Raw genomic sequence first — 56,432 nt, forward strand, 5'->3', positions numbered from 1 at the left:
AGCTTTGTGTTTGAAACATCGCCCTTGGCGGCGGCGTTTTTGCCAGAGTTGCAAGGCGTGCGGGTGGACCATGTGATGAATTGCCCGAACGGGTTTGGGCGGTATCGGTTGTGGGGGTGACGGTTGTGAGGATGGCGGGGGCACCTGCCCGCTGAAGTGGCAAAAGCCCGGACCATGTGGCCCGGACTTTTAGGTGTCATAAAATCAGCGGTTTCAGACCTTAAATTCTGGATAGGCCTCCAACCCCAGTTCGGCTTTGTCGAGGCCCAAGATCTCATCCTCTTCCGTCGGGCGCAGGCCGACTGTGGCCTTTAGGGCCATCCAGACGATGGCAGAGGCTATGAACATGAACGCCCCCACAGCGGCAAAGCCCATCAACTGCGCACCGAAGGTGGCACCCGAGGTGTAGAACGGCACGGCCATTGTGCCCCAAAAGCCCGCGACAAGGTGGACCGGAATTGCGCCAACCACATCGTCGATCTTCATCTTGTCCAGCATCGGCACCACGGCCACAGCAATAATGCCACCGATCGCGCCAATCCAGACTGCGCCGAACAAAGTCGGATCCAAGGGGCCTGCGGTGATGGACACAAGGCCCGCCAAAGCGCCGTTCAGAACCATCGTCAGATCAACCTTTTTGTACATGATCTGCGTCAGGGCCATTGCAGCGATTGCACCCGCCGCGGCGGCCATGTTGGTGTTGGCAAAAATGATCGCGACCGCGTTTGCATCGGCTTCGGTCCCCAAGGCGAGTTGGGAGGCGCCGTTAAAGCCGAACCAACCGAGCCAGAGGACGAACACACCCAAAGTGGCCAGCGCAAGGTTGCTGCCCGGCATTGGGTTTACGCGCCCATCCTTGCCGAATTTACCCAGACGTGGGCCAAGGATGATTGCGCCTGCAAGGGCCGCGAAACCGCCTGCCGCGTGGACAAGGGTGGAGCCTGCAAAGTCGTTAAAGCCTGCCTGCGACAACCAGCCGCCGCCCCACTGCCATGACGCCTCAATAGGGTACAAAAACCCTGTTAGGACGACGGTGAAGGCAAGGAAAGGCCACAGTTTGATGCGTTCGGCCAATGTGCCCGACACGATGGACGCGGTGGTGGCGCAAAACATCAACTGAAAGAAGAAATCAGACCCGGTGGCAAAGCCTGCATCAGCGGCAATTTCACCTTGGATGGACGCCGAGGAGAAGCCGCCAACCCAGCCCGCAACCGTCCACGCATCGCCGGGGTACATCAAGTTATAGCCCACCAACCAATACATGATGGAGGCGATGGAAAACAGCGCGATATTTTTGGTCAACTGCATGGTGACGTTTTTGGAGCGGACCAGACCCGCCTCCAGCATCGCGAATCCTGCAGCCATCCAAAACACCAAAAAGCCGCCGATTAAGAACAGCAAGGTGTTGAAGATAAAGGCATTGTTGACGGGCGCTGCCGCGTCTTGGGCCCAAACAGGCAGGGCGGTGGCGGCGGCGATTGCCACACCAAGCCCCAAAGATTTCAGTCGGTTCATCATGTTCATATCCCTTCCCCCCCGCTTACAAAGCGTCATCATTGGTTTCGCCAGTGCGCACGCGCAGGGCCTGCGCCACATCCAGCACAAAGATTTTACCATCCCCGATTTTCCCGGTTTTCGCGGTTGCAGCGATAGCGTCGACCGCCGCCTCGACTATGGAATCGGGCACGACGATTTCCAGCCGCATTTTGGGCACGAAATTCACCGCATATTCGGCCCCGCGATAGATTTCGGTATGGCCCGATTGCGTGCCAAACCCCTTGATTTCCGTTACCATCATGCCCCGTACACCCAAAGCGGTCAGCGCTTCGCGGACCTCTTCCAGCTTGAAGGGTTTGATTGCTGCAATGATCAGTTTCACGCCTGTCCCCTTTGCATCTGTGCCCGGCGTCTGGCCCGGCCTTGTGCGTTCAAGGGGCGGCAGTTTGCAGGTGCAGCACAAGAAAACGGCGCGGCGGGATGGGCGAAAAACCGCAGACACGCACATTTTTTGCACTTTTTGTTGCGTTTGATTAAAAATTAATCGCTGAACGGGCGGGCGGGGGGTGCGTTAACGCTCCACAATCCATCGCGGGCGCGCTATGATTGGATGCAATAAGACGTGTAAACACGAGAGAATTCCTTGATGAGCAGATCAGGCAACCGACCCTTAGTGGCAGATCGCCGCTATAAAACCCCTGCGGGGGGTGGCCGGGCTGCGCCGCCGTCCAAACCCAAACTGCCAGCAAAGCCGCGCAAAAAGCGCGCACCGCGCCGGCGGGGGATTTCGGGGTGGATTGCCGCATTTTTCGGGCTGATTGTGCGGATTATCTGGGGGTTCACTTGGCGTGTGGGGGCGGTGGTCGCCTTGGTTGTGGGGTTGGCCACGGGGTATTTTTACGCGCAATTGCCGCCGCTTGGCGATATGTTGGACGCACGGGCGCGGGGGTCGGTGACGCTGCTGGACCGCGATGAAAAGGTGTTTGCGTGGCGTGGCGAAACCTTTGGCGGGTCGACCAGTGCAGGGACGGTTTCCACCTATTTGCACGATGCGGTCGTGGCGACTGAGGATAAGCGGTATTACTGGCATTACGGAATTTCGCCGCGTGGCATCGCGTCGGCGGTGCGGATTAACATGCGCGAGGGGCGCGGCCCGTTGGAGGGCAACGGCGGGTCCACCATCACGCAGCAGGTGGCGAAACTGCTGTGTTTGGGAGTGCCCTACGATTCTGCGACATGGAAATCTGAGGCGGATTACGAGGCGGATTGCAGGCGGGGCGGGTTGATGCGCAAAATCCGCGAAATGCCGTATGCCTTTGCGTTGGAAACGAAATATTCCAAAGAGGAGATTTTGACGATCTATTTCAACCGGGCCTATTTGGGTGCGGGGGCGCGTGGGTTTGGCGCGGCGGCGCAGCGGTATTTCGGCAAATCGGCGGGGGATGTGAACCCGGCGGAGGCGGCGATGTTGGCGGGGCTGTTGAAAGCGCCATCAACATTCGCGCCCACCAACAACCTGAAACGCGCCCAAGATCGGGCCGCCGTGGTGTTGGGGTTGATGCGAGAGCAGGGGTATGTGACGCAGGCCGCCTATGACGACGCGATTGCCAGCCCGGCCACGCTGTCGCAAGCTGCCGAAGCGCGCGCGGGCGGGTATTTTGCCGATTGGGTGATGGGCGAAGGGCCGGATTTCCTGACGCGCGACACCACCGAAGATGTGATTATGCGGACCACGCTGGACCAGCGGCTGCAAGCCGCCGCCGAAGGGGCGCTGCGCGATGTGTTCACCGCCAAGCTGTCGGAGGGGTCACTGGCCGAGGCAGCCGTGATCGTGATGTCCGCCGATGGGGCGGTGCGCGCGATGGTGGGGGGGCGCAATCCGGCCCCGCCCGGCAGTTTCAACCGCGCGACCATGGCGATGCGGCAAACCGGGTCGGCGTTCAAGCCGTTCGTTTACGCGGCGGCGATGGATTTGGGGTATACGCCTGCGGATTATGTGGAAGACGCGCCGCTGACCATCAATGTGCCGGGGTCCGGCCCTTATTCGCCACGCAATTATACCAATAAATATCTGGGGTTGATCACGTTGACCAAAGCGCTGGAGGAGTCGGTGAACACATCGGCCGTGCGCATATCTGAGGCCGTGGGCCGCGATGTGGTGCGCAAAGTGGCCGAGGATTTTGGCATCCGCAGCGATTTGGCGGCAGGGCCTGCGTTGGCGTTGGGGGCATCGGAAAGCAGTTTGCTGGAGATGACGGGTGCGTATGCCGGGATTTTGAACGGCGGGTCATCGGTGCGGCCTTATGGGTTGATTGACCTGCGGTTGCAGGGGGATAGCGCGCCGCTGTTGGGCCAAGATGGCGGGATTGGTGAGCGGGTGATCACAGAGGAATCCGCGCAATACCTGACCTATATGATGCATATGGTGGTGGAGGAGGGCACGGGCACGCGCGCGCGGTTGCAAGGGCGCGAAGCGGCCGGCAAAACCGGCACCACATCGGCGGCGCGCGATGCATGGTTCATTGGGTTTACCGCCGATTATGTGGCGGGCGTTTGGATGGGGTATGACGACAACACCCCCTTGCGCGGCGTGACGGGGGGCGGCCTGCCCGCCGAGATTTGGCACGAGGTGATGCTGCGAGTGCATGAAGGCCTGCCCGCGCGGCCCTTGCCAATGCTGGTGCCCGAGGCGCGCTTGCCCCCCGGCCAGCCGTACCGAGACCAACCCGCACAGACGTATATAGAGCCGCAAGTGCAAGACCAGCAGATGCAGCCGCCTCCGCAAGACGACCTTGCCGACCGCATTTTGCAAGAGGTTTTGGGGATTTTTGGCGGGAATTGAGGCTGTTTTGATAAAAAGCAGCCCGTACAGCGCGGGCAGCAAGACTTTGCTAACCATTTTACGTTTATTCTGCCTTCAACGCCCGCCAGATTGGACCTGAACCCCACTATGACCTCGAACGATACTCGCCAAGGGCAGGCCGAATTATCCGCAGCGCGGGCGCGTGGCCGCAGCTTGTATGTGACCATTTTTGTGTTCAGCTTTTTCGTCAATTTGCTGATGCTGACCGGGCCTTTGTACATGCTGCAAGTGTATGATCGCGTGCTGGGCAGCCGGTCAGAGGAGACGTTGCTGGCACTGTCGGTACTGGTGTTGGTGCTGTTTGTGGCGATGGGGATTTTGGATCATGCGCGCAATCGGGTGATCGCACGGGTGGGCGCGCGGTTTCAAGATGCGTTGGACCAGCGGGTGTTTCAAGCATCGGTGCGGCGGTTAACGGCGGTGCCCAATGACACGAACGCGCTGGTGGCGCAGCGTGACCTAGAGGCGGTGCAGCGGTATTATTCATCGCCCGTGCATTTGGCGTTTTTCGATATTCCCTGGACACCGCTGTTTGTGGGCGCGATTTTTGTATTCCACCCGGTGTTGGGCTGGCTGGCGGTTGCGGGCGGTATGGCATTGATTTTGTTAACATTTTTGAACCGGGCGGTGACGCAAACACCGCTGAACCGGGCCAATGCAACCGGGGTCCATGCGGACCATTTGGCCGATAACCTAAAGGCGGAGGCGGAGACTGTGCAAGCGCTGGGAATGGCGCAGGCGGGGTTTTCGCGCTGGCAAAAAGCGCGCAGCGCAGCCTTGATCGCCAATATCACCGCCGCCGATCTGGGCGGGATTTTCACCGTCACTTCCCGCACGTTTCGGTTGTTTTTACAATCGGCGATGCTGGGGGTCGGCGCCTATTTGGTGCTGCAAGGGCAGTTGAGCGCGGGGGCGATGATCGCGGGATCCATCCTGCTGGGCCGCGCGCTGGCCCCGATTGAGGTGTTGGTCGGCCAATGGGCGCTGGTGCAACGGTCCCAAGAAGGTTGGGGGCGGCTGGCAGTTTTGCTGTCGGCCCAACCGATTGAGGCGGCGCGCACCCCCTTGCCCCGGCCAAAAGCGCTGCTGGAGGTGCATCAACTGTCCGTGGTGCCGCCGGGGGGCACGCAGGCGGTGTTGCGCATGGTGTCGTTTGGGGTGCAACCGGGGCAAGCGATGGGGGTAATCGGGCCATCGGGGTCTGGGAAATCCTCGCTCGCGCGGGCGCTGATTGGGGTTTGGCGGCCTGCGGGCGGCCATATCCGGCTGGATGGCGCGACGCTGGACCAATATGACGCCGATGTTTTGGGCGGCTATATTGGGTATTTGCCGCAACGGGTTGCGCTGTTTGATGGCACAATTTCGGAAAATATTGCGCGGCTGGGCGCGGATGCGGACCCGGCAAAAATTGTGTTGGCGGCACAGCGGGCGGCGGCACATGACATGATTTTGAAACTGCCGGACGGGTATGACACGCGGGTGTCGACCTTGGGGGGGCGGTTGTCGGGCGGGCAAGTGCAGCGCATTGGATTGGCGCGCGCACTGTTTGGTGACCCGGTTTTGCTGGTGTTGGATGAGCCGAATTCGAACTTGGACAATGAAGGGTCGCAGGCCGTGAACCATGCCATTCGTGCGACGAAAGCGGCGGGGGGGGCGGTGTTGATCATGGCGCATCGGCCCGCGGCGATCCAAGAATGTGACGTGCTGTTGGTGCTGGAAGATGGGGCGCGCCGCGCCTTTGGGCCGCGCGACCAAGTGTTGCGCGACATGGTGCAAAACCACGGAGAGATTGCGCGCAAAGCTGTGCCGGGGGGTGTGGCATGAACGCTTGGTCCGTGCGCAAACCCGTGCTGACGGGGGTGTTTACCTTGGTTTTGCTGGTCGGTTTTTTTGCAGCTTGGGGGGTGATGACCACGATCACCGGGGCAATTGTCGCCTCGGGCCGTATTGAGGTGGAGCAGAATCGCCAGATTGTGCAGCATCCCGATGGTGGGGTGGTGGACTCAATCCATGTGGTCGAAGGGCAGACCGTGCGCGCGGGGGATCTGGTGCTGCGGCTGGACGGGGCGGCGGTGAAATCGGAACTTGCCATCGTGGAGGGGCAGTTTTTTGAAATTCTGGCCCGGCGTGCGCGCCTTGAGGCGGAGCGGGACGACAAAACCAGCATCAGTTTTGCAGCCGATTTGGCGGCGGAGGCGGCGATGCGCCCCCAAATCGCGGAGCAGATGGAGGGGCAGCGCCGCCTGTTTGCAGCGCGGGCCGAAACGGCGGCCCAGCAGGTGGACCAGTTGGGCAAGCGCAGCGGGCAAATCGCCAGCCAGATCACCGGGATTGATGCGCAATCACGCGCGCTATCGCTGCAACTGGACCTGATCACGCAAGAATTGACGGCGCAGCAAGCGTTGCTGGACAAGGGTTTGGCGCAGGCCAGCCGGGTGTTGTCGCTGCAACGCGAGGCGGCGCGGCTGGACGGTGAGGTGGGCGAATTGGCCGCCACCCGTGCACAATCTGAAGGCCGCATGACCGAGATTGAGATTGAGGTGCTGAAGCTGGCCGCGACCCGGCGCGAGGAGGCGAACACGCAGCTGCGCGACATCGGATACCGCGAGTTGGAGCTGGCCGAACGCCGCCGCGCGCTGGCAGAACGCATTGCGCGGCTGGATGTGGTGGCGCCCGTATCGGGTGTGGTTTTGGGCCTGCAAGTGACCACGCCGCGCGCGGTTTTGCGCCCCGCCGATCCGGTGCTGTACTTGATTCCCCAAGACCGCCCTTTGGTGATCGCGGCGCAGGTGCAGCCGTTTCATATTGACCAAATTCGGGTGGGGCAGCCCGTAAATTTGGTGTTTTCAGCCTTTCCCAGCCGGACAACGCCGGAACTGACGGGCCATATCACCGGGGTTTCGGCCGATGCGTTGATCGACCAACGCACGCAGATGCCCTATTACCGGGCCGAAATTATCCCCGATGAGGGCGAGATTGAGAAACTGGACGGGCTGACATTGATCCCCGGCATGCCGGTTGAGGCGTTTATCCGCACCAATGAACGCACGCCGCTGGCCTATCTGTTGAAACCCTTTACCGATTATTTCGCCCGCGCCTTTCGCGAGAGTTGAGGGATTTCGGGTTCACCCAAGGGCGCAAAGCGGATAGGGTGCGCAAAATTGCATAAAATGGGGACGCATATGACCATCACTGCCCGCCTTGCCGAACGTGGCATCACCTTGCCGAACGCGCCTGCCCCTGCTGCCAATTATGTGCCGTTTGTGCTGGACGGAACCACGCTTTACGTCTCGGGGCAGATCAGCCAAGGGCCGGATGGGTTGATCAAGGGCCGTTTGGGCGACGGGATGAGCGTGGAGGACGGTGCCGCCGCTGCCCAGCGTTGTGCGATTTCGCTGTTGGCGCAGGTCAATGCGGCCTGTGGCGGTGATCTGTCGCGGCTGAAACGGGTGATCAAATTGACGGGCTTTGTCAATTCCACCGCTGATTTCATTGACCAGCCAAAAGTTATCAACGGCGCGTCCGATTTCTTGGTCGCGGTTTTGGGCGATGCTGGGCGGCATGCAAGGTCGGCGGTGTCGGCGGCGTCGCTGCCTTTGGGGGTGGCGGTGGAGATCGAAGGGATTTTCGAAATCTCTGCCTGAAACGCAGGTTGCCGGATCCACCCCCCCCTTTTCAGAATAAGTGAGCCGCAATGCCCCCCGCCCTGCATCCCGATTTTTTGACCAAACCCATCGCCCACCGCGCGTTGCACAACATTCGCGATGGGCGGCCCGAAAATTCGCGGGCGGCGATCAAGGCGGCGATCAAGGCGGGCTATGCCATTGAAATTGATCTGCAGTTTTCGCGCGATGGGCAAGCGATTGTGTTTCATGATGAGGCGCTAGACCGTTTGACGATGGAAACCGGGCCGTTGAACCAACGCTCGGCGGCGGAATTGTCGCATATTCCGTTGCGGGGGGGGCGCGAAACCATCCCGACGCTGGTGGATGTTTTGGCGCTGGTCGCGGGGCAGGTGCCGTTGCTGATTGAAATGAAGGATCAGCACGGCGAAATGGGCCCCACCGATGGCAAGCTGGAGGCGGCGACGGCGGCGGCACTGGCGGGCTACAAAGGTCCAGTTGCGTTGATGTCGTTCAACCCCCATTCGATGGTGGTGATGGCGCGGCTGTGCCCGTTCGTTCCGCGCGGACTGACCACGGCGGCGTTTGACCCTGCAAAATGGGCGCCTATCCCCCCGGCCACCTGTGATCGGCTGCGGATGATCCCAGATTATGATCATATCAATGCTTGTTTCATCAGCCATGAGGCGGCCGATTTGGACCGCCCGCGCGTCACCGAACTGCGTCACCAAGGTGCTGAAATCCTGTGTTGGACCATCAAAACGCCAGAGGCGGAGGCAAAAGCGCGCGAGATTGCGCAAAATATCACGTTTGAAGGCTATCTTGCGCCCTTGCCTGCTTGACCCAAGCCGCGGCTGCCCCAGCTAAGGCAAACGTTGCCCCCAAAGGTTCATATGGCCGAGATTGACGCGACCCTGCACAACAGCTTTGCCGAAATCCCAAGCGCAGATTGGGACGCCTTGGCATGCCCAGAGGGGCAAACGGGCCGCGCGATTGACCCGTTCATGACGCATCGGTTTTTGCTGGCGCTGGAACGGTCGGGCTCGATCGGGCCGCGCACGGGTTGGCAACCGCGCCCTTTGGTGCTGCGCGAAAATGGCGTGGCGATTGCAGCGATGGCCATGTTTGCCAAGGGTCACAGCCAAGGGGAATATATTTTCGACCATTCATGGGCGCAGGCGTTTGAACGCGCGGGCGGGCAGTATTACCCAAAACTGCAAGTCGCCGCCCCTTTTACGCCCGCCACGGGCCGCCGTTTATTAACGCTGCCGGGGCGGGAGGCGGACGGGGCGCGCGCACTGGTCAGCGCCGCCACGCAAATCGCAACCCAAAACAATCTGTCGTCGCTGCACATCACCTTTTGCACCGAAGCAGAGGCGGCGCGCGCTGAAACTTTGGGCCTGATGCACCGCGTCACCCAGCAATATCATTGGCAAAACAACAGCTACGCCGATTTTGATGGCTTTTTGGCGCAGCTGTCGTCGCGCAAACGCAAGGCCATTCGCAAAGAACGCGCCACGGCCAATGACGCAGGGCTAGAGGTGCGCAGCCTGACCGGCGACCAAATTCAGCCCGCGCATTGGGATGCGTTTTGGCAGTTTTACCAAGACACCGGCGCGCGCAAATGGGGCACGCCGTACCTGACCCGCGCGGCATTCGCGGAATTTCACGACACCATGCGGGATGATATTTTGCTGGTGCTGGCCTTTGACGGCGACACCCCGGTTGCGGGCGCGCTGAATTTCATCGGCCGCGATGCGCTTTACGGCCGCTATTGGGGCTGCACGCAGGAACACCCCTGCCTGCATTTTGAACTTTGCTATTACCGCGCGATTGATTGGGCGATTGCCCACGGCTTGCAAACGGTGGAGGCGGGGGCGCAAGGCGACCACAAACTGGCGCGCGGCTATTTGCCCAGCCCGGTCCATTCGCTACACTGGATTGCGAATGACGGTTTTGCCCGCGCGGTGGCCGATTACCTAGAGGCGGAGCGCCGCGCAGTCACTGATGATATTGAGGTGCTGACCACCCTCGGCCCTTTTCGCCGCGACGAGTCCGCACAAAACCCCTGAACCGGAGGCGATATGAAAGTCCCAAAACTGACCGACCGCAGCGCGCTGGAGCCTTTGTTAAACAACGGCTGGGCGCTGGACACAGGTCGCGACGCGATCACCAAGACCTACATCTTTCGCAATTTCATTGAGGCGTTTGGCTTTATGACCCGCGCAGCGCTGTGGGCCGAAAAATGGGATCATCACCCCGAATGGTCCAATGTTTACAAGACTGTAGACGTAACACTGACCACGCATGACGCCGATGGCCTGACAGAACTCGACATCAAACTGGCCCGCAAAATGGACAGTTTGATCTAAATCCTACCAATTTCATCTTGGCTTAAATACCTAACCGGCGCCGCCCCCGCAGCGCCGTGTCAGATCAAAGCCGGATCACTTTGATCGCGTTGCCTTTGGCCGACAGGGCAATTTCGCCCCGGCACAGGCGCAGCGCGTCCTCGCCAAACGCCTCGTTCCGCCAGCCCATCAGCGCGGGCACTTTGCGTTGGCCCGCCGCGATCAGGTCCAATTCGGACGCGGAAGCGATCAGTTTGGACGCCACGCCCAACTCCTCGGACTTGGCCTTCAGCAGCACGCGCAGCAGGTCGGCCAGCGCGGGGTTCACTTGCACTTGGTCTTTGCTCACGTCAGCTTTGGGCAAATCATCGGGTTTGGCATCGACGCCTGCCTTGACCGCCGCCAGCAATCCATCGGCAATATCGCCGCGCCGCCCTTCGCGCATCAACAGGCGCGAGCGGCCCAATTCTTCGGTATTCGTGGGCTTGGTCGATGCAAGTTCCAGCAGCGCATCATCTTTGATCACGCGGCTGCGCGGCACGTTGTTGGTTTGGGCGTACACTTCGCGAAACTGCGCGAGTTCTTTGACAATCGCCAAAAACCGCCCCGAATTGGTGCGGGTTTTGATGCGCTGCCACGCTTCATGCGGGCGGATGGTATAGGTTTCGGGGTCGGTCAGCACGGCCAACTCTTCCTCCACCCATTTTTGGCGACCGCTAGCGGCGATTTCGGCGGCAAGGTGTTCATAAATCACGCGCAAATGCGTCACATCGGCCAGCGCATAGGTTTTTTGCGCATCGCTGAGGGGGCGGCGCGACCAATCGGTAAAGCGGCTGGTTTTATCCAGCGGGTGATGCGCGATTTTGCGGACCAGCGTTTCATAGCCAACCTGTTCACCAAAGCCGCAGACCATGGCGGCGACTTGGGTATCAAACAGCGGGTTGGGAAAGCAGTTGCCTTCGACAAAGAAAATCTCAAGATCTTGGCGCGCGGCGTGGAACACTTTGACGGTCGCCGTGTGGCGAAACAGGTCATAAAGGGGTTCCAGCGACATATCCGCGCCTTCGACCGGGTCGATTAGCACGGCATCGCCATCATCGCCCGGCAGCGCCATTTGGATCAGGCACAGTTTGGACCAATAGGTACGTTCGCGCAGAAATTCGGTGTCGATGGTGACATAAGCTTCATTTTTGGCGGCGGCGCAAAAGGCCGCCAGATCCTCGGTCGTGGTAATCGTTCTCATGTATGTCCCGCTTGCGGGGTCATCCCGCAGGTTCGCTATAGGCGCGCAATGCGGTAAAAGAAAGCCCCGCAACGCAAGGTTACGGGGCCAGCTTTTAGAATTTACCGCGATGTGGCGTTAGATCGCAGCCAGCAGCGCCTCACCACCCGAAATTTCGCAGGTGCCGGGGCTTTCTTCCAAATGCAGCACTTTGACCACGCCATCTTCGGCCAGCAGCGCATAACGTTTGGACCGCGCCATCAGGCCCACGGGCGGCGCATCAAACGTCATGCCCATGGCGGCGGTAAATGCGCTTGTGCCATCGGCCAGCAGGCTGATGTTGGCGGCATCTGCACCTGTCGCCTCGCCCCACGCTTTCATCACGAAAGGGTCGTTGACCGACACGCAGATCACCTCATCCACACCCTTGGCGGCAAAATCATCGCGGGTGCGCATAAAGCTGGGAACGTGGGCGGAATGGCAGGTGGGGGTAAAGGCCCCCGGCACCGCGAAAATCACCACTTTGCGGCCTTTGGTCAGGGTGCTGATGCTGACCTCCTCAGGGCCGGATGCGCCCAAACGGACCAAATTTGCCTCTGGCAGCGTGTCACCTACAGAAATAACCATATCTTAACCCTCATCCGTTGTGTTTCCCGTTGGGGCAGATATAGGCTTTTCAGGGGCGCGGGGCCAGTGACTTGTTGGTGAAAAAGCCTGTGGCGCAGCGGGAAGGGTCGAAGATGACGCATATTGTGGTGGTAGGGGCCGGGCAGGCCGGGGCGGCGTTGGTTGCCAAATTGCGCAGTGACGGTGCTGTGGATCAGATCACGTTGATCGGCGCGGAACCCGTGCCACCCTATCAGCGCCCGCCGCTGTCCAAAGCGTATTTGATGGGCGACATGCCAGCGGAGCGGTTGTTTTTGCGGCCTGAGGCGTTTTACGCCGAACAAGGCATTGACCTGCGGTTGGGCGCGCATGTGACCGCGATTGACCCGGCGGGCAAGACGGTGTCGTTGGGCGACGCGGTGGTGGCCTATGACCAATTGGTGTTGACCACGGGGTCCACGCCGCGCCGTTTGCCAGCCGCGATTGGCGGGGATTTGCGCGGCGTGTTCACCTTGCGCGATTTGGCGGATGTGGATGCGATGCAGCCGTATTTTGTGCCGGGCGCGCGCGTGGTGATTGTGGGCGGCGGGTATATTGGGCTGGAAGGGGCGGCGGTGGCGGCCAAGCTGGGGCTGGATGTGACCGTGTTGGAAATGGCCCCGCGCATTTTACAACGGGTCGCGGCGGAGGAGACATCGGGGTTTTTCCGTGATTTGCACGTGGGCCATGGGGTCACGATTTTGGAAGGCACGGGGTTGGAGCGGTTGCTGGGGGACGGGCATGTAAGCGCCGCGCGGCTGACTGATGGGCGCGAGATTGCCTGTGATTTTGTCATGGTGGGCGTGGGGATTACGCCGAACGTGGGTTTGGCGGCAGCGGCGGGGTTGGTGATTGATAACGGCATTGCCACGGACGCGCAGGGGCGCACGTCCGCGCCGGATATTTGGGCGGCGGGCGATTGCGCCAGTGTGCCTGTGCGCGGCGGGCGCATCCGGTTGGAATCGGTGCCAAATGCGATTGATCAGGCGGAAATTGTGGCCGTAAATTTGGGCGGTGCGGGCCGCGATTATGTGCCGGAGCCGTGGTTTTGGTCGGACCAATATGACATCAAGCTGCAAATTGCGGGGCTGAACGCGGGCTATGACCGGGTGGTGACGCGGACCACAGATGGCGCGGTGTCGTTTTGGTATTACCGGGGCGATGCGCTGTTGGCGGTGGATGCGATGAACGATCCGCGCGCGTTTATGGTGGCAAAGCGGTTGCTGGCGGTGGGAAAATCGCCCGATGCGGCGCGCGTGGCCGACCCTGCGACCGAATTGAAGGCGCTGTTGGCCTGATGCGGATTATTGGTGGCACCCATCGCGGCACGCATTTGGCAGAGCTGGGCAAAGGCGATGCGGCGGCGCATTTGCGCCCCACGTCCGACCGCGTGCGCGAGGCGATGTTTAACCTGTTGATCAATGGTCGCTTGGACGGGGGGCCAAACCCGGTTGCGGGCGCGCGGGTGTTGGATTTGTTTGCAGGCACCGGCGCGCTGGCGTTGGAGGCGATGAGCCGGGGCGCGGCAGCGGCGACCTTGGTGGAGGATGGCAAAGTGGCGCTGGCCCTGATCAAGCGGAATTTGGAAATTACGCGGATGCGGGCGGTGGTGCTGCGTCAATCGGCGGTGGCCCTGCCCCGCAACACGGCAGGGCCCTTTGATCTGATCTTCATGGACCCGCCTTACGCGCGCCAAATGGGCGAGGCGGCGCTGGCATCGGCGCGCGCGGGCGGTTGGATTGCCCCCGGCGCCGTGGTGGTGTGGGAGGAAAACGCGGCCATCACCGCCCCGCCTGATTTTGCACCGCTGGACCAGCGCACATACGGCGACACAACCATCACCATTTTAAGGACGCCTGTATGAGCGATGAAATTGCCCTGCGGTTTGACATTCGCGCCTATAACGAGCCTGCGATCAATGCGCGGATGCAGCACCGCGCCAACAGCCCATTGAAATCGGCCAGTTTTTTCCTAATCCCCTTTGCGGCGGCCTTGGTGGTGGGCGCAGGCGCGGCGGCGCTGATGGGCCTGCCTGCGGATGTGGGGTTTATGGTGGCATCATATGCGGGCCTTGGGTCCTTTTTTGCGGCTTTGGTGATGGGATTGCGGCACCGGGGGCAGTTGGCGGCGGTGATGCGCGCCAGCCCGCTGCGTGCCCTGCCCTATGAAGTGGTGCTGTCGGCGCAAGGGGTTGTGCGGTCTGGGCGGCACTATCCTTGGTCGGTTTTCACGGGCGTGGCTGTGTTGCCGGGGCTGACGGTGTTGCAGTTTTCCACGGTTGAAGGGGTGATCGTGCCGGACAAAGAACTGCCAAATGGCATGACCGCACAAGCGGCGCGCACCCAGATTGACCAATGGCGAAAGGATGCGGCATGACCCCCAAAGCGGTTTTATTTGATTGTGACGGTGTGCTGGTGGACAGCGAGGTGGCGGCGTTTGATTTGCTGACCGCCGATTTGGCCGGGTACGGATTGGTGCTGTCGCGGGCGGAGATGGAGGCGCGTTTCCTGGGCGGCACCATTAGCGGGCTGTTTCAAACCGCGCGCGATTTGGGCGCGGATTTGCCCGATGATTGGGTCGATACGTTTTACGCGCAACTGTATGCGCGGTTGGCGCAAGGCACGCCGTTGATTGATGGCGCGCAAGCGGTGTTGGACCGTTTGGCGGCGGCGGGCATGGTGTTTGCCGTGGGGTCGAACGGGTCGGACCAGAAAATGCAAATCACGCTGGGCCAGCATCCGCGCGTTTTGGCGCATTTCAACGGACATTTGTATTCGGGACAAACGCTGGGTTGCCCAAAGCCGGACCCCGGTTTGTGGCTGCATGCCGCGCGCGCGCTGGGGGTTGATCCCGCCGATTGCGTGGTGGTGGACGACAGCCCTACGGGGTGTTTGGGGGCGGTGCGTGCGGGGATACGCTGTTTGGGGCTGGCCGAACATGATGACGGCGCACGCCTGTTGGCCGTGGGGGCCGAAGTTATCCGGTCCCTGCGGGATATTCCGGGCAAGCTGGGCCTGCCCGGATAACGCGCCTTAGAACGTCGACAAAACGCCGGTCGCGACCGTGTTGCGGCGCGGGTTCATCGCCGTTTCGGCCACGCTGTTCAGCGGCACCGCGTTGGACGTGGCCCCCAGTGGCACGCTAAGCCCGATGCGCAAGGTGTTGATATTGCCCACGCCGCCCACATTGCTGCGCGCAAATTCCAGCGAGACCGCAGACCCTTGGCGCAAGGAACCGGACATATCATAGCTGGCCCCAAGACCGAATGTGGTGATGCCCGCGACATTGCTGATGGATGCATCGGTTAACCCGCCAAACACGGTCCAGCTTTCATTGGCGCGAAACGACCCGGCAAGGCCAAGGGCGTTCAGGCCAAGCGATGCACCGCCGTTCGACACGGTGCTGCGCGCAAAGCTGCCGCCAAGGGTGACTTGGTCAGACACTTGGAACCGGCCCGCGATGCCCAGATCGGTGATGTCGGTGCCTGCGGCCAAGTTTGGGCTGGTGTTGGATTTGCCCAAAAACCCGGTGACCTTGACTTGGTCCACGTCATACCCGCCCAAAAGCCCGTAGGAATGGACCGAAACATCACTCGTCAGGCCCGTTGCATCCACCGATGCGGTTTCGCCATACGCCCCAAGGCTGACCCCATTGCCAAACCCATAAGCGGCAAAAACCCCTGCCGACAGCGCGCTGACATTGCCCGTAAGCCCGTTTTTGCTGCCGCGCACGCCGGAAATATCGGCCCCGAATTTCAGGCCATTGCCAAGGTCATAGCCAAAGCGCCCATCAATGCTGGGGGTGTGCAAAGTGCCCAAACCGCTGATATCGCTAAGGCCGTAACCGACCGTCACCGACCCATCAAACGTTTGCGCGAACAGGGCGCAGGGCAACAGCGCTGCCACCCCGAGGGGGAGGATTAAGTTGAATTTCATGACCACTCTCGATTGTTTTTTTGTTTTTTGACGCCTCAAAGCCTACAATCACACAGAATGGGATTTCGATCAATGGGTTGCTGTTTAGGTGTCAAAGGCCACTTTATACAGCCCTGCGGGCGAGGCGGTGAAAATGTCCGCGCCCGTGGCCGTGATGCCGATGGAATGTTCGTATTGCGCGCTTAACTTGCCATCGCGGGTCACGGCGGTCCATTCATCGGCCAACACCTCGGTTTCGGGGCGGCCCATGTTGACCATCGGTTCGATTGTGAAAAACATGCCTTCTTCCAGAACGGCGGTGCGGTCCTGGACAGCACGGCGCAAGCTGGGGATTCTGGCACCCGACACTTTGTTGCCCTGCGCGTCGATTTGGAAATTGGCGTAATGCAGCACGTTGGGCAGGGAATGGAACACGCGGCCAATACCATGGCCACAAAAATCGCGCACCACGGACAGGCCGTTTTTTTCAACATAGGACTGGATCGCATAGGCGATATCGCCAAAGGTGTTGCCGGGGCGCGCCGCCTCAATCCCCAGCATAAGGCTGTCATAGGTGACTTGGATAAGGCGTTTGGCATAGGGTTTGGGCGTGCCTGCAACGTACATGCGGCTGGTGTCGCCAAACCAGCCATCGACGATCACCGTGGTGTCGATATTCAAAATATCACCATCGCGGATCACATCATTGGCGCGTTTGGGAATTTTGCTGCCGGGGATGCCGTGGCACACCACATGGTTCACCGAAATACACGACGCATGTTGATACCCGCGATAGCCGATGGTGGCGGATGTGACGCCGCGACGTTCCACCTCGGCCAGCACAAAGGCGTCGAGTTCGGCAGTGGTGACGCCCGGCACAACCAAAGGGCCGATCAGATCGAGGATTTCGGATGCAACCCGACCTGCGGCCTGCATCCCAGCGAAATCAGCATCCTCATGGATGCGAATACCGTCTTTTGTCATCCGTCCGCGCGTATCGTCCAAAACTGTCGCCTCATGCTGATCGCTTTGGCGCGGTATTTACGGCAGATGCGCGAAAATGGCCAGACCTTGCGGGTGGGGCGTGTTTTTTCAGGTTTGAAAGGGGGCGCGGCGCGCCTATACCAAGGGCACATATTTCAAGGAGCGCCCAAATGGCCAACCCCACCGCCGCAATGCTGGTTATCGGAGACGAGATTTTGTCGGGGCGCACGCGCGACAGCAACATGCATTTTCTGGCCGGCGAATTGACGCGCCACGGGATTACCTTGGCCGAAGCGCGGGTGGTATCGGATGACCGCGCGGCGATTATTGCGGCGGTCAATGCGCTGCGGGGCGCGTTTGACAATGTGTTCACATCGGGCGGCATTGGCCCCACCCATGATGATATCACGGCCGAGGCGATTGCGGGCGCGTTTGGGGTGCCGATCACCCAACGCGCCGATGCGATGGCCCTGCTGGCCGCGCATTATGACCGCGCAGGGATGCCGTTTAATGAGGCCCGACAGCGCATGGCGCGTATCCCCGATGGGGCGACGTTGATTGATAACCCGATTTCCACCGCCCCCGGTTTCACGCTGGGCAATGTGCATGTGATGGCGGGGGTGCCGAATATCTTTCAAGCAATGGTGGCAAGCGTGTTGCCCACCCTGACCGGCGGCGCACCATTGTTAAGCCAATCCCTGCGCGTGAACCGGGGCGAAGGCGAGGTGGCGGACCCGTTTGGCGCGCTGGCCGCGCAATACCCGGACCTGTCGATGGGGTCGTATCCGTTCACGCAAAACGGGGTTTTTGGCACCAATTTGGTGATACGCGGCACGGATGCGGCGCAAATTGATGCGGCGATGGTGCGGCTTGTGGTGCTGTTTGCATGACACCCGCGCAGATTTATGCGGTGCTGGATGCCACTTGGCCCGCGTTTGCCAGCACGCGGCACGGCGCGTGGTTGATACGCGAAGGGCGCGGTGGCGGGCAACGGGCAATCGCAACCACCGCGATAGAGGCGGGCGGGGATATCGCGGTGGCCGAGGCGGCGATGGCCGCTTTGGGCCAACCGTTCCTGTTTATGATCCGCGCGGGCGATGATGATTTGGACGCGGGCCTGGCGGCGCGCGGCTATGTTTTGCACGACCCGGTGGTGATTTGCGCGGCCCCGGTGGCGGATTTGGTAGACCCCGATCTGTCGCCAATGGCCGCTTTTGCGGTTTGGCCGCCCCTTAGCATTGCGCAGCAATTGTGGCTGGAGGCGGGGCTGGACCAAGGGCGGCTGGACGTAATGGGCCGCGCGCAAGGCCCGCAAACCAGCATTTTGGGCCGGGTGCAGGACCGCGCGGCGGGCGTGGCCTTTGTTGCCTGTTATGGCGATACTGCGATGCTGCACGCGCTGGAGGTGATGCCCGCCTTTCGCCGCCAAGGCACGGCTGGCAAGATCATGCGCAAAGCCGCCGCTTGGGCCCAAGATGCAGGGGCGCAGACGTTGTGTTTGGCGGTGACCACGGGCAATGTGCCGGCGCGCGCCCTTTACGCATCGCTGGGGATGCGGGTTGTGGGGCAGTATCATTACCGCAAACAGGGGTAGGCTGATGATAAAGAGATTTGTGCTGTGCATGGCGTTGGTGGGCGGACCTGCCCATGCCTTCACGCTGGAATTTCCCGGCCCCGCAATTAACACTGTGGCCCCCGTGCCTGCACGCGCCAGTTACGGGCTGCCGACCGGGCCGTGGACAGGGCACGGGGAGACCGGGGGGGCGGTGCCCACAGATGCGATCAACGGCACGGTGGAACGCGCGGCATGGGCGATTGACACGCCCAAACTGGCCACGCTGGATTTGATGGCGGCGCTGCGCGCGCAACTGGTTGCCGCCGGGTTTTCGGTGGTGTTTGACTGCGACACCACGACCTGCGGCGGGTTTGATTTCCGCTTTGCGATTGATGTGCTGCCGGAACCCGAAATGCATGTGGATTTGGGGGATTTTCGGTTTTTATCGGTGCGGCGCAGCACGGCGCAAGGCCCCGAGGCGATTGGCCTAATGGTCAGCCGGTCCACCGCGCGGGGGTTTGTGCAAATGACGCGGGCCGTGGCCGATGCGGGGCCCGCGCTGTTTGCGGCGACGAACCGGGCCGCCGATGGGCTGGCCCTGCCTCTGACGCCGCGCCCGATTCTGCCCGCGCTTGGCACGATGGAGGGGTTGATGACAGGCGGTGCGGTGGTGTTGCAGGGGTTGGATTTTGGCACCGGCGCGGCGGAATTGACCGATGGGCGTTATGCCGCACTGGCCGCATTGGCGGCGTGGCTGGCGGCAAACCCAGATAAAACGGTGGCGCTGGTGGGTCATACCGATGCATCGGGGGGCTTGGACGGCAATATCGTGATTTCCAAACGCCGCGCGGCGTCCGTGCGCACCCGTTTGATTGAGGCGTATGGCGTGCCGGGCGCGCAAATTGAGGCGCAAGGCGTGGGCTATTTGGCCCCCATTGCCAGCAATGCAACAGAGGCGGGGCGGCAAAAAAACCGAAGGGTCGAGGCTGTTTTAACCTCGACCCCTTGATAGGTTAGCGTTGCTTTACCACGCATCCGGCCCTTTGTCAGCATAGCGGCGGGCCAGAAAGTCGATGAAGGCGCGCACTTTTGGCTGCGTGAAACGGCCCGGCGGATAGACGGCGTAAACCCCAAGCGTTTCAATGGGCAGGCCGGGAATCGCCTCCTCCACCTGTCCGTTTTTCAACGCTTCGGCATAGAGGAATGAGGGCAGATAAGCGATGCCAAGGCCGGAAATCGCGGCGTTCAGCAAGGATTGACCGTCATTCACCGTCAACCAGCCCGCCGTGCGCACTTGGCGTTTTTCACCCGATGGGGCCGGAATTTTCCACACGTTGCCATTGGCTTGGTTGGAATAATGCAGCAGTTTATGGTCGTTCAGATCGTCGATTTTCATCGGGCGACCGTATTTCTGGAAATAATTGGGTGACGCGATCATCCGTTTGGATGTTTCCGTCAGTTTCCGCGCCCGCAGGCTGCTGTCCTCTAGGTCGCCAATCCGAACGGCCATATCGAACCCTTCGGAAATCAGTTCCACATAGCGGTTGTTCAGCACCATGTTGACCGTGATGTCGGGATATTCGAGCAGAAAATCCCCCAAAATCGGTGACAACAGGTTCACGCCGAAATCCGTCGCCACAGAGATGCGCAACAAGCCAGACGGCGCGGATTGCATCGAGGTCACCAAGGCGTCCGCCTCTCCGGCATCGTTCAGGACGCGGCGGGCGCGGTCGTAATAGGCAAGCCCGATTTCAGTCGGGCTGACACGGCGGGTGGTGCGGTTCAGCAGTCGCGCGCCCAAACGCGCCTCCAGCGCCGAGACGTGTTTGGAGACTGCGGATTTCGAAATCCCCATCTTTTTCGCCGCATCGGTAAAGCCGCCTTGGTCCACGACAGTGGCGAAGGCTTCCATTTCGGTTAGTCGATCCATTGTTTTCCCCATGCGGTGAGTGCAGGTCTATGCCCCCTTACTGTTCCCCAATTCGGGCAGGATCTGGGCGCTGGCGCGTTCAGTCCGGGGTAATACCAAGGATCGTTAATGGCATGGAAACAAAACGGGGCGGCAAAAGGGCGCTGATTCTGGGTGGTTTGCTGCGCGGGAAAAGGGATGCGCGCGGGCGAACGGCGGGAAATTGTTTCGCATTGCAGCCGTGATAGGCGCAGTTTCGTCTGGGGTTTCCGCCTATGCGTGTGCAGACTGGAACGGTGTTCCGGGTCGGGTTAGATCTGTGGTTAAGCGGGGGCATGGTGCCGCCGCGATGATCCCGAAAGGATACATAATGACACGTTTGATGATTGCCCTTGGCCTGATCGCTGGACTGTCTGCACCCGCGCTGGCCCAAGACCTGCCCATTGATGCAGATGCAAACGGCGCGTGGTCGATGGACGAATTGAAAGTCACCTATCCCAACCTGACCGAGGAGGTGTTTGCCGCGATGGACACCACCGCCGATGGTCAGATTGATGTGGGCGAATATGAGGCGGCGATGGGCGCGAACTTGTTGTCACAGTAAAAGCGCCGAATCGAACCGGGGGGGCGCTTAAAACTGCGCCCCCAGCCGCGCGCCTTGGTCAATCGCGCGTTTCGCGTCCAATTCCGCCGCGACATCCGCGCCGCCAATGATATGGGGCGTTTGCCCTGCCGCGATCAGCGCATCGGCCAAGTCGCGGTTGGGCACTTGGCCGGTACACAAAACGATCGTATCCACCGCCAACAATTCCGGCCCCGCCGCCGTGCCCAGTTGCAACCCTTGCGGCACCACCGCGTCATATGTCACACCGCCACGCATTTGCACCTGTTTCATCGCCAATGCGGCACGGTGAATCCAGCCTGTGGTTTTACCCAGCCGCCGCCCCGGTTTTTCCGCCTTGCGCTGCAACAGCGTCACCGCGCGCGCGGGTGGTCCGGGTTGCGGGCCAGCGGCCGCCAGCCCCCCCGCCACATCGGCCGGGTCGCCCACGCCCCATTCGCGTTTCCACAAATCCAAATCTTCGGTCGCGCTGACGCCTTGGTGCACCAGAAATTCCGACACATCAAACCCGATGCCGCCCGCGCCCACCACGGCCACGCGTTTGCCCACGGGTGCACCGCGCAACACCGCCTCATACCCCAGCACATGGGGCGCATCTTGGCCCGCAATCTCTGGGTCGCGCGGGGTGACGCCGGTGGCGATCACCACCTCATCAAACCCGGCCAAATCGGCAGGGGTGGCGCGATGGTTCAGGCGCAACGTCACGCCCGCGTGGTCCAGACTGGTGGCAAACCAATCGACCAGCCCGCGAAACTCCTCCTTGCCGGGGATTACTTTGGCAAGGTTCAAAAGCCCCCCCACCTCCGCCGCCGCCTCAAACAAGGTGGCGTGGTGGCCCCGCCCGGCGGCGACAATCGCGCACATCATGCCCGCAGCCCCCGCCCCCACAATCGCCACGCGTTTGGGCGTGTCGGTGGGCGCATAGGTCAATTCCGTTTCCGCACAGGCCCGCGGGTTCACCAAACACGATGTCAGTTTGCCGCTGAACGTATGGTCCAGACAGGCCTGATTGCAGGCAATACAAGGCGCGATTTCCGCTGCACGGCCTGCCGCCGCCTTGGCGACAAAATCGGGGTCCGCAAGAAAAGGCCGCGCCATCGACACCATATCGGCTTGGCCGCTGGCCAAAATCCCCTCTGCCACCTCCGGCGTGTTGATGCGGTTGGAGGTGATGACGGGGATGGACACTTCGGGCCGCAACCGCTGGGTCAACCACGCAAACGCCGCGCGGGGCACGGATGTGGCGATGGTCGGCACCCGCGCTTCATGCCAGCCAATCCCAGTGTTCAGCATGGTGGCCCCCGCCGCCTCCACCGCGCGGGCCAGCAGCACGACTTCCTCCCACGTCGATCCATCGGGGATCAAATCAATCAAGCTGATGCGGTAAATCAGGATAAACTTTGGCCCTACGGCGTCACGCACACGGCGCACGACTTCGACGGGCAGGCGCATCCGGTTGGCATAATCGCCCCCCCAACCGTCGGTGCGTTTGTTGGTGTGGCGGGCGAGGAACTGGTTCAGGAAATACCCCTCCGACCCCATAATCTCCACCCCGTCATAGCCCGCCTGTTGGGCGCGCGCGGCGGCGGTGACAATGGCAGCGACCTGCGCCTCGATCCCCTCCGCATCCAGCGCGCGCGGGGCAAACGGCGAAATGGGCGACTTTACGGCGGATGCCGACACGCAATCCTTGCTGTAGGCATAGCGCCCCGCGTGCAAAATCTGCATCGCAATCCGGCCGCCCGCAGCATGCACGGCGTCCGTCACGCGCAGATGGTTGGCTATATCTTGCGGCGTATACAGCCCCGCCGCCCCCGGAAACACGCCCCCTTCGGCATTGGGCGCCATGCCACCTGTCACGATCAACGCAACCCCACCCCGCGCGCGTGTGGCATAAAATTCCGCCACCCGCGCCCAATCGCCCGTCTCCTCCAGCCCCGTGTGCATCGACCCCATCACCACCCGGTTGGGCAAAGTGACAAAGCCCAGATCAAGGGGCGCAAGCATGTGGGGATAAAGGGTCATGGTGGGGCCTTTCACTGCAACACCTTTAACATGGCGCGACAGCGCGCGCCTGTCACGCCCAACGCGGCGTCACCAATTCATCTTGGTAAAAATACCTAACAGGCGTTGGCCACAGGGACGGGCCGCAGGTACGGGCCACACAGACGGGCGGCCCGTAACCGCCCCGGCAATCGTCAGCCCATCGTTTCCAAACAATGCCGCCGAAACGCCCGTTTCAGCATGTCCAATTCAGCGCGCAGCAAATCCATCTCGGCGCGAATGTCGTCTTCCATCACGACCCCGGTGATGATGGTGAAATGTGCCAACTTGTCGCCCGATGCCGCCTCACGGATCAAAAATGTCTGCACCCCTTCGGACAGCGCCTCCGCCGGGATGGGCACGCGCACGGCCCAAGTGCCGGGGCAGTCGGCCACTTCGGTCACGCTCACACCTGCGATGTGCGCTTCCAGATGCAGCACCTCCAGCGCGGGCTGGCCGTTTGTGCCGCTTAACACGCCTTCCCAAACCCCGGCGCGCAGCCGGGTTTTGACCAGTCTTACATCACTCATGCCGCATCTCCTGCTTCACAATTCCGCCCGCGGCCTGCGCGAGAAGGTCACATCGCGCAAAATGATCTGGTTCATTTCGGGGCCTTCAAAGATCAGGTCGACCCAAATCCGTTCCACCCGCTTTTCGTTCAATTTGGTATAGGCAAGATCAAACTCAACCTTCACCTCCGTCTCATTCAGCGGCAATTCGCGCACGACCTGTTCGACGTTTGGACCATGTTTGATGTTCAGCCGCGCGAAAATTTCCAGCGGCTTTTCCATTTCCACAATCGCGTCCAGCCGGATCAGATGGTTCAGGCGCAACCCTTCCACCGCCTCGGGCGGCAGTTCCAGCACCAAGGACAGGAACGACCCGTCGAACCGAAACACGTCCATGCGCAACCCAAACGGGGCCAGATCGGATTCGCGGGTGTTGCGGACTTGGCGCAGGGTCAATTCGCTGGCGCGACAATCGTGAAACACGGTGGCCCCTTCGCACACCATCGCTTTGTTTTGCACGGTCGAAAATCCCGGCACAGGAATAGGGCCTTTCCACAGCATCGGCCGCCACGCCCAATCTGTGCCCATCGGTTTGCGGATCGCGTTGGAGCCGATAACAGGCAACGCAAGTTGATGTTCGGCCAGATGGATCACCCGGTCCAGATTGCGTCGCAGCGACAAGGCTTGCCTGCGATAGCTGCGCAAGCTTTCCAAATCCAGACCACCCGCAAAATCGGCAAGCCTGCGCCAGCGCCGCAAAACGCTGCGGTGCATCAGCTTGTCGATCAATCTGTCCCCTTGTTTCGCCATGATACGCGCCGTCACTTTGCTGTTGGGTCACACCGACCGGTCACCAGATGCATTGTTTACCAAATGGAAACACAAACCTTATCGGCCCAAAACCCTTAAGACTCCAGCCTCGTTCCCACCCTTTGTTCAAATTATCCCGAAAAACGGCGTCACAGCCCGTTGGCCCCGCGCACCGCCGCGACAAATTGGCGGATGCGCGTGTTGGCCGCGTCCGCCACCAAGGCTTGGCCCTGCCGCGCGCGCACGGTCAGCGTGACCAACTGATCCCCCACCCGTAAAAACGCGCGCCACGCGGGCAGGGTTTGCCCCTGCGCCCCCCGCGTCAGCGACAAGATCACCGCGCCTTGATATTCAACCACGCTTTGCACCGCAATCTGGTCGCGGCTGTCTGCACCGCGCAAGGCGGCTGAACCTTCGGCGGATGCGAAATAACGGGCCATCGCGGCGTGGGTCAAGGTCACACCTTCGGCGCTGCCGGGGCCGCCCACGGTTGCGGTCAGCACAGCGCCCGTGCCGTCACTGTCACAGCGGGCAAAGGCCATAAAGCCAGCGCCTGCCACCGATGTGCGCGTATCGGGCAGCGGGCAAAACCCCGCAGGCCCGACCAGCGCCACATTCGACACCATTGCGCCTTGCGGGGCCGCACTGCCCCCAAACCCCGGCAAACCGCCACTGGTATTGACGGGCACGCAGCCCGCCAATACCAGCGGCAAGATCGCCTTACTGATCCATGTAGACATGCCGTTCCTCACGCGCGCCGGGGTGCGTGACCGCCCCCAAACGTGCGCCACCCACAAGGCGGGCGTATTTCCACAAAGCGCCGCTGTCATATTCGGTCTGGCGCGGGCCTTTCCAATTGGCCTTGCGCGCGGCCAGCTCTGCATCGGTCAACGCGACGGAAAGTTCACCGGTGATCGCGTTCAGGGTAATCACATCGCCGTTTTGCAACAGGGCAATCGGGCCACCATGCGCCGCCTCTGGGCCCACATGGCCCACGCAGAACCCGCGGGTTGCGCCCGAAAAACGACCATCGGTGATCAGCGCCACCTTTTTGCCCATGCCTTGACCCGACAGGGCGGCGGTGGTGGACAACATTTCGCGCATACCGGGGCCACCTGCGGGGCCTTCATTGCGGATTACGATCACTTCGCCTTCTTTGTATTGGCGGGCTTTGACGGCCTCAAACGCCTCTTCCTCGGACTCGAACACGCGGGCGGGGCCGGTAAAGATTTGCTCCGCCTCGGACATGCCTGCGACTTTTACAATCGCGCCTTCGGGGGCCAAGTTGCCTTTCAGGCCCACAACGCCGCCGGTTTTGGTGATCGGAGACCCGATGGAATAAATCACGCGGCCATCCGCCTCACCTTCAATCCGGTCCAACTCCTCGCCCATGGAACGGCCCGAAGCGGTCATGCAATCTTCGTGGATCAGGCCCGCTTTGCGCAATTCCTTCATCACAATCGGCACGCCGCCCGCCTCATACAAATCCTTGGACACATATTGCCCGCCGGGTTTCAGATCGACGAAATAGGGCGTGTCGCGGAAAATTTCGCAAACATCGGATAGGTCGAAATCAATCCCCGCCTCATGCGCGATTGCGGGCAAATGCAGGCCCGCGTTGGTGGACCCGCCTGTGCAGGCCACAATGCGCGCGGCGTTTTGCAGGGATTTCAGCGTGACAATATCGCGCGCGCGGATATTTTTCTCGATCAGGTTCATCACGGCAACGCCGGACGCTTCACCATATTGGTCGCGACTTTCATATGGCGCAGGCGCGCCCGAAGAATTCAACAGCGCCAAACCAATCGCCTCACTCACACAGGCCATTGTGTTGGCGGTGAACTGACCACCACACGCGCCTGCCGATGGGCAGGCGACACGTTCCAGAATTTCCAATTCCGCATCGGTCATGTTCCCGGCTTGGTGCTTGCCCACCGCCTCAAACACGTCTTGCACGGTGACATCCTTGCCATTCAAACGGCCCGGCAAAATCGACCCGCCATAGATGAACACCGATGGGGTGTTCAACCGCACCATCGCCATCATCATCCCCGGCAAGGATTTGTCGCAGCCCGCAAGCCCCACAATCGCGTCATAGCAATGCCCGCGCATGGTCAATTCCACACTGTCTGCAATCGCCTCACGGCTGGCCAATGACGACCGCATCCCTTCATGGCCCATCGCGATACCATCGGTCACGGTGATGGTGGTAAATTCGCGGGGTGTGCCGCCGCCCTTTTTCACGCCGCCTTTGACGGCCTGCGCTTGCCGGTTCAGGGAAATGTTGCACGGTGCAGCCTCATTCCAGCAGGTGGCCACGCCAACCCACGGCTGGTGGATCTCCTGCTCCGTGATGCCCATCGCATAGAAATAGCTGCGGTGCGGCGCGCGCGATGGCCCTTCGGTCACATGGCGGCTGGGAAGTTTGGATTTGTCAAAACGGGCATTGGTCATGGCTGGTCCTTTCGGGAAATCGCTTGGCCAAACGGATAAAGCGGCGCGGCGCATCGGGCAAGCCGTGATTGCGCGCCGTTTGCCGCAGGGATAGGTTTTTTTGATCGGGAAAGGCGGGGCCATGCGCGCGATAACATCTTATGACACGCTGGAACGGTTGGGGCGGGTGCGGTTGTCGCAGCATTTTTACGCGCGCGATTTTCTGTATTCGGAAATTGGCAATGTGCATGCCATCCCGAACTTGCCCGGTGATGTGGATTTGTTTGTCGCGGCGGGTGCTGCGTTTTGCACCCAATTGCTGGACCCATTGGTGGAAACATTCGGGCCCATTGCTGTGCGGTCCGCTTACCGCAGCCCGACAGTGAACGGGTTTGGCAATGCGCATAACCTGAAATGCGCGCGCAATGATGCCAATCACGCGGGCCATATCTGGGACAACCGCGATGCAGCAGGCCGCATGGGGGCGTGCGTGTCCATCGTGGTGCCGTGGTTTGCGGACCAATACGCGCAGGGCCGCGACTGGCGCGACCTTGCGTGGTGGGTGCATGACCATTTGCCCCATCATGAAATGTGGTTTTTCCCCATCAACGCCGCGTTCAACCTGACATGGCGTGACGCGCCTGCGCGTGTCATCTCCTCCTACGTCGCGCCGCGCGGAAAACTGCTTGCGGCAGGGGCCGATCCGGTTGAAACCTTGGTGCAACGCCGCGCGCGATACGCCGATTTCCCACCCTTTCGCGGTATCGCCTATCCTCCCCTCCCGGCCCAATGGGCCAAGCCAAAGGACATATGATGCCCGATTACCCAACCCTCGCCGCCCGCCTGACAGGCCAACCCGACCTTTACACAGCCCTGATGGGATTGGGCCCGGCAGAGCTTGCCCCCCTGCTGGCCGCTTGCGATGCCGATGTGGCGGCGCGGTTGCAATCGGTCGACCAAAGGCTGCTGCGCGCGATTTTGCGCGCAGGCGCGGGGGGCGAGGCGGTGACAGGCGCGGGCGCATTGCGCGATCATTTGGCAACGGTTGATGTGGCCCCGATGTTTGCCCCCGCGATCATGGACGGCCCCAGCATCGCCCTGCCCACCGCAGGCCAAATCGCGGATATGCCCGCGTTTTCGGACCGCGCGTTTGACACTTGGTTCACCGCGCAAAACGTGCCCTACGGCATCGGCCTGTACGGGGAACACCGCCATGTTTACGCCACCCCCCAATTTGCCGACCGCGCCAGCGTGGAACGCCGCACGGTGCATATGGGCATCGACGTATTCGCCCCCGCAGGCACGCCCGTTCATGCGCCATTGGCGGGTGTGGTGCGGTCCGTGGTCTATAACGCCGACCCGTTGGATTACGGCCATACGTTGATTTTGCAGCATGACGGCCCCGCGCCGTTTTACACGCTTTACGGCCATATGGGCGCCACCTTGTCGGGGCTGTGCGCCGTGGGCGACCGGGTAACTCCCGGCCAGATTATCGCACATTTCGGCGACTGGCATGAAAACGGCGGTTGGGCGCCCCATCTGCATTTCCAAGTGATGTCCACGATGCTGGACCAAAACGACGGTAATTTCTTTGGCGTCGGGCACAAAGGGCTATGGCCCGTTTGGTCGCAAATTTGCCCCGACCCGAACTTGATTTTGCGGTTGGACGCGGGGCGGTTTCTATAGGTCGCACAGCGCGCCAAAAACACCCTGTTTGCGACCCTTGCGGGTCACGCGTTCGGCAGTATTCATGCGGCCCCCTGTTCCAAGGGGCAGCTTAACGTAACCAGGTCAACGCAAGCAAACCGAAGGCGTGGTGGCGGCGGTGCAACCTTGACTGGTGGGGGCTGGGTCGGGGAAGGTCAGGCGCGGCAGATCTGGCATTGGCTGAGCAAAAGCGGGCAGGCCCAGAACAGCAAAAAAGGCAGCGGCGTAAAGCGTTTTCATGGCGCGTCCTCTCAAAATGAAGCGATTGATTTAGTTAAAGGTGCGCCACCGTGCCTGCATTTTCAATCTAACCGTTCGGTTTAGCTATTTTGCAATCAATGGATTGCGCTCAAAGTTGGGACGCGCTACTTTAGAACCATTCTAAATATTCCAGCCCAAGAAGGTTCCCCATGATCCCCGGCTTTTCCAACCGCCGCCGCTTTTCCGACCTGTCGGAACAAGAAATCCTCGCCCTCGCCATTTCGTCCGAGGAGGATGACGGCCAGATTTATCGCGGTTACGCCGAAAAACTGCGCGCCGATTTCCCCGCCTCCGCCGCCGTGTTTGATGGCATGGCCGAGGAGGAGGACGGCCACCGCAAACGCCTGATTGATTTGCACGTCGCGCGGTTTGGCAAGGTCATCCCCCTCATCCGGCGCGAACATGTCGCAGGCTTTTACGCGCGCCGCCCGGTGTGGTTGACCGAAAATCTGGGGTTGGAAAAAATTCGCGGCGAAGCAGCCGGAATGGAGCAGGAGGCGCATGCGTTTTACATGCGCGCAGCCAGCCACACCACGGACGCCGCCACCCGCAAACTGCTGGGCGATTTGGCGGCGGCAGAGGCGGCGCATAAGACCCTTGCAGGCGAATTGGAGGCCGAACACTTAGGTGCAGATGCAAGGTCCGAGGAGGACCGCACCGCGCACCGCCAATTCGTGCTGACATGGGTGCAGCCCGGTTTGGCGGGGTTGATGGATGGGTCAGTGTCCACCCTTGCGCCGATTTTCGCCGTGGCCTTTGCCACGATGGACAACCACACAACCTTGCTGGTGGGCCTTGCCGCCGCCATCGGGGCCGGGATTTCGATGGGCTTTACCGAGGCCGCATCCGATGACGGGCAACTGTCGGGGCGCGGATCACCGATCAAACGCGGCATCGCGGCGGGGGTGATGACCACGCTTGGCGGGCTGGGCCACGCCTTGCCCTACCTGCTGTCTGATTTCTGGACCGCCACCATTCTGGCAATCGCCATTGTGTTTGTCGAACTGTGGGCGATTGTCTGGATTCAAAACCGCTATATGCAAACCCCGTTTTTGCGCGCCACCTTTCAGGTGGTGTTGGGGGGCGCATTGGTGCTGGGTGCGGGCATGTTAATCGGTGCGGGCTAAGGGTGGTTTTGGGGTCAGCAGGCTTTTGGCCATGCATCGATGATCTCAATCGCCTCTTCAGCGGTTTCGACAAAGCGGAACAGGTGCAAATCCTCTGCGGCGATGGTGCCTGCGTCCGCAAGCGCCTCCCAATTGATGATGTTTTCCCAAAACTCGCGGCCAAACAGCAAGAAGGGCACGCGTTTCATGCGGCCAGACTGAATCAGGGTTAGGCTTTCAAACAGCTCGTCCAGCGTGCCAAAACCGCCAGGAAACACACAGATCGCAGCGGCGCGCATCAGGAAATGCATTTTGCGGATCGCGAAATAGTGGAAATTAAAGCACAAATCCGGCGTCACATATTCGTTCGGGGCCTGTTCATGCGGCAACACGATGTTCAGGCCGATGCTTTGGCCCCCCGCCTCATGCGCGCCACGGTTTCCCGCCTCCATCACGCCCGGCCCGCCGCCGGTGACAATGACGTTTTCGCGGCCATAGCTGGCTATAGAGCGTTCGGTCATGATAAACGCAAATTTCTGCGCCTCTGCATAGTATTTTGACAGATCGGCAAGGGTTTGTGTGCGGGCTGTCGCCTTGTTTTCCGGGGCGGGGATGCGGGCACCACCGAACAAAACGATGGTGGATTCGATGCCGCGTTCGTCCATCACCAGCTGCGGTTTCAGCAGTTCAAGTTGCAGGCGGACGGGGCGCAGCTCCTCTCGGCACATGAAATCATTGTCGTTGAAGGCGAGGCGATAGGCAGGCGCGCGCGTTTGGGGGGTGTCGGGGATGTCGCGAATGGCGCGGACATCTTGCTGGCTGTCGCGAAATGGGTGTTTGCGGGCATCGTCTTTCATTGGGATTCCTTGGTCTGCAATTGCGGGACGTTCTATCTGTGTTTATAGGGTTGGGCCAAGCCTGGCCACTGCAAAGGATTTTAAGATGAGCAACGCAGCCCTTGAGACCGCAATCGAAGCCGCCTGGGAGGCGCGTGATGGGATCACGTCTGCCACCAAGGGCGAGGCACGCGACGCGATTGAAGCAACCTTGACTGCGCTGGACAGCGGCGCTTTGCGGGTGGCAGAAAAACGTGGCAGCGATTGGCATGTCAATCAATGGGCGAAAAAGGCCGTGCTGCTGTCGTTTCGCTTGACGGATATGTATGAGATTTCGGGATCAAACGGCGGGTCGAATTGGTGGGACAAGGTGCCATCCAAGTTCCAAGGCTGGACCGAGGCCGATTGGCGCGCGGCGGGGTTTCGCGCCGTGCCGGGATCGATTGTGCGGCGGTCGGCGTTCATCGCGAAAGGCGTGGTTTTGATGCCGTCCTTTGTGAATATCGGCGCGTATGTGGATGAAGGGTCGATGGTAGACGGTTGGGCTACGGTTGGGTCTTGTGCCCAGATTGGCAAGAATGTGCATCTTTCGGGTGGCGTTGGCATCGGTGGCGTGTTGGAGCCGATGCAGGCGGGCCCCACGATTATTGAGGACAATTGCTTTATCGGAGCGCGTTCCGAAGTGGTTGAGGGCTGTATCATTCGTGAGGGGTCCGTCTTGGGGATGGGGGTCTTCATCGGCCAATCCACCAAGATTGTGGACCGCGAAACCGGGGCGGTGATGTATGGTGAGGTGCCTGCCGGGTCGGTCGTCGTCGCAGGCTCGATGCCGTCGAAAAACGGGGTGAACCTGTATTGCGCGGTGATCGTGAAAAAGGTCGATGCGCAGACGCGGTCCAAAACATCCATCAACGAATTGCTGCGCGATTAAAGTAGGTTGCGGCTGTTCCTGCGATGACGTCATACAGATCACCGCAGAAACAGCCGCGTTTTTAAGGGCGAAAGGGGCGGTGGGTTGCACCCACCCTACGTTTTGGGCGCGTCTGGCTCATCAGGCGTAGGGTGGGTGGAACCCACCGCCCCGCCCGCGTCGTCGCCATCGGCCCCCCTATCCCACTGCGCGGTCATTTTGCGGTTCAGCCATGTCAGCCCAACCAAGGCAAGGCCCAGCCCCATGAACGACATCACGCGGATCAACCCTGACAGCCCCGATGTGTCCACCAAAAACACCTTGGCGATGGTCAGCGCGACCCCCGCCATCGCGACCTTGCGCAACGTGTCGGACCGTCTGGAAAACGCCAACATCAACAGCGTCACAGACGCGATCAACATGGCAAGGGTGTAGCTGTAAAGTTCGGCATCCGTGAACCCCGGCACCCACAATTCCCGCCCGCGCCACAGGCGGCGAATTTCCATCCCGACATACAGCGTTGCAAACAGGCTGGCGCATAGGATGAACCCGATCTGCCTGCGCCGCGATTGCGGGATTTTCCACGCACCAACCGCAAACGCCGCCGCGAGGGGTAAGAACGCCAGCGCCAAACTGTCGAACACCGGCGGGCCCAGCACGCGCCCGCCCAAAGGGCTAAGCGGGCTGAAAATGGTCAGCAACCCCACGATGGGCGTCAAGGCCGACAGGCTGTAAAGCACCGCCAAACTGCCCCGCACAACGCGGCTGAAACGGCCCCCCGTTTGCATCCGGTACAGTTGCGCCAGCGCCAAAGCGACCCAGATCGTCGCCACCAGCCCCAGCATGAAATGATTGTCGCTGGAGGTATCGGGCACCGCCCGGATCAGCGTGACCATCGCAAAAATGCCCGCAATGGTCCACACAGCGCTTTCCAACACAACGGTGGTTTTGGGGCTGCGCCCACGTGTGATCACCCATGCGGCGGCCAGCAAGGCAATCGGGGCCAAATAGGCAAAAGCCACCTCTAGATAAGGGGTTTTCGCCGTGTCGCCGCCCCAATTCATATCCAGCGCCCACGGCAGGCCCGGCCAAACCACCAGCCGAAAGGTGATAATGGCCACCGCGATTTGGATGAAATACGCCAGCGGCGGCAGCGATGTGCGACGGTCCAACAGCGCGGTGCCAAGCACCATCACGGCCAGCGCCACGGTCAGCGCCGCGTTGGTCATCACCAAAAATACCGCCAGCGTGATCAGCGTCAGCGCACCATTGGCAAACAGCCCCGTGCGCAAGGGGGCTTGCGCGTCAGCCCCCTGCGTGCGCAAGGCCAGCGCCGTCATCAAAACCGCCACCGCGATCACCGCCAGCGCCCAAGGATAAGCGCCCAGAACCGCGCCGGGGTTCCACAGAAACTCAAGGATAAGCACGGTCGCGGGCGCGAAAACCGTGGCCGCCAGCGCCCAAAAACTGGCCGCATCGGGATCGCCGCGCACCGACCATTGCATCCGCGCGAACATGAAAACCGTGCCCACTGCGGCCAGCGCTGTCAGCACCCAGATGGTCGCGGGGATTGGGGTTGCCGGGCCTTCCAGCACCGGGCCTGCCGCCGTTTGAAACGCCATGAACAGCGGGCCGTAATCAAGGCCTTGCAGCGCCAAAGCCACCAAAAAGGCCGCACCGGGGATCAAGGCGTGATCATACAGCGCTGTGGCGTGGCGGGTCCACAGCGTCAACGCCGCGACCATAACCAGCAGGGCAAACAGCGCCAGCCACACCGCATCGGGCGTGGTCGCATCATGGGCCACGGCCATTGCGGCCAGCGTTGCAGCCAGCGTGGCCCCCAGCGTTAGGCGGGTGGGAAAGGCGGGGCGCAGGGTGAAACGGCTGCGCAAGCTGTCCAGCAGCGCCGTGCCCGATTGGCGCGGCGTCAGGCTGCGTTCGGGGATGGTAAAGGCGGCAAACGCCATGATCAGCGTGGCCGCGATAAAATGCAGCTCGGCGCGTTGCACGCTGTACAGCAGCGCGTTGCCGCCATAGGTCGCAAGCAGGCCAAAAGCAGACACCCAAGCCCACCGCTTTACCGTGTCCACGCCCAGCGCCGCAATGGCGACAAACGTCAGATAGTAATGCACCATCCAGCCATTATCGGACCCGCCGCCCACCAGAAACGGCGCAACCGTCGCCCCCAAAATACCAACCGCCGCCAGCATGGGGCCGTAAAACCAACCCAACACCATCGCCACGGTAGAGACGCCTGCAAGCCCGATCAAAGTGGTCAAGGGGCCCGTAAGGCCATACAGCGCGCGGGCCGAAAACACGGCAATATACAGCACGATAATACCCGCGCCCGACAGGGTTGATGGCAACCGCCGGGTCGCCCCCACCGCATCGCCATCCGCGTCCTCATCACCACCTTTGCGGCGAATATACTCCCCCCCGCCGATCAAGGCCCCGCCAAAGGCCAGCGCGCCCATCACGCGCCAAAACGGGGTCAGCACGCCATTTTCAATGCCGTATTGCACCATAAACAGCCCGGCAAACCCCAACGAGGCGGCCGCAATCGCCAGCACCCAATTGTCGCGCAACCACGCGGCAAAACTGGTGATAAGGCTGGTTTTGAACACATAAGCGCGGGGCGCGGTTTCGGGGATTGGCGCTGCCGCGGGGTTTGTGCTGCCTTTTGGCCAAGGGGACGCGGTCACCGCAGGGCCATCCGGGATGGGGGCATCCGGCGTATCGCGCAGCACCAAATCGGGGCGGCTGTACAGCGCCGCCTCCGCTTGGGGCGCGCCGGTTTGCAAACGCCGCACCAATTGGTCCAGATCGCGAACCCGGCGTTTCAGCCCCAAGTGTGAGAAAAACAGATAGGGGACGACGAAAATGATCAACAACAGCGCAATCGCGGCAAGTGTAATCAACGCTTCCAACTCATCCATGCCCGACCCCTTTACCTGCGCGGTTTGCCCGTCCATGTCGCCAACCACGCCTTCAGGCGCGCCCACAGACTGTCTGCGCGGGCGTCCACCTCATCAATCGTGTCACCGATGCTTTCCATCGCGGGGTCAATCGTGCGTTCGCGAAACTGCGCCCAAATGCGATAGAACAGCGCCAAAACCCCGGCCAAAAAGATGAAAAACACCACGTTAAACCACGGGAAGAACGTCACATCCGGCCCCGCCACCGGGCGGATGCTGATGGCATTTGGAAAGATGCTAAAAAATTCATTGCGCCAACCGTAATGCGTGATCGCCACCCAAGCGGGAGCAGTCCTGTCCGTGCTAACCAACGCCTGCGATTGTGCCTGAAGGTTGGAGCTGTCGAGCTTGAAATACGGGGGCCAACCCCAGCCTGTGTCCTCATTCCGGTAGACGATAATCTTGCCATTGGGGCGTTCGGCGTTGATGAACCGTACATCGCGACTGGTGCCCGCCGCCGTGCCCAAATCCGGGCTGGCCCAAAAGAACGAGTTTTCGCCAAAATCAATCCGGCGGTTTTCGGTGCCCACCACGCGCACGACATCTTTTTGCGGCAGCGTATAGTGGAAAAATGAAAACAGCAGCAAAGCGATTGTGGCGATGAAGGTCCATTTGACATAGCGCATGGGCGACCCCTTTTCAGGCGAAATTCAACAGATACAAAGCGGCTATCACGCCAACCGTGGGAAGAACATAGACCAACCATATCAGCTTTTTGCGCAGGCTTTTTTCATACCCCGCCATGCCTGCCGCGATGAACGTATCGCGGCTGCCCAAATCATGCGGCCCCTCTGTTTGCACCGCGTCCCATTCCTTTTCCAACGCCTCGCGGTAGGTGGACCGGGAATAGATCGACAGCAAAAAATACAGCACCGTCAGCCCAATATAGCCAAAAATGGCAAGTCGCAAAAATCCAATCATCGGCGTGCCTTTCGCACGGACCCCCAAGGGCCCACCAAATCCACCATTTTTGGCGCGGGTTTCGGGTCATGGCGCCGCGCAGTCTGGGCGGCCTCGTCCATCCCCGGCTCCGCCCCAAACAATGCCGCCCGCGCGCCCGCCTTATCCACCTGATATTCCCGCGCCAAAAATTCGGCAACATAACCACGCTTGCGGTCGGACCATGTGGCATAGCTGGCGTAAAACAGCTCCTTATGCGTGATATACATTTGCCGCACGTCCAAGGGGGCAAGTTGCGACAACAGCATGTTCACCAAATCGCGGTCGGCATGGGGCCGCGCGCGCAGGGTGTAAAAATACGCAGGGTGTTCGGACGTGATGCGCGGCCAGTCGCCGCCCCCTTCAACCCAGGCCAGCAACCGCGCCAGCCCCAAAAACGCCTCTGGCAGCCCCGCGCCCATCCGCTGCGCGATTTTGCGCAGGTCGTTGCGGGTGGCATTGCCCAGATCAAGGGCCAGCGCATCGGCCACATCGACCAGAATAAAGTCCATTTTCTGGCGCAGCATGCCCGCACTGTCCATGCCGCGCGCGGTGACGATGGGTTCCACCAACCCGTTTTTATCCAACCAATCCGCGATCTTGTTGCGCTGCGACAGGGTGATGACCAAGCCCACATCCCCCAGATCGGCGGGCGTGGTCGCAATCACCGCCGGGGTTTTGCAGCCGCGAAACACATAAAGCCCGCCAAAGTGCGCGGTCCAGAAATTCGGCTGTTCAAACGTCATTTTCGGCAGGGCAATCGGCACTCGCGTTACATCGCCCGTGCGTTTGGCCAGCCCGATCATATCCGCGATCAACACATCATCGCGCCAGCCGGCGGGCTCATTGCGAAACCGATCAATCAGCGTGGCCAGTTTGCCCGCATCCGCCACATGGCCGCCGATCGTATCCGCCTCCACCGTCACACGCCGAATATCCAACAGGCGGGCGGGGGTTGCCACCTCATACACGCTGTTCGACAGCTCCCCCGCCACGGCGTCGCGGGCGGTTAGCGCAAACAGCTGCGCGTCATTGGCCTCCATAAACTGGCGCAAAATCCCGCGCGAGGTGGAGAAAGTGACGTTGAGCAACGGCGCTGTTTTCTGCGCCGTAGTCAGGATGATAAACTGACGGTTGCAGCCATTGGGGTTGAGATAGCGGTCATCGCCCAACTCATCCCCGATTTCGGGGGAATAGCCGGAAATGTCGATGTGAAAATCGGTCAGGGTGGTGCGCTTGCCCGTCAAATGCTCCAACGCGCGGTTATAGCGTTCGATTAGCGCGGGCGATGTCACCTCCACCAGATTGCCGAACATCAACCCTTTTTCGATCAGGCGTTTCATTTCGCGTTCCTTGGGCTGTTGGCGCGTACCTTATCCGCCGCGCGGCCAAAGGCGAACAAAAACCACGGCAGCCAGAATGTGGCGCTGAACCCGGCGAGGCCGAGGGATTCCCATGCGCGGGCGGTAAGGTCGGTCAAGTTGTCGGGGTTGGCTGCAAACATGGCGGCGGTGGCGGTGATGGCGCATAGCGCGATGCCTTTGATCCGCGCGTGCATGGGGCCGTGGGCAAACAGGCTGGCGGGGCGCGTGACGATGGGCACCGCGATGAGCGAGACGAAGGCGAGGGCGGCGAGGAGGGTGGTTGCGAGGATGAGGAGGGTCATGGAGTGGGGCCTTTGGGATAAGCGCAAACGCCATTTACCGCGCCAGCAGATTGGGGCAGGCGCTGCCATTTGATAGCCAGAGTGCAGGACCTATTCACCATAGAAGTATGTATTTTCACAGATTCCAATCTCCTTCTATCCTGATGCGTTTGATTTAAGGTCTTGTTTTAGCCTCTCCCATTCGCGCTTCAAAATTTGTTGAGAAAGGGAAACTAACGGTTTGACCTTCATATCTGATTGAGGTCCTCCAAACAAAAACTGCTCGCTAGTCCTCATAAGGGTCTCGTGCATCGCATCATAGTCAGGATCACCAGCGTTCATTCGCATTTGTATTCGCATTGCCAGAATCGACATACGTTCTACTTTATCGATAGGCGCCGCCCCAGTGTATGCAATCGCCGTAATTCCTGCGAATTCAGATAGATCATCCCTAAGCGCATCAATCCATTGTTGGCGAAATGCCGCAATTTGGGCAGTAACCTCGAAGTATCTTTGAACTTTCTCAGAATTTAACGCTCTGCGTACAGCGAACTGAGATGAAACAATAGCAACCACGAAAGATATGAACGGAATTAGCAGTGAAAAAGTTAAAAGCTGGTTTGCGTCTAGCCATGCGGATACCTCTGTAAGCTTCACCCCTTACCCTCCAAATACCGCCGTTTCGCCGCCTCTTGCCGCCCGAAATCGCGGACCATATTGGCAATCGCCACCTCATCCGACTTGTCGGCATAGCGGAATTCACTGTCCGCATAGCGGTTGATTTCCTGCACCACCATATCGACCGTGATTTTCTGCGTCATGCCCTTAATCATCGCCAGCTTTTCGTCATACCCCTTGAACAAGAACACCTCCGGCTGTTCCATCCACACGTCCGGCAATTCAAAATCCATCGCCCGGACCTTGACCGCGTCGGTGATGTTTTTAATCGCGCGGCCGGTAAAGCGGGGGTCGGCGGCTTGGATCGCCTTCAGATAGGTGCCGAGTTTGGCGATGGTATCAAGGCGGCCAAGATCGCGGCCCACGCGGTCCCACACCTCCAGCAGCCCCGCCTCTTGCGGGCGGGCGTGGCCTTCAAAACTGGCGGCAACGGCGCGTTTCATTTCTTGGGCGGCGAACAGATCATGCGCGCCCACGGGGATGTCGTGGTTTTTGCCCATCAGCAGGGCAAGGATGTCGATGTAATCCTCGCGCGTTTGGGGGCCATCGACCAGAAACCGCGCGCCCGCCCGTTGGCGCAGCGCATCATCGACGTTTTCGGGGAAATTGCTGAACATCCCGAACGTGCAATTGCCGCGCACGACCGTATTCGCCCCCGCAAACGCCTCCATAAACACGGCAGTCACCTCCTGCTGGCCGGCGCTCGATTGTTTGTCACCGCGTTTGCCTGCGATTTGGTCGATATCGTCGATGGTACCAAAGCCGATCACGGCGGGGTCAAGGATATTGGTGATAAACGCCTTGGCGTTTTGCCCCGATTTGCCTTGGTAGCTGTCGATTTGGTCGATGGAAAAGTTCTGATAGCGGAAGGGATAGCCTGCGTTCTTACTGTAATCATTCAGCAATCCGGCCATCATCTGAATAAGCGTGGTCTTGCCCGTGCCCGGCGCACCATCGCCCATAAAGGTGAAAATAAACCCGCCCATTTCGGCAAAGGGGTTCAGCTTGCGATCAAAATCATAGGCCATCAGCATTTTCGCCAACCGCAAGGATTGGTATTTGGCGATGTGGTTGCCCACCACCTCATTCGGTTTTTTGAACGTCATGGTCAGGATGGTGCCGCGCGCGGCAAGGGCGGGTTTGAACCCTGCGATGGTCAGCTTGTCCGCCTCCACGCGCCAACTGGCCCCGGTAAACCCACCCACGCGCGGCGCATCGGTGGCGCGCAGGGCCACGGCGGCCATCAGCGCCTCGGCATAGGCGAGAATGGTGGCGACAAGGCTGGCATCATCCGCTGCATGCGCGCCAATCGCTTGGTCCAGCTCCCATATCGCGCCATGCAGGGCCAGTGGCGCGTTGTCGGTCAACACCTCTTGCACCGGACCAATATCCACGCCAACCTCAGACGCGTGGGGGGCCAGCAAAAACGCGGTGGCATTGGCAAAAGTGTAGAGCACGGCCAGCGCCTCAGCCGCCAACAACTCAGTGAATTCGGGTTTGCGGTCGGTGGGCAAACGCGCCTCCAAATTCGCCTTTTTTAACTCAATCAAAGGCGTTTGGCGGGCGTATTCTTGGCCTACGGCCAGCGCGATAGACAAAGCACGGCGCAGGGTTTGCGCCACGGTCGCTTGGATGGGGGAGGTCAGCGGGTCATCGTCATCCTTCTCCGCAATCCGGTCCAGCAGGCGCACACCCGTTGGCGCGGCCATGCTGCGCGTCACCAAACCCGGCGTGGTACTGCGAAAACGGCGGCCCATCGCGGCGACACCCGGCGACGCTTCGGGCGCGATCACCGAAAACCGCGCGGTGCCAATGCGCGGCGTGTGGTCCACCCCCATCAGCATTTCGGTGGCGGCCAAATAATGCGCGCGAATGTCCGCCTCGCGCAGTTCCATCGTGTCGCGTGTGGTCATATATCCCCCGAATTATCGTTGCGGCAGCACACGGCCCCCCGCGCCCACCACAAATTTGCGCACCCCGGCAAAGCCCGGCGGGTTACGTTCGGCCAGCGCCTGATACGGGCGTTCCGGCATAATCAGCATCCGCTCCATCGCCGTGGCACCAATATCGGCCAGGGTTTTCCCCGCAAACGGGCTAGAGGCGAAAATTTGACGCTCCGAGGTGGAAAACCACCCGGTTTTCACGGTTTCCTCACGTTCGGCCAGCAAATCCTCCACCGTCCAGACCAGCGCCCAATCTTGCAGCGGTTCGGCATTGGCATGGGCCAAAACATCGGAAATCGGGCCCGATTGAAGGGTAAACGCGCTGGAATACATCGGCCCCAAATGGATGCGGCGCAGGCGCTTGGGGTAGAGATCATCGAAATCGGTATCAAACCCTTTGGCGATGGTGATCAGTTTCAACCCATCAAAACTTTGCGCCATCAAATGCGCCTGAACCTGCGGCCACCGCCTGTCATCACGCGGCAAATGCGTTTTCCCGCTATCCTCCACGTTCAGCAAATAAATCACGGGCAGGTTGGTTTGCGTGTCATAGACCGCCCAATGCACCAGCCATTGCCGCCGCCCCGCGCTTTCGCCCAGCCATTGAATATCGGGGTCATTGCGCGCCCAAAACTGCGCACCGCTGCGCAAGCTCTCGTAATACAGCCGCTGCGAAAGCGTGAATTGCAGGCGCGTGGGGATTGCCAGATCGCCAACAATTTGGCGGATCATGGAATCTTTGATCTCCGCCTCACTCGGCAAACCTGCCAAATGGCGGTCGGCCTGCATGGCGTCATTCGCCATCACCAACAGTTCTTGGGCAATGGGAAACCCAGATTCGTGCCGATCAAAGGTCAAACGCCCCGGCAGCGGCCCATCAATGCGCCCCGTCATCAGGTATTTATACCCCAAGGATTGAAATGTCAGGCCAAGCCGTTGAATATACGCGCCAATCACTCGCGCATCCAGCTTTGACAGGCTGCCGTCGGTTTCCAACTCGGCGGCAACCCGGCCCAAATGCCCAGTGATGCGGTCGAACGTATCAAAATACCGCCGCACAATCGCGGTGTCATACAGTTCTGTATGGTCGTCGGTTAAGCCGTTCACCTTGCCCTAGCCGCCGTATTGGTTCTTGTCGTGTTTTTCCACGATTGCCGCGAAACGCCGGGCAAAGCGTTCATCCGCCTTGGCCTTTTGTTCCAAGATTTTGCGCGCAAACACCATGTGATCTTCGTGCGCTTCCATCATGTCGGCCATGCGCTGGTTGGTGGCGGTGCCAATGGCGGCCATTGCCGCTTGCGCCTCTTGGTCGGTTTTCACGCCGATTTCGTTGATGCGGTGCGCCACATCTTGCTGCTGCGCGGTTTTCAAGCTGGACGACAGCGCATCATACAAAACCACTCGCTGTTTGGTGTCGGTTTGCAGCTTGTTGATCAACACCATCTGGGTGGCCGCTTGGTTTTGCAAGCTGTCCATCCATGTTTTGCCCTTTTCAATATAGCGTTCCAGCGTTTGCGATTTCGCCAAATCCACCTGTTCTTGCTGCACCAGCGCGTTGTAGCGGGTGTTGAGCTGCGCCAGATCGCTTTCCAACTTGGTGCGTTTGGCGGCATCTTGTTCCACGCTGATTTTGTTTTCCAGATCAATAATCGCGGGGTCCATGCCGGTAATTTCCGCGCGCACACCTTCAAGGCTGCCCACCGTCGCCTCGCGTTCGTCCAAGGTGGCGGTCAAATTGCCCTCAACACTGGATTTTTGCGTGTTCAGCATGTCCAACTGCCCCTGCAGCAGTTTTACAATAATGTCGGATTTGCCAATCAAATCCTGCAGCTTGTCATCAATCGACGCGGTGCGCATGCGTTCTTGGCGCATCGAATCCGCGCGGGCGGAGGAGAAGAAACCAATCACGCTTTCCATGCCCGTTTTGCCGCGCATTTCATCAAAATCGCGGGAAAACCCAGCGGTCACATCATCCAAACCCATAATCAAGTCAGCGATGTTGGCGTTCATCAAATCGGTATGCGCATGCACATCATCCAGCGTGGCGTTTTCCACATCAATCGCCGCCTCACCCGCCGCCAATTTGGCGCGGGCGGTTTCGATTTTGCTGGTGATGGCTGTAATTTGCACCTGCGCCTTGGCCACCTGATCTTGGCTTTCGCGAATTTTGCTGTCGAAATCTGCCATGATGGCCTCCGATGTAAAGACTGATAACATATGGGCAAGGGGGACAAAATATTCCAGCCCCGTTGGGCAGTAAACTGCGGGATGGGGGCGACAATTGCAATTCCAACTTGCGGGCCGCGCCTATTTCACAGCGCGGGCGGTTTGCGCTTGACCAAAACAGGCGCATCGCGCTGTCATGCGGCAACCCAACCCAAAGGCATCCCATGACCCACACCCTGCTGCCCCTGTCCCGCGACGGCATCACGCCAGAAATCGAACGCCCCAGCCCCGACAAACTGATCGCAGGCGACCCCGTGCATACCACCTGGAATATTGAGGATGCAGACGGCCTTTATTGCGGCATCTGGCAATCAACACCCGGCACATGGCGCGTGTCCTATGCGGAATGGGAATATATCCGGATATTGGAAGGGGTGTCGGTGCTAACCGAAACCGGGGGTGCGCCCGTAACCTTGCGCGCGGGCGATGGGTACATCATCCGCCCCGGATTTGCAGGCACATGGCAAGTGGTCGAAACCACGGTCAAGGAATATGTCATCCGGCTGTAAAGTTTGGGCATGAAAAAGGCGGCCACAAGGGCCGCCTGTTCCAGCACGACTGCCGCACCTTAGAGTGGCACGTTGCCTGCATCCATCGCCTGCACCGCGTCAAAATCGGGCAACGGATCGGCGGCAATCGCGGCCTCGCTGTAAATCAAATCGGGGTCCACGCGCTGGGCGGGCACTTCCACCCCACGGTTGAAATTCTCCGGGTCCACGCGCAGGCTTTCCGCCTCGGACCGCACATGCACGCGGGTGCCGATGGGGACCATTTCAAACAGCGCGATCACATCATGGTTGAACATGCGGATACAGCCCGCGGAACTGGAATTGCCAATGCTGTCCAGCGCGTTGGTGCCGTGGATGCGGTAATAAGTGTCGCGTCCGCCCCGGTACAAATACAGCGCCCGCGCGCCCAAGGGGCTGCGCAACCCCCCGCGAATACCGCGACGGAACGGGCCATAAATCTCTGGCTCGGTGCGCAGCATGTTGGCGGTTGGCGTCCAACCCGGCCATTTCTTTTTGACCTGAATCGTGCCGTTGCCCGCAAAACTGCGGCCCGCGCGGCCTGCCCCGATGGGAAAGCGCACCGAATTGGACCCCTCGCGCACGAAATACAAAAACTTGGCATAGGGGTCGACGTCGATCGTGCCCACAGGTTGTTCGCCCTGATAGGTGCCCACGATACGGCGGTTCACGCCTTGCAAAAACTCGGGCGGCACACCCGGCAAGGTGTATCCGCTGTCAAACAGCGGGCCGTACCCCTCCACAAACCCGGCGTTCGGGTTGGCTGGCGCGGGCGGGCTGGCGCAGGCCCCCAACAGCGCCGTTCCGGCAACAGACAAAAAGGTGCGGCGGTTCAGTGGGGCCATAGCTAACATTCACTCTCATGCGGTGGGCGGTTTGGCGCAGAACCGCCACTTTCATGCGCCAAGGTCAAGGGCCTGCAGCAGCTTTCGGCATAAAACCACCCAATCGTGACCATTCAAGGCGATTTTAGCCCATTTTTCCTAAATTTTGACAGATGCGGCCCCGCGCCCCGCGCGCAAAGGCCGCCTGCACAGAATCAGCCTCCGCCAACCACGTTGAACGCGGGCCCATAAGGATAGGCGGTGATATTGTCCGCCCCGCCTTCGGTGATCACCAAAATATCATGCTCGCGGTATCCACCCGCCCCCGGCACCCCTGCACCAATCGTCAACATCGGCTCCATCGAAATCACCATGCCGGGCTCCAGCGCTGTGTCGATATCCTCGCGCAATTCCAGCCCCGCCTCGCGCCCATAAAAATGCGACAAAATCCCAAAGGAATGGCCATAGCCAAAGGTGCGGTATTGCAGCAAATCGCGCTCCGCCAAGAAATCATTGATCTGCGCAGTCACACCCGAACAGGTCGCACCGGGCACCAGCAAGCTCATGCCATATTCATGCGCCGCCACATTGGCCTCCCATATTTTCAGGCTGGCATCATCAACAGACCCCAAAAACAGCGTGCGCTCCAACGCAGTGTAATAGCCTGAAATCATGGGAAAACAGTTCAGCGACAAAATATCGCCCTGCTGCAACACGCGCCCCGTCACCGGGTTATGCGCCCCGTCCGTGTTCAACCCCGACTGGAACCAAACCCAAGTGTCGCGGTATTCCGCATCTGGAAACCGCCGGGCAATTTCCAACTCCATCGCATCGCGCCCGGCCATCGCCACGTCAATTTCGCGCAACCGCTTGCCCTTGCCCGCAATCAAACAATCGCGAATGGCATGGCCGCCCACATCGGCCACCTGCGCGCCGTGGCGGATCAACGCAATCTCTGCGTCCGATTTCATCATGCGCTGCGCCATCGTGCCGGGCGCAATGTCCATCCCGCGCACGGGCGCCAGAAAATGGTTCAGCTTTTCAGATTGCACCAGCGTCAAATGATCGCCTTCACAGCCCACAGCCTTGCCATTGCCCACAACCCCCGCGACCACACGCCAGAAATTGTCGCGCTGCCAATCGGTATAGGTGATGTTGTCGCCAATCGACCGCCGCCACGGCTGCCCCGCATCAATGCCCGCACTGACCGTCACACATTGGTTGGCCGTCACCACACAAGCGTATGGCCGCCCGAACGAACAATAAAGAAAACCCGAATAATAGGCGACATTGTGCATGGATGTCAGCACAACGGCGTCCAGCCCGTGCAATTCCATCAAATCGCGCAGGCCTTCCAGCCGCGCTTCATATTCAGCATCCTCAAAGGGCAAAGCGTCTTTGGTGCCATTGTGAAAACGATAATTCTCCGGGCGCAAAAGCGTCATGGTCAGACCTCAAATAAAGGGGGCGGCAGATTGCACAGCGCCCCGAAAGGCCCCGGCGTACAGGACGAAATCAAAGGGCCCATCACATCGCCCTGCACCGACGCCATCGCTGCTGCTACCATGTTGCCCGCATTGCATCCTTTGCGCAAGCCCGGCCCATTCGGCTTGGTCCAAATACCTAACACCGCTGGCCCCGCGAACAGCGGCAAAGCAGGGAAAAAGGGCTACCCCACCCTGCGCCGCGCGGTTATGGCCCCCCCGCCCGATGCGATGATACGCGCAATCGCCACAGCCATAGGTTCCACCACCACCGCCATAAACGCACCCGTGGCGTGGATCATCAAATCAATGTCCACCACCATCGCGACATGGTCTTTCCAAAACAGCAAATCCCCGCGCAGCATTGGCGCACCGTCTGGCACCTCTGCGCCCAGCGCTTGCTGCATATCGCTATCCCCGGGGCAGGTCCGCCCACAGGCATGCAGCGACAGTTGCACCAACCCCGAACAATCCACCCCGGCGTGGCCATTGCCGCCCCACAAATACGGCGTGCCCACAAACAGCGCCGCCACCTCCACCGGGTCGTGGAACCATTGCCCGATGGGGCGCAGATGCCCGGCAGGCACAAACCCATGCGGGGTTTCGGCGAAATTCCCGGTTTGGCCTACCACGCACAACCGCGCGCCAAAAGAAATGCTCATGGATTGCGGGGCCTGCGCGCGCGGCTCGCTGTACAAATGGCTGGCGCGGGCGGCCAGCCAATGCGTGGGCCGCGTCGGTTCGGACAATGCGGCCTCCGGCACATAGCCGCAATATCCGTCCTTGGTGGCGCGGCCAAAGGCCATACCGTCCAACAGCTCAATCACCTCAAACCTGTCACCCAGGTTTAATTGTCGGTCGCGCGGCCCATCTTGTGCGCGCAGTAAATCCACCAGCGGCACCGCCACCTCATAAGGCGCGGCATCGGCGTATGCGGGCGCATTAACCGTGCCTTGCAAGGCGATGTGCGCCACACGGTCGTTGGCCAGCGTCAAACGGCGGTCCGTCATAGCGTGGCCCCCAACATCGCAGGCAGCGCATACAAAATCGCCCGCGCACCTTGGCCCGCCCCGCCTTGCGGTCTTGCCGGGGCCGCAGTCGGCTGATGGCCGTAAATATCAAAATGCACATAGTTTGGCGTGTCCACGAACCGCCGCAAAAACAGGGCCGCCGTGCTGGCCCCCGCAAAGCCGCCCGCTGGTGCGTTGTCCAAATCGGCAATCCCCGGTTCAATCATCGCCTCATACCCCGGCCACAAGGGCAGTCGCCACACCGGGTCCGCCGATTGCGCGCCGCCATTGGTCAGTGCCACCGCAAACCCATCATCATCGGTGAAAAACGGGGCCAAATCCGGCCCCACCGCCACCCGCGCCGCCCCGGTTAAGGTCGCCATGGAAATCACCAAATCCGGCTTGCCTTCACACGCATAGGCCAGCGCATCCGCCAACACCAACCGCCCCTCGGCATCGGTATTATTCACCTCCACCGTCAATCCCTTGCGCGATGTTAAAATATCCTTGGGCCGCATCGCCGCCCCCGAAATCGCGTTTTCCACCGCAGGCACCAACACCCGCAACCGCAACCGCAGGCCCAGCGCCATGATCATATGCGCCAGCCCCAGCACCGTCGCCGCCCCCCCCATATCCTTTTTCATCAACACCATTCCCGACGATGGTTTGATGTCCAGCCCGCCCGTGTCAAAGCAAACGCCCTTGCCCACCAACACCAAAAGCGGCCCCGCATCCCCCCATTGCATATCCAACAGCCGTGGCGCGCGGGTCGATGCACGCCCCACCGCATGAATCATCGGGAAATTCTGCGCCAGCAAATCATCGCCCACAATGACACTGGCCGTGGCCCCGTGGCGGGTGGCAAGCGCGCAAAACGCCGCCTCCATCTCCGCTGGTCCCATATCGCTGGCGGGCGTGTTGATCAGATCGCGGGTTAGCACCTCCGCCTGCGCCATCGCAATCACCCGCGCGCCGTCCACACCAACGGGCAGCGCCAACCGCGCCACGTCACGCGCCACAGGCTTGTACCGATCAAACCTATACTGCGCCAAAAACCAGCCCAAGGCTGCCTCCTCCAGCGCGGCACCCTCCAACCCGCCCACAAAATGCCAATCCCCAGCAGGCACCGCCAGCGCCACACCCGCCATCCCAAACTGCCGCCGCGCCCGTGCGCTGCCCGTGCCATTGCCCACAACCGCCGCCACAACCGCGCCGCCTGCATCCGGCAACAACACCACCGCGCCCAATCCCGCCTTAAACCCAACGGCCAACAGCCACGCCGCCTGCATGGGGGGCAGGCCCGCAAGGAACGCGGCCAAACCCGCTTCGTCCACCATATAAATCGGGCGCGTTACGGCATCATCGGGCGCAAATTCGGGCATATAAAACTCCATCAAACCAACTTAACTGGAATCCTAAACGCTTTCCCCCCCCCACTTCATCCCCAAAATCACGCGCCGCGAAAATAACCCGCTACACCTGCTGGTCCAACGCCCCCTTTTCGGTCGCCAGCGACGTTTCCGCCACCCGGATCAACCGCGCCCAAACCGCGCCAAAAGCCACCATATCGCCACCCTCCAAACAGGCCCGCACATCCGCCGCGACAACGCCCAAACTGACCAAACCCAACTGCTGCGCCATCCGTTCCAACCGCCGCAACTGCCGCGCCAAATCCAGCAAATCGCGCCCCCGCACCTGCACGGCCAGCCCCTGCATGGTCACCGCCAATTCGGCCAGCGCGCGGTTCACCACCTCCTCCGCCGCCTTGGTGCCCATCGACCGATAAATCAGCGCAATCGGCTCCGCATCCTGCTTAATCCTATCCTTCGGTCGAAATTCCATCACAATCGCAGCCATCGCACCCTCACTTTCCATTCACACCCGCCCCCACAATCGCCCAAGGTGTTGAACAAAAGGTTGCAGCACCCCCACAATCCCCCTCGAATTTTCTTAAATCCGCGCGTAAACCCCAATGACGCGTTACAGGAGGCCGCCGATGGACCACGCAAAACCGCTGCCCAGCTACCTCATCCAACGCTATCACGGGTGGAAAGCGACCGCCTATGCCGACAACAAAGCGTGGTATCGCAGGCTGGCCGAATCCGGCCAACACCCCCGCGCCATGGTCATTTCGTGCTGCGACAGCCGCGTGCATGTCACCTCGATCTTCGGCGCGGACGAAGGCGAATTTTTCATCCACCGCAACATCGCCAACCTCGTGCCGCCCTACACGCCCGATGGCAAAAACCACGGCACCTCCGCCGCCGTTGAATATGCGGTGACGGCGCTAAAGGTCGCGCATATCGTGGTGCTGGGCCATTCCAACTGCGGCGGCGTGCGCGGCTGCCATGACATGTGCGCCGGCCACGCCCCCGAACTGCTGGAAAGCAGCAGCTTTGTGGGCCGCTGGATGGACATTCTGCGCCCCGGCTATGAGCGTGTAAAACACATAGACGAGCCCCTACGCCCCCGCGCGCTGGAAAAAGAGGCGGTGGTGGTCAGCTTGGAAAACCTGATGACCTTCCCCTTTGTGCGCACCGCTGTCGAGGATGACCGCCTGACCCTGCACGGCCTCTGGACCGATGTTGGCGAAGGGGGGCTGGAACAATACGACCCCGTAAAATCCACCTTCTCCCAAGTCTAACCCCACCCCGCCCACATTGCGCCCCCGCGTCGGGTGGGGGTCCACCCCGCCCCCGCACGCACCGCCCCGTAGGTCGGGGTTCACCCCGACTCCAGCTCGCGAAAGGCCAGACGATGACCGAAGCAGAAAAGGCCTATGCCGAAGCGGAACGGATGATTGCAGAGGCGAAGCAGACGGGGGGCCGACTTAACTTTGATCATCCATTGACTATCGCAATGGCAGCTTTGCCCCCCGAAATTTCTAACATGCGAAAGCTACGACTCCTTTCGCTAAGCAACACCCAGATCACCGATGCTGCCCTAGAGAGAATATCCGGACTGAGTGACTTGAAATCTTTGTATGTCGACAACACTCAAATCACTGATGCCGGACTGGTCTACATCTGTGTCTTGGGTGGATTGCGAAGGCTCAATCTCATAAACACCAAAATCATAGATCTGCGCCCATTGCGACAAATGAAGTCACTATTAGAAATACCCGAAGGGGGCGGTCTTTCCTTTCGTAACTGCGCCGCCGCCAAAGCCGATCCTCGAATCGCCAAAATCGCCGCTATCGAAGACAGCAAAACCCGCGCCCAAGCCCTTTTCGACCTCATCGACGCAGGCTGGCTCCCACCGGGTGAAATCACCTCCGACACCCCAACCGCCCCCAGCTTCACCCTCCCCCCCGATGGCCCGATGCAGTCGCAAGACGCTGCCCCCATTGGCGGTGATGAAGACCAAGAGGACCTGCGCCAAGACCTGCTGCGCAAAATCAGCAATACGATTGAGGCGATTGGCACCTCCAACGAATGGGCGGGCCTGCGCGCCTCGGCGGAACATTACCGCACCCAAATCACCAAACCCCTGCCCGATATTCGCCTAAAGCGTCTCTATTCCGCCGCCAACACCCTGCGCGTGGCGTTTGAGGCGAACACCCAAGTCGAAACACTGGGCCGCAACACCGACCTAATGCCCCCGCTGGTTTTCGCTGCGCTGCAAGACGTGGTGCAAACCCACGGCTTGTTTTTCATGGGCTTTCCCAATGCCGCCGAAATCCACGCACAAATGCTGGCCGGGCTAACAGGCGCGCGCCGCCCGGCAGAGGTTGCCGCCGCCGCCCCCTTGGTCGAAAGCCTAGAAAACAAGCCCCGCGCGCTGGACGCGGAAGACCAAGCCGCCATGGCCGACGATCTCGCCGCCGCAAAGGGCGAAGGCCCCTCTGCCGAAATCGGCGAGAACAGCCTGCGCGGGCGCATGTGGAATATGTTAGGGGCGTTTGGGCGGAAGGTGGTTGCGCTCGGCTCTGCTGGCATTGCAACGTTGTCGGGCCACTATTTCATACTGTGGGTGCAAGCAAACGAAGCCGCGATTTTGGCTTGGCTAACGCTCACCCAAGGCGCTGCATCAGGCTGGTTCGCAACCGTTATGGCAATCCTAAAAGGCCTGCTTTAACCCCACCCCCGGGGCGGTGGGTTGCACCCACCCTACCCCCAAAACCGCGATGCACCTGTTAAAATTCGGTTAACAAAAAAACCAAATTCCAACAATATCAACGCTCTAAGGCGCGGATCGCGCGCGATGCACACCCGATCCGCACCCAAATCAGCCCTTTTTCAAACAGCGCTGGCCCAGAACTTCGGCAATCTGAACCGCATTCAACGCCGCCCCTTTGCGCAAATTATCCGACACGCACCACAGATTGATGCCGTTATCAATCGTGCTGTCCTGCCGGATGCGGCTGATAAAGGTCGCATATTCGCCCACACATTCAATCGGGGTCACATAGCCGCCATTTTCGCGTTTATCGATCACCATGATGCCCGGTGCCTCGCGCAAAATATCGCGGGCCTCATGCTCGTCCAAGAATTCCTCAAACTCGATGTTGATGGATTCGGAATGGCCCACGAACACCGGAACCCGCACGCAAGTCGCGGTGACCTTGATATCCTTGCCCATGATTTTCTTCGTCTCGGCAACCATTTTCCACTCTTCTTTGGTGGACCCATCATCGAGGAAAACATCAATATGCGGGATCACATTGAAGGCGATTTGCTTGGTGAATTTCTTGGCCGGCTTGTTGTCGGTCGGATTATAGATGCTTTTGGTCTGGTCCCACAGCTCATCAATCCCCTCCTTGCCCGCGCCGGAAACGGACTGATAGGTGGACACGACAACCCGCTTGATTTTCGCGCGGTCATGCAGCGGCTTCAACGCGACAACCATCTGCGCGGTCGAACAATTCGGGTTCGCGATGATCATCTTTTTGGTATAGCCATAAATTGCATCGGCGTTCACCTCTGGCACGATCAGGGGCACGTCGGCGTCATAGCGGTACAGGCTGGAATTGTCGATCACCACGCAGCCTTGGCTGGCAGCCTTTGGCGCGTAAATCTTGGTCGCATCCGACCCCACGGCGAACAGGGCAATGTCCCAGCCGGTGAAATCAAACGTGTCGAGATCCTTGCATTTCAAGGTCGCATCGCCAAAGCTGATTTCCGTACCCATGGATTTGCGCGACGCCAGCGCCACAATCTCATCCACTGGAAACTCGCGCTCTGCGAGGATATTCAGCATTTCACGGCCCACGTTGCCCGTGGCCCCAACGATAGCGACTCTATAGCCCATCTTGGCCTCCTTTAATGCAATCACCGCCCCATAGCGCAAAGGGATTGCGGGGGGAAGGGCCGCACGGGGTCAATCCGTGCGATCACGCGAAAACAGATACACCGACAACCCCACCATCAGCGCCACGGCAAAAAACCCAAAGATCGCCACATACCCCGCCTGCGGGCTGGCGGCTGTCGCGTTCAAATGCCCGGTATAAACCTGCGCCAACCCCGTGGCCCCGATGCCAAACAAGTTCATCAAGGTCACGCCGCGCCCCACCAAATGGGGCGGGAAAAACGCGCGCCCATGCGCCATGACCATGGGAAAGGACGCGCCAAAAAACCCAACAGCCGCCAACATCACCACGGCAAACGCCACCCCCTGCAACGGCAACGCCCAAAGCGCCACCAACGCCGCACAGGCCAACGCATTGCCGCCAAACACCAACCATTTGCGCGTGCCAAACACCCGGTCCAAGGGGCCATAAGCAAAGTTGCCCAGCACCATCGCCACCCCCATCGCCAAGGTCACACGGCCAATCCCACCCGCATCAAGCCCGTAAATATCGGCAAAATACGGCCCGGCCCACAGGCCCCGCAGCCCCGCCGCTGGCAAGTAATTCACCGCCATAATCGGGAAAATGAACCAAAGCGCCCGAATGCGCAAAATATCCATCAGCGACCCGCGCGGCCCCGGCGGCAGGGAAGCCGGGTCCCGCACCAACAGCGCAATCAACCCCGCCACCGCCAAGCTGATGCCTGCCAAAACCCACAAGCTGCCGCGCCACCCAAACACCTCCAGCGCCACCGCCAAAGGCAGCGAACTCGCGATGTTCCCGAACGAGCCGACACCAATCACTACACCCGCCAAGGTGCCAAACACCCGCGCAGAAAACACCCGCGCAAAAATGTAATAATTCGCCATCAACACCGGAGAGCAGCCAACGCCGATCAAGGCCATCGCCTGCGTCACCTCCTGCCCCGACGTGGCCACAGCAAACAACGCCGCCCCGCCCCCGGCCCCCAATCCAAACACCACCGCCGATGTCAGGCGGGGCCCCACCCGGTCCAACGCAATCCCCACCGGAATTTGCATCGCGGCAAAGGCCAAAAACCACACCCCCGACGCATCCGCCAAATCCGCCGCACTCACCCCCAGGTCAGCGATCAAAACCGGGCTCATCACGGCCAAAAACGCGCGGTAAAACTGGCTCAGGACATAGGCCAAAACCAAACTGAAAATCCCTGCTTTCACACCCGCCCCCGCAGATTCATCTTGGCAAAAATACCTCCGCCGGAGGCTCGGATGCCCCGCAACCGCAGGCCCGTCACGCTGCGACCAGCCCCACGCGGCGCTCCTTGATCGGCAAATGCACCAGCGCCGAAAACGCGCCCACCCCGATGCCGATCCACCACACCAGCGTGTAATCGCCCGTCACATCATACATCCGCCCGCCCAGCCAGACGCCCAGAAACGACCCCAACTGATGGCTGAAAAACACAAACCCATAGAGCGTGCCCATATACCGCAGGCCGTACAAATGCGCGACCAAACCGCTGGTCAGGGGCACCGTGGCCAGCCACAACGACCCCATGACAAGCGAGAACAAAAGCACCGTCACGGGCGTCATCGGTAGCAAAATAAACGCGGCAGCTGTCACAGTGCGCGCTGCGTAAATCCCCGCCAGCAGGTACTTTTTGGAATACCGTTTGCCCAACCAGCCCGCGTAAATCGCACCGCCAATATTCGCCATACCAATCACCGAAATCGCCACCGCGCCCAGCGCGGACGTGCTGGAAATCCCAATGGCGGCCAAATACCCGCCGGGGTCCACCGGGCCACACATTTCGGTCACAAAGGCCGGGAAATGCGCGGTGATAAACCCAAGCTGATACCCGCAGGAGAAAAAGCCCACAAAAATCATGATATAACTCGGGTCTTTGAACGCGCGTTTTAACACATGCCCAAGACTTTCTTGCAGCTCCACCTTGGTCGCGGTGATCGGGGCGCGCAAGGCGGGCAGCGCAAACAGAACGGACAGGATCACGACCGAAAAGATCGTAAACACCACCTGCCAGCTGTAAATTTGCAGCAACGCCTCGGCCACGGGCGCGCCAAACACTTGGCCCGCCGAGCCAGCAGCGGTGGCGATGCCCAAGGCAAGGCTGCGGTTTTCATCAGAACTCGCGCGGCCCACAATCGCCAAAATCACGCCAAACCCGGTGCCTGCAATCCCAAACCCCACCAGAATTTCCAGCAGCCAATGCTGCCCCGGCGTCACCGCGAATGATGACAGCAACAACCCCGCCGAATACAAAAACGCCCCCGCGATAATCGCGCGGCGGTCGCCAAACCGTTCGGCCAGCGCGCCAAAAATTGGTTGCCCCACACCCCAAGCCAAATTTTGAATCGCAATCGCCATCGAAAAATCCGCGCGCAGCCAACCAAATTCTGTGGCGATCGGGATTTGAAACACGCCAAAGCTGGCGCGAATGGCAAAGTTGATCATCAAGATGAAACAACCCGCAATTAGCACAGGCGTGAACAGGGCGGATTTGGTCATCGCAGGCCTCCGGCGGTTGGTCTGCGACATCTGCGCCGCACCCCGCCTTTGGTCAATCGTTCAATTGTGTGGGGTGCAAAACCATCAGTCCCACGCAACCCCAGCGGGCGGCAAGGTGTGGCCTGCGTGGGTCACCTCAACGGCGGCGTAGTTAAACCAAAAGGTACGCGTGCCCGATTGGCGACAGCGCAACCCTTCGGGCAACGCGGCGGCCTCAATCCCTTGCGCGGCACAAAGCCGGGTCAGGATGCGGGCCAGCGCCACCTCATCCGGCAAGCCCGCAAGGTAATGCAGGCCGCCATGGGCCACCAGCGCAGGCCAGCCGTCGGTGGTTTCCTCAATCACTTGCGCGCTACCTTCCAGCTTTTCGCGCCACAGATGGAACGTGCCCCCCTGCGCCAGTGGTACGGGCAGATCGGGCGGCAGGGTTTCCACGCGGGCGACCACGCAGTCCAGCCCCGGCAGGTTCGGCGGCAACGGATTGGGGATGGAAAACTCGGGCGTTTTGGAATTGCTGCGCGGACCGATCAGCGCCGATGGGCAAGCCGCCAGCGCCGTGATCAGCGCATCCGGCAGCGTGGCGATGGCGGGGGCCAGCACCAGTTTATAGGCGGACAAGTCCGTGACCGAAGGCGGCAAAATATCCACCGACAGGCCCAACCGCCGCAAGCCTTTGTAAAAGCCAAAAACCACGTTGAAATAATCAAAACCCCGGCCTTGCGGCTGCGTGGCCCATGCCCATGCGCTGGCATAATCGAAAATCAGCGCGATGGGGGGGGTGGTGTGTTCGACATCGGGCATCGCGGCCAATTCTTGGGCCACCTCAGCCGCCGCATGATAGGCGGGGGCGGGTTCGCTGTCGGGGCGCAACATGCCCGCGTGCATTTGCTCTTGGGCAAAGGGGGCTTGGCGCCAGCGGAAATAACACACGGCCTCTGCGCCATGGGCGAACGCCTCCCACGCCCAAAGGCGGGCCATGCCGGGCAAGGGGTCAGGGTTGAATGGGGCCCAGTTCACCGGGCCGGGTTGTTGTTCCATAATCCACCAGCGGCCCCCGGACGCGGCGCGTCCAGACCTCATGGCGCCCACGGCGCGGTACAAATCGTGGTGAAAGGCTTGGAAATCGGGGTCGCCTTGGCGCGCGAAATCGCGTTTATGATCGGCGCTGGCCGCAATCCGGTCGGACAAAAACCCAAGGGGGTAGCTGTCCCATGTGGCGATTTCCAAATCCGCACCCGTTGCAAAATGGTCAAAATCCACCACAGCACCCATGTAATTGTGCGAAATGGGGGCTGTGGAATGGCGGCGAATGATGTCGGTTTGCACGCGGTTGAAGCGGGCAACTTGGTCACTGGAAAAACGGCGAAAATCCATGGCATGGGCGGGGTTCGCCTCGGTCACGGTCAAATTCGGCAGGTCAATTTCCGCAAAATCAGCGTATTCCATCGACCAAAACACATTGCCCCACGCGCGGTTCAACGCGGCAGGCGATTGGTATTTTTGCGCCAGCCAATCGCGAAAGGCGTGGCGCGCGGCATCAGAATAGCTGACCGTGGTATCGTGGCAGCCGTATTCATTATCGGTCTGCCACGCAGCCACGCGCGCGCCATACCGTTTGGCCAGATCGGTGGTGATGCGCGCACATTCCGCGATATACCCTTGATGGCTAAAACAATAATGCCGGCGCGACCCAAACCCGCGTTTATGCCCATTGGCATCCAGCGCCAGCATGTCGGGGTGACGGTCCAACATCCAGCGCGGCGGGGTGGCGGTGGGCGTGCCCAGCACCACCTTCAAACCATGCGCAATCAGCGTGTCAATCGCGCGATCGAGCCATGCCCAATCATATTGGCCGGGGGTGGGTTCCATCCGGGACCACGCAAATTCGCCAATGCGCACCCATGTCAGGCCAATCGCAGCCATGCGGGCGGCATCTTCGGCCCATTGGGATTCGGGCCAATGTTCGGGGTAATAACAGGTGCCAAGCGTGCGTTTCATAAGATAACCCGTGGTTCAGGAAGGCCGCGCGCACCTGCAGCGGCGACAAAGGTTTTGCCCGCATCGGGGCTGCGCGCCAAATCCGCCGGGGCCATGCCCTGAATGGCGGACGTGCAAAAAATCTGGTCCAAATCCGCACCACCAAAAGCCGGGCAGGTCAGCTGGCTTGCGGCAAAAGCGATGCTGCGGATGCGCGCGCCGTGGCGGTCAAACACCGCGATCTGGCCCGCACCCCACAGCGCCACATAGAGGTTTCCATCCGCATCGACCACCGCGCCATCGGGGCTTTCATCCACCTCGCGCAGATCGATAAACGGTTCGGGCGCTGCATTTGGCCAGCCGTCCGCGTCCAGCGTGACCCGTTGAATGATCTGCGTGCGGGTGTCGGTGAAATGCGCGCTGCGACCATCTGGGGAAAAACAAATCGCGTTGGGGATGGTAAGATTTGAAAAAAGCAGCCGCAATTCCCCTTTATAGAGCCTGTAAATCGCCCCCTTGCCTGCCTGCGCCGCGCGCCCCATCGTGCCAATCCAAAACCCACCCTGTCGGTCCGCGCGCCCATCGTTGGAACGTGTTACGGGGTTATCC

56 protein-coding genes and 1 pseudogene (2 of these 57 only partly in view) are annotated in these 56,432 nt (G+C 60.5%); 24 read left to right on the forward strand and 33 right to left on the reverse strand.

From position 1 onward, the window contains the following. Window positions 1-120 carry the 3' portion of a bifunctional 2',3'-cyclic-nucleotide 2'-phosphodiesterase/3'-nucleotidase gene (locus BMY36_RS00595; protein ID WP_050521392.1) on the forward strand. 1,794 nt of this gene lie to the left of the window's left edge, so only the last 120 of its 1,914 coding nucleotides appear in the window; the start codon falls outside the window, past its left edge; the stop codon is at window positions 118-120. Between the two features lie 93 nt (window positions 121-213). Here BMY36_RS00595 and BMY36_RS00600 read toward each other — a convergent pair whose 3' ends face one another. Beyond that, window positions 214-1,515 carry an ammonium transporter AmtB gene (locus BMY36_RS00600; RefSeq protein WP_139193893.1) on the reverse strand — a complete coding sequence of 434 codons (1,302 nt, stop codon included), beginning with the start codon at window positions 1,513-1,515 and terminating at the stop codon, window positions 214-216. Window positions 1,516-1,540: 25 nt separating this feature from the next. Continuing rightward, a complete protein-coding gene (locus BMY36_RS00605; protein ID WP_050521480.1) occupies window positions 1,541-1,879 on the reverse strand; it encodes a P-II family nitrogen regulator in 339 nt (112 codons plus the stop codon). A 264-nt stretch (window positions 1,880-2,143) separates the two neighbouring features. On the opposite strand from BMY36_RS00605, the gene BMY36_RS00610 reads away from it, so the two are divergent. The 7 genes from BMY36_RS00610 to BMY36_RS00640 all read left to right on the forward strand — a co-directional run bounded on the left by BMY36_RS00610 (window position 2,144) and on the right by BMY36_RS00640 (window position 10,355). Continuing rightward, window positions 2,144-4,339: a transglycosylase domain-containing protein gene (locus BMY36_RS00610; protein WP_050521393.1), complete on the forward strand. Its 2,196-nt coding sequence runs from the start codon at window positions 2,144-2,146 to the stop codon at window positions 4,337-4,339. 108 nt (window positions 4,340-4,447) lie between these two features. Further along, complete coding sequence (locus BMY36_RS00615) at window positions 4,448-6,184, forward strand: type I secretion system permease/ATPase (protein WP_050521394.1); 1,737 nt, start codon at window positions 4,448-4,450, stop codon at window positions 6,182-6,184. Then, complete coding sequence (locus BMY36_RS00620; RefSeq protein WP_050521395.1) at window positions 6,181-7,473, forward strand: HlyD family type I secretion periplasmic adaptor subunit; 1,293 nt, start codon at window positions 6,181-6,183, stop codon at window positions 7,471-7,473. The genes BMY36_RS00615 and BMY36_RS00620 overlap by 4 nt, the downstream gene beginning before the upstream one ends. A 69-nt stretch (window positions 7,474-7,542) precedes the next feature. Next, window positions 7,543-8,004 (forward strand): RidA family protein, encoded by a 462-nt coding sequence (locus BMY36_RS00625; RefSeq protein WP_050521481.1) that lies wholly within the window; start codon window positions 7,543-7,545, stop codon window positions 8,002-8,004. Window positions 8,005-8,054: 50 nt separating this feature from the next. Continuing rightward, complete coding sequence (locus BMY36_RS00630; RefSeq protein WP_050521396.1) at window positions 8,055-8,825, forward strand: glycerophosphodiester phosphodiesterase family protein; 771 nt, start codon at window positions 8,055-8,057, stop codon at window positions 8,823-8,825. Between the two features lie 51 nt (window positions 8,826-8,876). Then, a complete protein-coding gene (locus BMY36_RS00635; RefSeq protein WP_050521397.1) occupies window positions 8,877-10,055 on the forward strand; it encodes a GNAT family N-acetyltransferase in 1,179 nt (392 codons plus the stop codon). A gap of 12 nt (window positions 10,056-10,067) precedes the next feature. Next, window positions 10,068-10,355 carry a 4a-hydroxytetrahydrobiopterin dehydratase gene (locus BMY36_RS00640; protein ID WP_050521398.1) on the forward strand — a complete coding sequence of 96 codons (288 nt, stop codon included), beginning with the start codon at window positions 10,068-10,070 and terminating at the stop codon, window positions 10,353-10,355. Between the two features lie 64 nt (window positions 10,356-10,419). Here the strand turns inward: BMY36_RS00640 and rnd are convergent, their stop codons facing one another. Both rnd and BMY36_RS00650 read right to left on the reverse strand, forming a co-directional pair. After that, on the reverse strand, window positions 10,420-11,577 hold the full coding sequence (gene rnd, locus BMY36_RS00645; protein ID WP_050521399.1) for a ribonuclease D: 1,158 nt from the start codon (window positions 11,575-11,577) through the stop codon (window positions 10,420-10,422). Window positions 11,578-11,694: 117 nt separating this feature from the next. Then, complete coding sequence (locus BMY36_RS00650) at window positions 11,695-12,183, reverse strand: peroxiredoxin (protein ID WP_050521400.1); 489 nt, start codon at window positions 12,181-12,183, stop codon at window positions 11,695-11,697. A 113-nt stretch (window positions 12,184-12,296) separates the two neighbouring features. Here BMY36_RS00650 and BMY36_RS00655 point away from each other — a divergent pair, with 113 nt between their 5' ends. From BMY36_RS00655 to BMY36_RS00670, 4 genes are read left to right on the forward strand one after another with little or no spacing between them, the layout of a single operon-like run. Next, entirely contained in the window at window positions 12,297-13,499 is a 1,203-nt protein-coding gene (locus tag BMY36_RS00655) for an NAD(P)/FAD-dependent oxidoreductase (protein ID WP_050521401.1), read from the forward strand. Continuing rightward, a complete protein-coding gene (rsmD, locus tag BMY36_RS00660; protein ID WP_050521402.1) occupies window positions 13,499-14,065 on the forward strand; it encodes a 16S rRNA (guanine(966)-N(2))-methyltransferase RsmD in 567 nt (188 codons plus the stop codon). Before BMY36_RS00655 ends, rsmD begins: the two co-directional genes overlap by 1 nt. Next, complete coding sequence (locus BMY36_RS00665; RefSeq protein ID WP_050521403.1) at window positions 14,062-14,577, forward strand: hypothetical protein; 516 nt, start codon at window positions 14,062-14,064, stop codon at window positions 14,575-14,577. Before rsmD ends, BMY36_RS00665 begins: the two co-directional genes overlap by 4 nt. Further along, complete coding sequence (locus BMY36_RS00670; protein ID WP_050521404.1) at window positions 14,574-15,227, forward strand: HAD family hydrolase; 654 nt, start codon at window positions 14,574-14,576, stop codon at window positions 15,225-15,227. The genes BMY36_RS00665 and BMY36_RS00670 overlap by 4 nt, the downstream gene beginning before the upstream one ends. A gap of 6 nt (window positions 15,228-15,233) precedes the next feature. Here BMY36_RS00670 and BMY36_RS00675 read toward each other — a convergent pair whose 3' ends face one another. Beyond that, window positions 15,234-16,136, reverse strand: coding sequence for a hypothetical protein (locus tag BMY36_RS00675; RefSeq protein ID WP_050521405.1), 903 nt, complete (start codon window positions 16,134-16,136; stop codon window positions 15,234-15,236). Window positions 16,137-16,220: 84 nt separating this feature from the next. Further along, window positions 16,221-17,099, reverse strand: coding sequence for a type I methionyl aminopeptidase (map, locus tag BMY36_RS00680; protein ID WP_139193894.1), 879 nt, complete (start codon window positions 17,097-17,099; stop codon window positions 16,221-16,223). 170 nt (window positions 17,100-17,269) lie between these two features. Between map and BMY36_RS00685 the strand changes: the two genes are divergently transcribed. Genes BMY36_RS00685 through BMY36_RS00695 form a run of 3 tightly spaced genes read left to right on the forward strand, consistent with a single transcriptional unit; the run spans window position 17,270 to window position 19,663 of the window. Next, entirely contained in the window at window positions 17,270-17,989 is a 720-nt protein-coding gene (locus tag BMY36_RS00685) for a competence/damage-inducible protein A (RefSeq protein WP_050521407.1), read from the forward strand. Beyond that, complete coding sequence (locus BMY36_RS00690) at window positions 17,986-18,693, forward strand: GNAT family N-acetyltransferase (protein ID WP_050521408.1); 708 nt, start codon at window positions 17,986-17,988, stop codon at window positions 18,691-18,693. The genes BMY36_RS00685 and BMY36_RS00690 overlap by 4 nt, the downstream gene beginning before the upstream one ends. Window positions 18,694-18,697: 4 nt before the next feature. Further along, window positions 18,698-19,663, forward strand: a complete 966-nt coding sequence (locus BMY36_RS00695) for an OmpA family protein (RefSeq protein ID WP_050521409.1) — start codon at window positions 18,698-18,700, stop codon at window positions 19,661-19,663. A 15-nt stretch (window positions 19,664-19,678) separates the two neighbouring features. Here BMY36_RS00695 and BMY36_RS00700 read toward each other — a convergent pair whose 3' ends face one another. Next, window positions 19,679-20,584, reverse strand: coding sequence for a LysR family transcriptional regulator (locus tag BMY36_RS00700; protein WP_050521410.1), 906 nt, complete (start codon window positions 20,582-20,584; stop codon window positions 19,679-19,681). A gap of 349 nt (window positions 20,585-20,933) precedes the next feature. Between BMY36_RS00700 and BMY36_RS00705 the strand changes: the two genes are divergently transcribed. Beyond that, window positions 20,934-21,167: an EF-hand domain-containing protein gene (locus BMY36_RS00705; RefSeq protein ID WP_050521411.1), complete on the forward strand. Its 234-nt coding sequence runs from the start codon at window positions 20,934-20,936 to the stop codon at window positions 21,165-21,167. 27 nt (window positions 21,168-21,194) lie between these two features. On the opposite strand, the gene BMY36_RS00710 is transcribed toward BMY36_RS00705, so the two are convergent. The 5 genes from BMY36_RS00710 to ilvD form a co-directional block, all read right to left on the reverse strand. Continuing rightward, window positions 21,195-23,210 carry an NADPH-dependent 2,4-dienoyl-CoA reductase gene (locus tag BMY36_RS00710; protein ID WP_050521412.1) on the reverse strand — a complete coding sequence of 672 codons (2,016 nt, stop codon included), beginning with the start codon at window positions 23,208-23,210 and terminating at the stop codon, window positions 21,195-21,197. Window positions 23,211-23,383: 173 nt separating this feature from the next. After that, window positions 23,384-23,758 (reverse strand): hypothetical protein, encoded by a 375-nt coding sequence (locus BMY36_RS00715; protein ID WP_050521413.1) that lies wholly within the window; start codon window positions 23,756-23,758, stop codon window positions 23,384-23,386. A gap of 15 nt (window positions 23,759-23,773) precedes the next feature. Then, on the reverse strand, window positions 23,774-24,547 hold the full coding sequence (locus BMY36_RS00720) for a DUF6478 family protein (RefSeq protein WP_050521414.1): 774 nt from the start codon (window positions 24,545-24,547) through the stop codon (window positions 23,774-23,776). A 149-nt stretch (window positions 24,548-24,696) separates the two neighbouring features. Beyond that, window positions 24,697-25,287: a hypothetical protein gene (locus BMY36_RS00725; protein ID WP_139193890.1), complete on the reverse strand. Its 591-nt coding sequence runs from the start codon at window positions 25,285-25,287 to the stop codon at window positions 24,697-24,699. Then, on the reverse strand, window positions 25,268-27,001 hold the full coding sequence (ilvD, locus tag BMY36_RS00730) for a dihydroxy-acid dehydratase (RefSeq protein ID WP_050521416.1): 1,734 nt from the start codon (window positions 26,999-27,001) through the stop codon (window positions 25,268-25,270). Before ilvD ends, BMY36_RS00725 begins: the two co-directional genes overlap by 20 nt. Window positions 27,002-27,122: 121 nt before the next feature. On the opposite strand from ilvD, the gene BMY36_RS00735 reads away from it, so the two are divergent. Then, window positions 27,123-27,794 carry a hypothetical protein gene (locus BMY36_RS00735; protein ID WP_050521417.1) on the forward strand — a complete coding sequence of 224 codons (672 nt, stop codon included), beginning with the start codon at window positions 27,123-27,125 and terminating at the stop codon, window positions 27,792-27,794. After that, entirely contained in the window at window positions 27,794-28,666 is an 873-nt protein-coding gene (locus BMY36_RS00740; protein ID WP_050521418.1) for a peptidoglycan DD-metalloendopeptidase family protein, read from the forward strand. The genes BMY36_RS00735 and BMY36_RS00740 overlap by 1 nt, the downstream gene beginning before the upstream one ends. 105 nt (window positions 28,667-28,771) lie before the next feature. On the opposite strand, the gene BMY36_RS19770 is transcribed toward BMY36_RS00740, so the two are convergent. Beyond that, on the reverse strand, window positions 28,772-28,927 hold the full coding sequence (locus BMY36_RS19770) for a hypothetical protein (protein WP_156215315.1): 156 nt from the start codon (window positions 28,925-28,927) through the stop codon (window positions 28,772-28,774). 170 nt (window positions 28,928-29,097) lie between these two features. Here BMY36_RS19770 and mbfA point away from each other — a divergent pair, with 170 nt between their 5' ends. Next, window positions 29,098-30,075, forward strand: coding sequence for an iron exporter MbfA (mbfA, locus tag BMY36_RS00745; RefSeq protein WP_050521419.1), 978 nt, complete (start codon window positions 29,098-29,100; stop codon window positions 30,073-30,075). Between the two features lie 14 nt (window positions 30,076-30,089). Here mbfA and BMY36_RS00750 read toward each other — a convergent pair whose 3' ends face one another. After that, the gene (locus tag BMY36_RS00750) at window positions 30,090-30,911 is read right to left on the reverse strand and encodes an LOG family protein (protein WP_050521420.1); all 822 of its coding nucleotides are present in this window, start codon (window positions 30,909-30,911) and stop codon (window positions 30,090-30,092) included. 85 nt (window positions 30,912-30,996) lie between these two features. Between BMY36_RS00750 and dapD the strand changes: the two genes are divergently transcribed. After that, the gene (gene dapD, locus BMY36_RS00755; RefSeq protein WP_050521421.1) at window positions 30,997-31,821 is read left to right on the forward strand and encodes a 2,3,4,5-tetrahydropyridine-2,6-dicarboxylate N-succinyltransferase; all 825 of its coding nucleotides are present in this window, start codon (window positions 30,997-30,999) and stop codon (window positions 31,819-31,821) included. 95 nt (window positions 31,822-31,916) lie between these two features. Here dapD and BMY36_RS00760 read toward each other — a convergent pair whose 3' ends face one another. The 9 genes from BMY36_RS00760 to BMY36_RS00800 form a co-directional block, all read right to left on the reverse strand. Then, entirely contained in the window at window positions 31,917-34,772 is a 2,856-nt protein-coding gene (locus BMY36_RS00760; protein WP_231579803.1) for a DUF2339 domain-containing protein, read from the reverse strand. Further along, window positions 34,748-35,401 (reverse strand): DUF1523 family protein, encoded by a 654-nt coding sequence (locus BMY36_RS00765; protein ID WP_050521423.1) that lies wholly within the window; start codon window positions 35,399-35,401, stop codon window positions 34,748-34,750. Before BMY36_RS00765 ends, BMY36_RS00760 begins: the two co-directional genes overlap by 25 nt. Before the next feature lie 13 nt (window positions 35,402-35,414). Next, the gene (locus BMY36_RS00770) at window positions 35,415-35,696 is read right to left on the reverse strand and encodes a hypothetical protein (RefSeq protein ID WP_050521424.1); all 282 of its coding nucleotides are present in this window, start codon (window positions 35,694-35,696) and stop codon (window positions 35,415-35,417) included. After that, window positions 35,693-37,057: a DUF6638 family protein gene (locus BMY36_RS00775; RefSeq protein WP_050521425.1), complete on the reverse strand. Its 1,365-nt coding sequence runs from the start codon at window positions 37,055-37,057 to the stop codon at window positions 35,693-35,695. Before BMY36_RS00775 ends, BMY36_RS00770 begins: the two co-directional genes overlap by 4 nt. After that, window positions 37,054-37,380: a hypothetical protein gene (locus BMY36_RS00780; protein WP_050521426.1), complete on the reverse strand. Its 327-nt coding sequence runs from the start codon at window positions 37,378-37,380 to the stop codon at window positions 37,054-37,056. Before BMY36_RS00780 ends, BMY36_RS00775 begins: the two co-directional genes overlap by 4 nt. 135 nt (window positions 37,381-37,515) lie before the next feature. Then, window positions 37,516-38,016, reverse strand: coding sequence for a hypothetical protein (locus BMY36_RS00785; RefSeq protein ID WP_050521427.1), 501 nt, complete (start codon window positions 38,014-38,016; stop codon window positions 37,516-37,518). Then, window positions 38,013-39,950, reverse strand: coding sequence for an AAA family ATPase (locus BMY36_RS00790; RefSeq protein ID WP_050521428.1), 1,938 nt, complete (start codon window positions 39,948-39,950; stop codon window positions 38,013-38,015). Before BMY36_RS00790 ends, BMY36_RS00785 begins: the two co-directional genes overlap by 4 nt. A gap of 12 nt (window positions 39,951-39,962) precedes the next feature. Further along, window positions 39,963-41,087 (reverse strand): hypothetical protein, encoded by a 1,125-nt coding sequence (locus BMY36_RS00795; RefSeq protein WP_050521429.1) that lies wholly within the window; start codon window positions 41,085-41,087, stop codon window positions 39,963-39,965. A 6-nt stretch (window positions 41,088-41,093) separates the two neighbouring features. Beyond that, the gene (locus BMY36_RS00800) at window positions 41,094-42,167 is read right to left on the reverse strand and encodes a coiled-coil domain-containing protein (RefSeq protein WP_050521482.1); all 1,074 of its coding nucleotides are present in this window, start codon (window positions 42,165-42,167) and stop codon (window positions 41,094-41,096) included. 203 nt (window positions 42,168-42,370) lie between these two features. Between BMY36_RS00800 and BMY36_RS00805 the strand changes: the two genes are divergently transcribed. Further along, window positions 42,371-42,715, forward strand: a complete 345-nt coding sequence (locus tag BMY36_RS00805; RefSeq protein ID WP_050521483.1) for a cupin domain-containing protein — start codon at window positions 42,371-42,373, stop codon at window positions 42,713-42,715. A 59-nt stretch (window positions 42,716-42,774) separates the two neighbouring features. On the opposite strand, the gene BMY36_RS00810 is transcribed toward BMY36_RS00805, so the two are convergent. The 5 genes from BMY36_RS00810 to BMY36_RS00830 all read right to left on the reverse strand — a co-directional run bounded on the left by BMY36_RS00810 (window position 42,775) and on the right by BMY36_RS00830 (window position 47,926). After that, a complete protein-coding gene (locus BMY36_RS00810) occupies window positions 42,775-43,587 on the reverse strand; it encodes a L,D-transpeptidase (protein WP_050521430.1) in 813 nt (270 codons plus the stop codon). 185 nt (window positions 43,588-43,772) lie between these two features. Next, a complete protein-coding gene (locus tag BMY36_RS00815; protein WP_050521431.1) occupies window positions 43,773-45,002 on the reverse strand; it encodes an aminopeptidase P family protein in 1,230 nt (409 codons plus the stop codon). A 224-nt stretch (window positions 45,003-45,226) separates the two neighbouring features. Then, entirely contained in the window at window positions 45,227-46,051 is an 825-nt protein-coding gene (locus tag BMY36_RS00820) for a C40 family peptidase (RefSeq protein ID WP_050521432.1), read from the reverse strand. Continuing rightward, complete coding sequence (locus BMY36_RS00825) at window positions 46,048-47,433, reverse strand: leucyl aminopeptidase family protein (RefSeq protein WP_050521484.1); 1,386 nt, start codon at window positions 47,431-47,433, stop codon at window positions 46,048-46,050. The genes BMY36_RS00820 and BMY36_RS00825 overlap by 4 nt, the downstream gene beginning before the upstream one ends. Window positions 47,434-47,524: 91 nt before the next feature. Further along, complete coding sequence (locus tag BMY36_RS00830) at window positions 47,525-47,926, reverse strand: hypothetical protein (protein WP_231579804.1); 402 nt, start codon at window positions 47,924-47,926, stop codon at window positions 47,525-47,527. A gap of 121 nt (window positions 47,927-48,047) precedes the next feature. Between BMY36_RS00830 and BMY36_RS00835 the strand changes: the two genes are divergently transcribed. The 3 genes and pseudogenes from BMY36_RS00835 to BMY36_RS00840 all read left to right on the forward strand — a co-directional run bounded on the left by BMY36_RS00835 (window position 48,048) and on the right by BMY36_RS00840 (window position 50,128). Next, a complete protein-coding gene (locus BMY36_RS00835; RefSeq protein WP_050521434.1) occupies window positions 48,048-48,695 on the forward strand; it encodes a carbonic anhydrase in 648 nt (215 codons plus the stop codon). Window positions 48,696-48,940: 245 nt separating this feature from the next. Next, window positions 48,941-49,051 (forward strand): annotated as a pseudogene (locus BMY36_RS20925) (leucine-rich repeat domain-containing protein); the annotation flags it as partial. Window positions 49,052-49,150: 99 nt separating this feature from the next. Then, entirely contained in the window at window positions 49,151-50,128 is a 978-nt protein-coding gene (locus BMY36_RS00840; RefSeq protein WP_050521435.1) for a hypothetical protein, read from the forward strand. Between the two features lie 150 nt (window positions 50,129-50,278). On the opposite strand, the gene BMY36_RS00845 is transcribed toward BMY36_RS00840, so the two are convergent. From BMY36_RS00845 to BMY36_RS00865, 5 genes are all read right to left on the reverse strand, one after another. After that, window positions 50,279-51,301 carry an aspartate-semialdehyde dehydrogenase gene (locus tag BMY36_RS00845; RefSeq protein ID WP_050521485.1) on the reverse strand — a complete coding sequence of 341 codons (1,023 nt, stop codon included), beginning with the start codon at window positions 51,299-51,301 and terminating at the stop codon, window positions 50,279-50,281. A gap of 69 nt (window positions 51,302-51,370) precedes the next feature. Beyond that, window positions 51,371-52,537, reverse strand: a complete 1,167-nt coding sequence (locus BMY36_RS00850) for an MFS transporter (RefSeq protein WP_050521436.1) — start codon at window positions 52,535-52,537, stop codon at window positions 51,371-51,373. A gap of 73 nt (window positions 52,538-52,610) precedes the next feature. Continuing rightward, a complete protein-coding gene (locus BMY36_RS00855) occupies window positions 52,611-53,846 on the reverse strand; it encodes an MFS transporter (protein WP_050521486.1) in 1,236 nt (411 codons plus the stop codon). Window positions 53,847-53,930: 84 nt separating this feature from the next. Continuing rightward, window positions 53,931-55,844: a beta-galactosidase gene (locus BMY36_RS00860; RefSeq protein ID WP_050521437.1), complete on the reverse strand. Its 1,914-nt coding sequence runs from the start codon at window positions 55,842-55,844 to the stop codon at window positions 53,931-53,933. Next, window positions 55,841-56,432: the 3' portion of an SMP-30/gluconolactonase/LRE family protein gene (locus BMY36_RS00865; RefSeq protein ID WP_050521438.1), read on the reverse strand. Its footprint extends 263 nt past the window's final position; the window shows 592 of its 855 coding nt (coding positions 264-855); its start codon lies off the right edge, out of view; it ends in the stop codon at window positions 55,841-55,843. The genes BMY36_RS00860 and BMY36_RS00865 overlap by 4 nt, the downstream gene beginning before the upstream one ends.

It is taken from the genome of Pseudorhodobacter antarcticus, assembly GCF_900110135.1.
Lineage (GTDB): Bacteria > Pseudomonadota > Alphaproteobacteria > Rhodobacterales > Rhodobacteraceae > Pseudorhodobacter > Pseudorhodobacter antarcticus.

Coding starts and splice junctions, on each gene's coding strand:
- BMY36_RS00770 (WP_050521424.1), bottom strand. CDS start 35,696: ATGATTGGATTTTTGCGACTTGCCATTTTTGGCTATATTGGGCTGACG.
- BMY36_RS00860 (WP_050521437.1), bottom strand. CDS start 55,844: ATGAAACGCACGCTTGGCACCTGTTATTACCCCGAACATTGGCCCGAA.
- BMY36_RS00665 (WP_050521403.1), top strand. CDS start 14,062: ATGAGCGATGAAATTGCCCTGCGGTTTGACATTCGCGCCTATAACGAG.
- BMY36_RS19770 (WP_156215315.1), bottom strand. CDS start 28,927: ATGAAAACGCTTTACGCCGCTGCCTTTTTTGCTGTTCTGGGCCTGCCC.
- rsmD (WP_050521402.1), top strand. CDS start 13,499: ATGCGGATTATTGGTGGCACCCATCGCGGCACGCATTTGGCAGAGCTG.
- BMY36_RS00835 (WP_050521434.1), top strand. CDS start 48,048: ATGGACCACGCAAAACCGCTGCCCAGCTACCTCATCCAACGCTATCAC.
- BMY36_RS00690 (WP_050521408.1), top strand. CDS start 17,986: ATGACACCCGCGCAGATTTATGCGGTGCTGGATGCCACTTGGCCCGCG.
- BMY36_RS00830 (WP_231579804.1), bottom strand. CDS start 47,926: ATGGAAAGTGAGGGTGCGATGGCTGCGATTGTGATGGAATTTCGACCG.
- BMY36_RS00610 (WP_050521393.1), top strand. CDS start 2,144: ATGAGCAGATCAGGCAACCGACCCTTAGTGGCAGATCGCCGCTATAAA.
- BMY36_RS00740 (WP_050521418.1), top strand. CDS start 27,794: ATGCCCGATTACCCAACCCTCGCCGCCCGCCTGACAGGCCAACCCGAC.
- BMY36_RS00855 (WP_050521486.1), bottom strand. CDS start 53,846: ATGACCAAATCCGCCCTGTTCACGCCTGTGCTAATTGCGGGTTGTTTC.
- map (WP_139193894.1), bottom strand. CDS start 17,099: ATGACAAAAGACGGTATTCGCATCCATGAGGATGCTGATTTCGCTGGG.
- BMY36_RS00710 (WP_050521412.1), bottom strand. CDS start 23,210: ATGACCCTTTATCCCCACATGCTTGCGCCCCTTGATCTGGGCTTTGTC.
- BMY36_RS00700 (WP_050521410.1), bottom strand. CDS start 20,584: ATGGATCGACTAACCGAAATGGAAGCCTTCGCCACTGTCGTGGACCAA.
- BMY36_RS00790 (WP_050521428.1), bottom strand. CDS start 39,950: ATGACCACACGCGACACGATGGAACTGCGCGAGGCGGACATTCGCGCG.
- BMY36_RS00805 (WP_050521483.1), top strand. CDS start 42,371: ATGACCCACACCCTGCTGCCCCTGTCCCGCGACGGCATCACGCCAGAA.
- BMY36_RS00750 (WP_050521420.1), bottom strand. CDS start 30,911: ATGAAAGACGATGCCCGCAAACACCCATTTCGCGACAGCCAGCAAGAT.
- BMY36_RS00720 (WP_050521414.1), bottom strand. CDS start 24,547: ATGGCGAAACAAGGGGACAGATTGATCGACAAGCTGATGCACCGCAGC.
- BMY36_RS00820 (WP_050521432.1), bottom strand. CDS start 46,051: ATGACGGACCGCCGTTTGACGCTGGCCAACGACCGTGTGGCGCACATC.
- BMY36_RS00670 (WP_050521404.1), top strand. CDS start 14,574: ATGACCCCCAAAGCGGTTTTATTTGATTGTGACGGTGTGCTGGTGGAC.
- ilvD (WP_050521416.1), bottom strand. CDS start 27,001: ATGACCAATGCCCGTTTTGACAAATCCAAACTTCCCAGCCGCCATGTG.
- BMY36_RS00760 (WP_231579803.1), bottom strand. CDS start 34,772: ATGGACGGGCAAACCGCGCAGGTAAAGGGGTCGGGCATGGATGAGTTG.
- BMY36_RS00640 (WP_050521398.1), top strand. CDS start 10,068: ATGAAAGTCCCAAAACTGACCGACCGCAGCGCGCTGGAGCCTTTGTTA.
- mbfA (WP_050521419.1), top strand. CDS start 29,098: ATGATCCCCGGCTTTTCCAACCGCCGCCGCTTTTCCGACCTGTCGGAA.
- BMY36_RS00705 (WP_050521411.1), top strand. CDS start 20,934: ATGACACGTTTGATGATTGCCCTTGGCCTGATCGCTGGACTGTCTGCA.
- dapD (WP_050521421.1), top strand. CDS start 30,997: ATGAGCAACGCAGCCCTTGAGACCGCAATCGAAGCCGCCTGGGAGGCG.
- BMY36_RS00735 (WP_050521417.1), top strand. CDS start 27,123: ATGCGCGCGATAACATCTTATGACACGCTGGAACGGTTGGGGCGGGTG.
- BMY36_RS00685 (WP_050521407.1), top strand. CDS start 17,270: ATGGCCAACCCCACCGCCGCAATGCTGGTTATCGGAGACGAGATTTTG.
- BMY36_RS00625 (WP_050521481.1), top strand. CDS start 7,543: ATGACCATCACTGCCCGCCTTGCCGAACGTGGCATCACCTTGCCGAAC.
- BMY36_RS00800 (WP_050521482.1), bottom strand. CDS start 42,167: ATGGCAGATTTCGACAGCAAAATTCGCGAAAGCCAAGATCAGGTGGCC.
- BMY36_RS00715 (WP_050521413.1), bottom strand. CDS start 23,758: ATGAGTGATGTAAGACTGGTCAAAACCCGGCTGCGCGCCGGGGTTTGG.
- BMY36_RS00635 (WP_050521397.1), top strand. CDS start 8,877: ATGGCCGAGATTGACGCGACCCTGCACAACAGCTTTGCCGAAATCCCA.
- BMY36_RS00600 (WP_139193893.1), bottom strand. CDS start 1,515: ATGAACCGACTGAAATCTTTGGGGCTTGGTGTGGCAATCGCCGCCGCC.
- BMY36_RS00675 (WP_050521405.1), bottom strand. CDS start 16,136: ATGAAATTCAACTTAATCCTCCCCCTCGGGGTGGCAGCGCTGTTGCCC.
- BMY36_RS00825 (WP_050521484.1), bottom strand. CDS start 47,433: ATGCCCGAATTTGCGCCCGATGATGCCGTAACGCGCCCGATTTATATG.
- BMY36_RS00780 (WP_050521426.1), bottom strand. CDS start 37,380: ATGACCCTCCTCATCCTCGCAACCACCCTCCTCGCCGCCCTCGCCTTC.
- BMY36_RS00840 (WP_050521435.1), top strand. CDS start 49,151: ATGAAGTCACTATTAGAAATACCCGAAGGGGGCGGTCTTTCCTTTCGT.
- BMY36_RS00630 (WP_050521396.1), top strand. CDS start 8,055: ATGCCCCCCGCCCTGCATCCCGATTTTTTGACCAAACCCATCGCCCAC.
- BMY36_RS00775 (WP_050521425.1), bottom strand. CDS start 37,057: ATGAAACGCCTGATCGAAAAAGGGTTGATGTTCGGCAATCTGGTGGAG.
- BMY36_RS00620 (WP_050521395.1), top strand. CDS start 6,181: ATGAACGCTTGGTCCGTGCGCAAACCCGTGCTGACGGGGGTGTTTACC.
- BMY36_RS00615 (WP_050521394.1), top strand. CDS start 4,448: ATGACCTCGAACGATACTCGCCAAGGGCAGGCCGAATTATCCGCAGCG.
- BMY36_RS00765 (WP_050521423.1), bottom strand. CDS start 35,401: ATGCGCTATGTCAAATGGACCTTCATCGCCACAATCGCTTTGCTGCTG.
- BMY36_RS00725 (WP_139193890.1), bottom strand. CDS start 25,287: ATGTCTACATGGATCAGTAAGGCGATCTTGCCGCTGGTATTGGCGGGC.
- BMY36_RS00655 (WP_050521401.1), top strand. CDS start 12,297: ATGACGCATATTGTGGTGGTAGGGGCCGGGCAGGCCGGGGCGGCGTTG.
- BMY36_RS00815 (WP_050521431.1), bottom strand. CDS start 45,002: ATGACGCTTTTGCGCCCGGAGAATTATCGTTTTCACAATGGCACCAAA.
- BMY36_RS00695 (WP_050521409.1), top strand. CDS start 18,698: ATGATAAAGAGATTTGTGCTGTGCATGGCGTTGGTGGGCGGACCTGCC.
- rnd (WP_050521399.1), bottom strand. CDS start 11,577: ATGAGAACGATTACCACGACCGAGGATCTGGCGGCCTTTTGCGCCGCC.
- BMY36_RS00650 (WP_050521400.1), bottom strand. CDS start 12,183: ATGGTTATTTCTGTAGGTGACACGCTGCCAGAGGCAAATTTGGTCCGT.
- BMY36_RS00845 (WP_050521485.1), bottom strand. CDS start 51,301: ATGGGCTATAGAGTCGCTATCGTTGGGGCCACGGGCAACGTGGGCCGT.
- BMY36_RS00810 (WP_050521430.1), bottom strand. CDS start 43,587: ATGTTAGCTATGGCCCCACTGAACCGCCGCACCTTTTTGTCTGTTGCC.